This is a genomic window from Comamonas sp. Z3, from assembly GCF_008121565.1.
Lineage (GTDB): Bacteria > Pseudomonadota > Gammaproteobacteria > Burkholderiales > Burkholderiaceae_C > Comamonas > Comamonas brasiliensis.
In genome coordinates this window covers 1-57,671 of sequence record NZ_VOQU01000009.1, presented here as the reverse complement: position 1 = coordinate 57,671, position 57,671 = coordinate 1, and the positions used below count along the sequence as shown (strand labels likewise).

At 60.4% G+C, this 57,671-nt stretch carries 47 protein-coding genes, 1 tRNA gene and 3 pseudogenes (1 of these 51 running past the window's edge); 16 read left to right on the top strand and 35 right to left on the bottom strand.

Going from position 1 to position 57,671, the window contains the following annotated elements; translation table 11 throughout:
• The 4 genes from FSY59_RS23765 to FSY59_RS23750 all read right to left on the bottom strand — a co-directional run.
• Nucleotides 1-955 (bottom strand): IS3 family transposase gene (locus FSY59_RS23765; protein ID WP_370458247.1). Its coding sequence is split into 2 segments (ribosomal slippage): nucleotides 1-697 and nucleotides 697-955, totalling 1,092 coding nucleotides (it extends 136 nt beyond the left edge of the window); the frame shifts between segments, so codons are not numbered across the junction.
• 171 nt (nucleotides 956-1,126) lie between these two features.
• On the bottom strand, nucleotides 1,127-1,543 hold the full coding sequence (locus tag FSY59_RS23760; protein ID WP_043374689.1) for a DUF86 domain-containing protein: 417 nt from the start codon (nucleotides 1,541-1,543) through the stop codon (nucleotides 1,127-1,129).
• A complete protein-coding gene (locus tag FSY59_RS23755) occupies nucleotides 1,533-1,928 on the bottom strand; it encodes a nucleotidyltransferase domain-containing protein (protein ID WP_034359854.1) in 396 nt (131 codons plus the stop codon). Before FSY59_RS23755 ends, FSY59_RS23760 begins: the two co-directional genes overlap by 11 nt.
• A gap of 64 nt (nucleotides 1,929-1,992) precedes the next feature.
• Nucleotides 1,993-3,273, bottom strand: coding sequence for a site-specific integrase (locus FSY59_RS23750; RefSeq protein ID WP_080731580.1), 1,281 nt, complete (start codon nucleotides 3,271-3,273; stop codon nucleotides 1,993-1,995).
• A 389-nt stretch (nucleotides 3,274-3,662) separates the two neighbouring features.
• Between FSY59_RS23750 and FSY59_RS27785 the strand changes: the two genes are divergently transcribed.
• Nucleotides 3,663-4,424 carry a tyrosine-type recombinase/integrase gene (locus FSY59_RS27785; RefSeq protein ID WP_370458246.1) on the top strand — a complete coding sequence of 254 codons (762 nt, stop codon included), beginning with the start codon at nucleotides 3,663-3,665 and terminating at the stop codon, nucleotides 4,422-4,424.
• Here the strand turns inward: FSY59_RS27785 and FSY59_RS27955 are convergent.
• The 3 genes and pseudogenes from FSY59_RS27955 to FSY59_RS23730 form a co-directional block, all read right to left on the bottom strand.
• Complete coding sequence (locus tag FSY59_RS27955; RefSeq protein WP_370458245.1) at nucleotides 4,390-4,530, bottom strand: hypothetical protein; 141 nt, start codon at nucleotides 4,528-4,530, stop codon at nucleotides 4,390-4,392. The two genes, FSY59_RS27785 and FSY59_RS27955, sit on opposite strands and share 35 nt — an antisense overlap.
• Nucleotides 4,531-4,594: 64 nt before the next feature.
• Nucleotides 4,595-5,929, bottom strand: a pseudogene (locus FSY59_RS23735) (PepSY-associated TM helix domain-containing protein); the annotation flags it as partial.
• A 43-nt stretch (nucleotides 5,930-5,972) separates the two neighbouring features.
• Nucleotides 5,973-6,261, bottom strand: a pseudogene (locus FSY59_RS23730) (integrase core domain-containing protein); the annotation flags it as partial.
• A gap of 479 nt (nucleotides 6,262-6,740) precedes the next feature.
• Between FSY59_RS23730 and FSY59_RS27950 the strand changes: the two are divergent.
• The 3 genes from FSY59_RS27950 to FSY59_RS27445 all read left to right on the top strand — a co-directional run bounded on the left by FSY59_RS27950 (nucleotide 6,741) and on the right by FSY59_RS27445 (nucleotide 8,153).
• Complete coding sequence (locus FSY59_RS27950) at nucleotides 6,741-7,028, top strand: YqjD family protein (protein ID WP_080553854.1); 288 nt, start codon at nucleotides 6,741-6,743, stop codon at nucleotides 7,026-7,028.
• Nucleotides 7,029-7,094: 66 nt separating this feature from the next.
• The gene (locus FSY59_RS23720; RefSeq protein WP_148729802.1) at nucleotides 7,095-7,442 is read left to right on the top strand and encodes a PRC-barrel domain-containing protein; all 348 of its coding nucleotides are present in this window, start codon (nucleotides 7,095-7,097) and stop codon (nucleotides 7,440-7,442) included.
• Between the two features lie 510 nt (nucleotides 7,443-7,952).
• A complete protein-coding gene (locus FSY59_RS27445; RefSeq protein WP_187427970.1) occupies nucleotides 7,953-8,153 on the top strand; it encodes a hypothetical protein in 201 nt (66 codons plus the stop codon).
• Between the two features lie 615 nt (nucleotides 8,154-8,768).
• Here FSY59_RS27445 and FSY59_RS23710 read toward each other — a convergent pair.
• Nucleotides 8,769-9,581 carry a helix-turn-helix domain-containing protein gene (locus FSY59_RS23710; protein WP_019042933.1) on the bottom strand — a complete coding sequence of 271 codons (813 nt, stop codon included), beginning with the start codon at nucleotides 9,579-9,581 and terminating at the stop codon, nucleotides 8,769-8,771.
• A gap of 200 nt (nucleotides 9,582-9,781) precedes the next feature.
• On the opposite strand from FSY59_RS23710, the gene FSY59_RS23705 reads away from it, so the two are divergent.
• Together FSY59_RS23705 and FSY59_RS23700 are read left to right on the top strand one after the other, a co-directional pair.
• Nucleotides 9,782-10,495 (top strand): Crp/Fnr family transcriptional regulator, encoded by a 714-nt coding sequence (locus FSY59_RS23705; RefSeq protein ID WP_003052252.1) that lies wholly within the window; start codon nucleotides 9,782-9,784, stop codon nucleotides 10,493-10,495.
• Nucleotides 10,496-11,048: 553 nt separating this feature from the next.
• Complete coding sequence (locus tag FSY59_RS23700) at nucleotides 11,049-11,207, top strand: DUF3309 family protein (RefSeq protein ID WP_003052248.1); 159 nt, start codon at nucleotides 11,049-11,051, stop codon at nucleotides 11,205-11,207.
• 6 nt (nucleotides 11,208-11,213) lie between these two features.
• Here the strand turns inward: FSY59_RS23700 and FSY59_RS23695 are convergent, their stop codons facing one another.
• The 4 genes from FSY59_RS23695 to FSY59_RS27570 form a co-directional block, all read right to left on the bottom strand.
• The gene (locus FSY59_RS23695) at nucleotides 11,214-12,461 is read right to left on the bottom strand and encodes a sodium:proton antiporter (RefSeq protein WP_003052246.1); all 1,248 of its coding nucleotides are present in this window, start codon (nucleotides 12,459-12,461) and stop codon (nucleotides 11,214-11,216) included.
• 32 nt (nucleotides 12,462-12,493) lie between these two features.
• Nucleotides 12,494-13,237, bottom strand: coding sequence for a GGDEF domain-containing protein (locus FSY59_RS23690; protein WP_182312049.1), 744 nt, complete (start codon nucleotides 13,235-13,237; stop codon nucleotides 12,494-12,496).
• A gap of 193 nt (nucleotides 13,238-13,430) precedes the next feature.
• Nucleotides 13,431-13,688, bottom strand: coding sequence for an SPFH domain-containing protein (locus FSY59_RS23685; protein ID WP_232536049.1), 258 nt, complete (start codon nucleotides 13,686-13,688; stop codon nucleotides 13,431-13,433).
• 296 nt (nucleotides 13,689-13,984) lie between these two features.
• Entirely contained in the window at nucleotides 13,985-14,209 is a 225-nt protein-coding gene (locus tag FSY59_RS27570; RefSeq protein WP_003052243.1) for a glycine zipper 2TM domain-containing protein, read from the bottom strand.
• 349 nt (nucleotides 14,210-14,558) lie between these two features.
• Between FSY59_RS27570 and FSY59_RS23675 the strand changes: the two genes are divergently transcribed.
• From FSY59_RS23675 to FSY59_RS23665, 3 genes are all read left to right on the top strand, one after another.
• Nucleotides 14,559-14,882, top strand: coding sequence for a BON domain-containing protein (locus FSY59_RS23675; protein ID WP_148729801.1), 324 nt, complete (start codon nucleotides 14,559-14,561; stop codon nucleotides 14,880-14,882).
• Between the two features lie 56 nt (nucleotides 14,883-14,938).
• Nucleotides 14,939-15,514 carry a hypothetical protein gene (locus FSY59_RS23670; RefSeq protein ID WP_003052240.1) on the top strand — a complete coding sequence of 192 codons (576 nt, stop codon included), beginning with the start codon at nucleotides 14,939-14,941 and terminating at the stop codon, nucleotides 15,512-15,514.
• Between the two features lie 1,276 nt (nucleotides 15,515-16,790).
• Nucleotides 16,791-24,443, top strand: a complete 7,653-nt coding sequence (locus tag FSY59_RS23665; RefSeq protein ID WP_370458243.1) for a GH36-type glycosyl hydrolase domain-containing protein — start codon at nucleotides 16,791-16,793, stop codon at nucleotides 24,441-24,443.
• Between the two features lie 719 nt (nucleotides 24,444-25,162).
• Here FSY59_RS23665 and FSY59_RS27945 read toward each other — a convergent pair.
• Nucleotides 25,163-25,360, bottom strand: a complete 198-nt coding sequence (locus FSY59_RS27945) for a hypothetical protein (RefSeq protein WP_370458244.1) — start codon at nucleotides 25,358-25,360, stop codon at nucleotides 25,163-25,165.
• 206 nt (nucleotides 25,361-25,566) lie between these two features.
• Here FSY59_RS27945 and FSY59_RS23655 point away from each other — a divergent pair, with 206 nt between their 5' ends.
• From FSY59_RS23655 to FSY59_RS23645, 3 genes are all read left to right on the top strand, one after another.
• The gene (locus tag FSY59_RS23655) at nucleotides 25,567-26,013 is read left to right on the top strand and encodes a transaldolase family protein (protein WP_255439703.1); all 447 of its coding nucleotides are present in this window, start codon (nucleotides 25,567-25,569) and stop codon (nucleotides 26,011-26,013) included.
• 7 nt (nucleotides 26,014-26,020) lie between these two features.
• Nucleotides 26,021-27,706: a glucose-6-phosphate isomerase gene (gene pgi, locus FSY59_RS23650; RefSeq protein ID WP_148729799.1), complete on the top strand. Its 1,686-nt coding sequence runs from the start codon at nucleotides 26,021-26,023 to the stop codon at nucleotides 27,704-27,706.
• A 179-nt stretch (nucleotides 27,707-27,885) separates the two neighbouring features.
• Nucleotides 27,886-28,527 (top strand): CatB-related O-acetyltransferase, encoded by a 642-nt coding sequence (locus FSY59_RS23645; RefSeq protein WP_148729798.1) that lies wholly within the window; start codon nucleotides 27,886-27,888, stop codon nucleotides 28,525-28,527.
• A 354-nt stretch (nucleotides 28,528-28,881) separates the two neighbouring features.
• On the opposite strand, the gene FSY59_RS23640 is transcribed toward FSY59_RS23645, so the two are convergent.
• The 3 genes from FSY59_RS23640 to FSY59_RS23630 all read right to left on the bottom strand — a co-directional run bounded on the left by FSY59_RS23640 (nucleotide 28,882) and on the right by FSY59_RS23630 (nucleotide 32,460).
• On the bottom strand, nucleotides 28,882-30,009 hold the full coding sequence (locus FSY59_RS23640) for a porin (protein ID WP_019043590.1): 1,128 nt from the start codon (nucleotides 30,007-30,009) through the stop codon (nucleotides 28,882-28,884).
• Between the two features lie 230 nt (nucleotides 30,010-30,239).
• The gene (locus FSY59_RS23635) at nucleotides 30,240-31,493 is read right to left on the bottom strand and encodes a CaiB/BaiF CoA-transferase family protein (protein WP_003052225.1); all 1,254 of its coding nucleotides are present in this window, start codon (nucleotides 31,491-31,493) and stop codon (nucleotides 30,240-30,242) included.
• A 4-nt stretch (nucleotides 31,494-31,497) separates the two neighbouring features.
• Complete coding sequence (locus FSY59_RS23630; RefSeq protein ID WP_003052223.1) at nucleotides 31,498-32,460, bottom strand: tripartite tricarboxylate transporter substrate binding protein; 963 nt, start codon at nucleotides 32,458-32,460, stop codon at nucleotides 31,498-31,500.
• A gap of 105 nt (nucleotides 32,461-32,565) precedes the next feature.
• On the opposite strand from FSY59_RS23630, the gene FSY59_RS23625 reads away from it, so the two are divergent.
• The 3 genes from FSY59_RS23625 to FSY59_RS23615 all read left to right on the top strand — a co-directional run bounded on the left by FSY59_RS23625 (nucleotide 32,566) and on the right by FSY59_RS23615 (nucleotide 36,553).
• Nucleotides 32,566-33,462, top strand: a complete 897-nt coding sequence (locus FSY59_RS23625; protein WP_148729797.1) for a LysR family transcriptional regulator — start codon at nucleotides 32,566-32,568, stop codon at nucleotides 33,460-33,462.
• Nucleotides 33,463-34,022: 560 nt separating this feature from the next.
• Nucleotides 34,023-35,810: an allophanate hydrolase gene (gene atzF / locus FSY59_RS23620; protein ID WP_003052219.1), complete on the top strand. Its 1,788-nt coding sequence runs from the start codon at nucleotides 34,023-34,025 to the stop codon at nucleotides 35,808-35,810.
• A 65-nt stretch (nucleotides 35,811-35,875) separates the two neighbouring features.
• The gene (locus FSY59_RS23615) at nucleotides 35,876-36,553 is read left to right on the top strand and encodes a GntR family transcriptional regulator (protein WP_003052217.1); all 678 of its coding nucleotides are present in this window, start codon (nucleotides 35,876-35,878) and stop codon (nucleotides 36,551-36,553) included.
• A gap of 30 nt (nucleotides 36,554-36,583) precedes the next feature.
• On the opposite strand, the gene FSY59_RS23610 is transcribed toward FSY59_RS23615, so the two are convergent.
• From FSY59_RS23610 to FSY59_RS23595, 4 genes are all read right to left on the bottom strand, one after another.
• Nucleotides 36,584-37,396 (bottom strand): alpha/beta hydrolase, encoded by an 813-nt coding sequence (locus tag FSY59_RS23610; protein WP_043374722.1) that lies wholly within the window; start codon nucleotides 37,394-37,396, stop codon nucleotides 36,584-36,586.
• Entirely contained in the window at nucleotides 37,396-38,196 is an 801-nt protein-coding gene (locus FSY59_RS23605; RefSeq protein WP_148729796.1) for an ABC transporter ATP-binding protein, read from the bottom strand. The genes FSY59_RS23610 and FSY59_RS23605 overlap by 1 nt, the downstream gene beginning before the upstream one ends.
• Nucleotides 38,189-39,088 carry an ABC transporter permease gene (locus FSY59_RS23600; RefSeq protein ID WP_232536050.1) on the bottom strand — a complete coding sequence of 300 codons (900 nt, stop codon included), beginning with the start codon at nucleotides 39,086-39,088 and terminating at the stop codon, nucleotides 38,189-38,191. The genes FSY59_RS23605 and FSY59_RS23600 overlap by 8 nt, the downstream gene beginning before the upstream one ends.
• A gap of 81 nt (nucleotides 39,089-39,169) precedes the next feature.
• Complete coding sequence (locus FSY59_RS23595) at nucleotides 39,170-40,108, bottom strand: ABC transporter substrate-binding protein (RefSeq protein WP_003052208.1); 939 nt, start codon at nucleotides 40,106-40,108, stop codon at nucleotides 39,170-39,172.
• 611 nt (nucleotides 40,109-40,719) lie between these two features.
• On the opposite strand from FSY59_RS23595, the gene FSY59_RS23590 reads away from it, so the two are divergent.
• A complete protein-coding gene (locus FSY59_RS23590; protein WP_222864303.1) occupies nucleotides 40,720-41,139 on the top strand; it encodes an SDR family oxidoreductase in 420 nt (139 codons plus the stop codon).
• A 446-nt stretch (nucleotides 41,140-41,585) separates the two neighbouring features.
• On the opposite strand, the gene FSY59_RS27940 is transcribed toward FSY59_RS23590, so the two are convergent.
• From FSY59_RS27940 to FSY59_RS23515, 15 genes and pseudogenes are all read right to left on the bottom strand, one after another.
• Nucleotides 41,586-41,828: a transcriptional repressor gene (locus FSY59_RS27940; RefSeq protein ID WP_080571290.1), complete on the bottom strand. Its 243-nt coding sequence runs from the start codon at nucleotides 41,826-41,828 to the stop codon at nucleotides 41,586-41,588.
• A 14-nt stretch (nucleotides 41,829-41,842) separates the two neighbouring features.
• Nucleotides 41,843-43,231: an efflux transporter outer membrane subunit gene (locus FSY59_RS23580; RefSeq protein WP_148729795.1), complete on the bottom strand. Its 1,389-nt coding sequence runs from the start codon at nucleotides 43,229-43,231 to the stop codon at nucleotides 41,843-41,845.
• Nucleotides 43,232-43,233: 2 nt separating this feature from the next.
• Nucleotides 43,234-45,204, bottom strand: a complete 1,971-nt coding sequence (locus FSY59_RS23575) for an ABC transporter permease (RefSeq protein ID WP_148729794.1) — start codon at nucleotides 45,202-45,204, stop codon at nucleotides 43,234-43,236.
• The gene (locus FSY59_RS23570) at nucleotides 45,198-46,379 is read right to left on the bottom strand and encodes an efflux RND transporter periplasmic adaptor subunit (protein ID WP_148729793.1); all 1,182 of its coding nucleotides are present in this window, start codon (nucleotides 46,377-46,379) and stop codon (nucleotides 45,198-45,200) included. The genes FSY59_RS23575 and FSY59_RS23570 overlap by 7 nt, the downstream gene beginning before the upstream one ends.
• A gap of 109 nt (nucleotides 46,380-46,488) precedes the next feature.
• On the bottom strand, nucleotides 46,489-46,830 hold the full coding sequence (locus FSY59_RS23565; protein ID WP_019043583.1) for a DUF3325 domain-containing protein: 342 nt from the start codon (nucleotides 46,828-46,830) through the stop codon (nucleotides 46,489-46,491).
• The gene (locus tag FSY59_RS23560) at nucleotides 46,827-48,548 is read right to left on the bottom strand and encodes a PepSY domain-containing protein (protein ID WP_003052197.1); all 1,722 of its coding nucleotides are present in this window, start codon (nucleotides 48,546-48,548) and stop codon (nucleotides 46,827-46,829) included. Before FSY59_RS23560 ends, FSY59_RS23565 begins: the two co-directional genes overlap by 4 nt.
• Entirely contained in the window at nucleotides 48,548-48,841 is a 294-nt protein-coding gene (locus FSY59_RS23555) for a hypothetical protein (RefSeq protein WP_043006710.1), read from the bottom strand. Before FSY59_RS23555 ends, FSY59_RS23560 begins: the two co-directional genes overlap by 1 nt.
• 12 nt (nucleotides 48,842-48,853) lie before the next feature.
• Complete coding sequence (locus FSY59_RS23550; protein WP_255439698.1) at nucleotides 48,854-51,040, bottom strand: TonB-dependent siderophore receptor; 2,187 nt, start codon at nucleotides 51,038-51,040, stop codon at nucleotides 48,854-48,856.
• Nucleotides 51,041-51,586: 546 nt separating this feature from the next.
• Nucleotides 51,587-51,663: transfer RNA gene (locus tag FSY59_RS23545), tRNA-Gln, on the bottom strand.
• 144 nt (nucleotides 51,664-51,807) lie between these two features.
• A complete protein-coding gene (locus FSY59_RS23540; protein ID WP_003052191.1) occupies nucleotides 51,808-52,794 on the bottom strand; it encodes a tripartite tricarboxylate transporter substrate binding protein in 987 nt (328 codons plus the stop codon).
• Between the two features lie 68 nt (nucleotides 52,795-52,862).
• On the bottom strand, nucleotides 52,863-53,792 hold the full coding sequence (locus tag FSY59_RS23535) for a glyoxylate/hydroxypyruvate reductase A (protein ID WP_003052189.1): 930 nt from the start codon (nucleotides 53,790-53,792) through the stop codon (nucleotides 52,863-52,865).
• Between the two features lie 185 nt (nucleotides 53,793-53,977).
• Nucleotides 53,978-54,748 (bottom strand): class II aldolase/adducin family protein, encoded by a 771-nt coding sequence (locus FSY59_RS23530; RefSeq protein ID WP_003052188.1) that lies wholly within the window; start codon nucleotides 54,746-54,748, stop codon nucleotides 53,978-53,980.
• 42 nt (nucleotides 54,749-54,790) lie between these two features.
• Nucleotides 54,791-56,335: a class I adenylate-forming enzyme family protein gene (locus tag FSY59_RS23525; protein ID WP_148729791.1), complete on the bottom strand. Its 1,545-nt coding sequence runs from the start codon at nucleotides 56,333-56,335 to the stop codon at nucleotides 54,791-54,793.
• A 78-nt stretch (nucleotides 56,336-56,413) separates the two neighbouring features.
• Complete coding sequence (locus FSY59_RS23520; RefSeq protein WP_003052184.1) at nucleotides 56,414-57,400, bottom strand: tripartite tricarboxylate transporter substrate binding protein; 987 nt, start codon at nucleotides 57,398-57,400, stop codon at nucleotides 56,414-56,416.
• A 111-nt stretch (nucleotides 57,401-57,511) separates the two neighbouring features.
• A pseudogene (locus FSY59_RS23515) lies at nucleotides 57,512-57,671 on the bottom strand (electron transfer flavoprotein subunit alpha/FixB family protein); the annotation flags it as partial.

Here is a 57,671-nt window from a genome sequence, read left to right as displayed (position 1 = left end):
AACCAATGTTCGTTCAAGCATTCATCCCTAAAGCGCCCGTTGAATGATTCGATGTGGGCGTTCTGGTTGGGCTTGCCCAGTTCGATCAGAAACAGCTGAACGCCCCTGGCGTGGGCCCAGTTCAGCATGGCTCGACCGCAGAACTCCTTGCCGTTGTCAGTTCGGATCGCCTTGGGTAGCCCCCTTGTCCTGGCGAGTTGCTCCAGGATGCGCACCAGTTGGTTGCCACCCAGGGCCCGCTCCGGCACGATGGCCACAGCCTCATGGGTTGCGTCATCCACTACCGTGAGGTTTTTGATGCTGCGTCCTTCCGCTGTGCGGTCAAAGACAAAGTCCATGGACCACACCTGGTTGGCAACTGTCGGGCGTACCAAAGGGTGGCGCTCCGATATCGGGATCTTCTTGCGCCTGCGCTTTTTGATCTGAAGACCGGCTTGGGCATACAGACGATCCACCCGCTTGTGATTCACGATCTCTCCGGCTTGGCGCAGCTTCAGATAGATCATGCCGGCCCCGTAGCGACGATGACGCTGTGCCAGAGCGATGATCTTCTCCTTCAAGGCACAGTTGTGGTCGCAGGCTGGTTTGTAGCGCAGGGCACTGGCGCTCATGCCGATGACACGCAGCGAACGACGCTCGCTCAGTCCACGGCTGACCATGTGACGCACCAACTCGCGCCGTGCGGGTGCGCTCACCACTTTTTTCTCAAGGCTTCTTTCGTCACCTCGTTCTCAAGCAGGGCTTCGGCCAGCAGCCGTTTGAGCCGTCCGTTTTCGGCTTCCAGCTCCTTCAGACGTTTGGCATCGGACACGCTCATACCGCCAAACTTGCTGCGCCAGAGGTAATAGCTGGCCTCGGAGAAGCCGTGCCGCCGGCACAGCTCGGCCACCGGTAAGCCCGATTCGGCTTCCCGCAGGAAGCCAATGATCTGTTCTTCCGTAAATCTCTTCTTCACGTCCAATCTCCTGTTGCATGGGATTGGACTCCAAGCTCACCTGCTACTCAATTCCGGGGAGACGTCGCTTTGATCAACTGCAGTAGCTCAGTTTTTTCTATGCCAACGAGCTGAGCCTTTAGGTCACTCCAGCTCGTTTTTTTCTTTGTCGTCATTTCTTTTTGAAGAAGGTTACTTAGAGTTCTTCAACAAGATCGCTTTGCTGTAAGCCGTAAAGTCGCCTAAATGCTTGGTGATCACGGCCTCCACAATCGGTAGCTGCAGCGCTTGGTAGTCATGCACAGCGATATTGCGAAAGCCCACCATTTTTTGCATGCGTGTGGCTAAGTCGCTCTCAATCCAACCCGCTTGAGCCAGCAAGGTGAATACGTCACGCGAGCTCTGTGGGATGCCAAGCCTTTCGCGGCGAATCAAGTGCTGCCCCATGTCCAGCGCGGCTTCACACGCCCGCTGAACGTTCAAGATGGCGGCATCCTGGCGTGTGTGGTCCGACGCAAACGTGGTTGGTGATTTCTCGTACTCTTCTTTGGCACGTATCACGCAGCGCTCAATGGCCGCAGCCTTGTTAATCAGTACGTCATCGACCATAGACTGTTCCTGTTGTTTGAATGTCTTTCAACAAATCTGCGCGCGCCTCATCCAACGCAGTTTTTTGACTAAGGATGAAGCTTTCATAGAGTGCTGCTTGGCTGTCTTTTGACCATAAACGCGTACCGGTGGTGATGATGCGGTATTGCATGACCGTGGATGCTGCTCTTAGGTCTAACAAGTCAACATCACACTTCACCAAGTTAGCCAAAGTGCTAGATAACTCCCACAGTGCCTCTGCCGGTAGACCCTCATCCATCAAGAGCGCAATATCTAAATCACTATCTGCCGTTGCATGACCTGTGACCTGACTGCCAAAAACATACACAGCAGACAAGCTAGAAATTGCTTCTTGAAGATGATCGACGATGCCTTGATAGTTCATGAGGGATTTTGATTTATACGCATTGGTCTTGATTTTTTCACCGAATACACCGTACTTGCTCGCGTTAACCCCTTGAGGCATCAGCTCTTGGCCGCAAGAAGCTTGAGAGCGTACGTTGAGGGACCTTCTTGAGATCGTCTTCCGTTGAAGCCACGCCCACTACAAATGTTGCCCAAGCATTCATCAACTCACGGCGCTGCTCCAACAAGTCAGTACGGTGGTAAGCCGCTTCAACCTTGTCTTTGATCGTGTGCGCTAACGAACGCTCAGCCAGATCTCTAGAGTAACCGTGCTCACTGCACCAGTCACGGAAGCTCGAACGAAAGCCATGGGCAGTTGCCACGCGCCCAGGCACATCGCTTTCAACATTCAACCTGCGCAACAGCGAGGTGATAGCCATATCTGAAAGCTCTCCCCGCACTCTTACCGAAGGGAAAACCAAGCTTTCATGTTGACCCCGTTGCTGCTGAAGAATTTCCATAGTTCTTGGAGACAGCGGCACACGATGGGTCAGCTTGGCCTTCATACGCTCAGCTGGCACGGTCCAAACTGCATTTTTCCAGTCTACCTCGGACCACGTCATGCCCCGTGCTTCGCCTGAACGGCAGGCCGTCAAAATTACAAACTCAAGCAACTGCCGGGTTACATCGACACGCCCTTTTGTACGTAAGTTCTTCTGTACGAAAGCAGGGATCAGCCCCCAAGGCATTGCTGGGTGATGCTGCGTACGTACAGCTTTTCCTGGCTGCTGTGGCAGAAGATGGGTAACTACGTCCACAGGGTTCGATTGACAGTGCCCATGCGCCCACCCCCAAGCCATCACCGTATGGATTCTTTGCTTGACGCGACTCGCCGTCTCCGCCTTTTCAAGCCAAATGGGCTTGAGCGCATCCGCCACATCTGCAGGCTGAATCTCAGCCAGTAGCTTTGCACCCAACTTGGGAAAAACGTATTCAGTCAGGGTATTGATCCATTGCTGCCCATGCTTTGGATTTTTCCAGCCTGGTAGCAAGTCTTTGTGCAAGATCTCGGCGGCTTCTTGAAATGTTGGAGCCTTTACAGCTTCTTCTTCCAACGCTTTCTCAGCTAGAGGATCTTTCCCCTCTGCCAGCGTCACCCTCATGGCAGTAGCGCGCTTCGCGACCTCTGCGATACCAATTTCTGGATACGAGCCCAAGCCTGCATTTCTACGCTTGCCGTTCACCGGGCTAACGTAGCGCAGCACCCATTTACCCCTGCCTTTGGTTTTAGTTGGATGCAGTGCCAATCCCGTCACTCCGCCGTGTGGAATTGCTGCACTATCAGGTTTGATGTTTCGAGCTTTTGCGTCTGTGATGACAGCCATTTGAGACCTCTATCGGTATGCCATTCAGTATGCCATCGGTATGCCATCTGGTATGCCATTTCGCATTAGATAGAGTTGGACAACTTAAGTCAAAACAAAACAAATATCTTTTACTATCAATGACTTAGAAATGAAAAATAAGAAGAAAAAAGATCTAGTTGGACGGATATTTGGCGGACACAGCCTCCGCCAGGACATCGACGCACACAACGTCAAATCGCTTCAAAACCCGCTTCTCTCATAGGGAAGCGGGTTTTCTCTTTGTCGCAAGTAATCGCACCACGCCTCAGGACAACCCAGCTTTTTGTTGGTACTTTCGTTGGTAGCTCAACCAGAGCCAAAATCAGGTACCAACAATCAGGACTCGCGGGGCCACATGGCACTGACCGATACGTTCATCAAGAACACCAAGCACAGCGGCAAAGCAGCTGGCGACAAGCACAGTGATGGTGACCTGCACGTCAAAGCGAGCGGGCAAGTATTGGCGGTTGGCCTATCGCCTCGAGGGCAAGCAAAAGACACTGGCGCTCGGCGTGTATCCCGCCATCACCCTCGCCCAAGCCCGCCGTGGCCGTGACGATGCCCGCGCCCTGCTGGCGCAAGGCATAGATCCCAGCCAGAACAAGCAGCGCCTCAAGGAAGACAAAGCGGTGGCAGCACTCAACACCGTGGAAGCGATGTACCGCGCTTATCTGGCGAACAAGCGGCCCGGCTGGTCAACGACACACTACGACCGCGAAGCCCGAAGCCTGGAGAAAGACCTGTACCCCTTTCTTGGGCAGCGTGTGATCGGAGAAGTCGAGCCGACTGAATTGCTGAAAGCATGTGAGCGCGTACGAGACCGCGACGCAGTGGAAAGCGCACATCGGCTGCTCACCACGGCATCAGGAGTCTGGCAATACGCAATCGCCAGAAGCTGCGCCACACGGGACATTGCCCAGGACATCAAGAAAGCCCTCAAACCGCGCCAGAAGGGCCATTTCCCAGCCATCACCGATCCAGGCAAGCTGGGCGAACTGCTTGATGCGACTCATCGTATCCAGAACACCAGCAATTTCAGCCACCGCGCCTGCCAAGTTAAAGCGAATGCAATGCTCAACGCGGCACCAGCCAAGGTCATGAACCACACCAGCACAGCCATTGAGGCGTGATCGGCCTGTAAGCACAGCAACTGAAGCCACCAAGCCCGCGCAGCGATAGGACTGTTCTGCGTGATGCTGAGACAGGTCCACATGCCTGCTCCCAGTGCACATCCATCGCCAAGGCCAGCCAGCACAGACCAACGAAGTTGGTCAAGACAGCCAGTAAGAGCATGAGAGATTCAGGCACGGGCACGCCCCCCTGCGGTCGACACGCTTGTCTGGTGGGCTGCTGTCATGGTGGTTGCTACCGCACGACGACCGAGCTTGCGTGCGACCGTCATCGCGATCGCTGAGCTTGCAAGCATGAACAGATCGGTGCCTGCCACCGGCCAATAGCCTTCGCTGACTGTGCGCAGTAGATGGTGCCCTGTCGTGACCCAGTTCAACAGTACGGCAGTCACCGCCAAGAAAGCTACTCCCCAACACTGTTCAATCCAGGCCGGGGCCATCCGGGCCTCGGCTACTGAGGCAGTCCGCAAGATGCCGTGCACGAAGGCCAGCATCCAGACTACCCAGAAGATGTACTGCTCCATATCGCCTTTGCCAGGCCAGCCCGAGGGCATCGTGCCGGGCAGCAGGCGATTGCTGATCAGCATGGCTAGCGTAGCGATGAGCATGCCGGTCACCGTGGACACGGCGAAAGCGTCCACCCAGCGGGCGCCACTCTGACCTTGCTTGGCATGCTGACGCTTGCGTTTTTCCACGAAAAAAACGAAACCGGTAGCGATGCACACACATCCCAGGAGGCCACCGAGCACGTACAACCAGCGCAGCAACCAATGGCGAAAGTGCTGCAGGTGCAGTCCGGTAAGGAAGGTGTTGATACTCGCCACAGACGTAAGCGGAGGGTCTTCGCGCAGCACCTCGCCTGTCGAGGCCTTGAAATGAATACCTTCTCCAGTGAGCGCAATGCGGTCGGTGCCGGCGCGATACACGCTCACGTAGCTGTTGGCGTCGCCCACGTGTCGCATACCTAGGAAGCCTACGTCGCCCGCCATCCCCTTGGCCGCCCATCGGCGCTGCGCTTCCACCACCATCGCATCGACAGAGGCCAGTTGTGCGTACTCACCGGCACGGTCATGAGGCAGGCCGGTCTCCAGCGCTTCCTGCTTCTCGTGCAGCTCGTGTAGAGGCTCGAGTTGGGTGTGGGTGACAGGGAAGTAGATACCGCCGAAGATCACCAGCCCCGAGAAGGCGAAGATGAAGTGAAACGGCAGCGCGATCACGCCCGTGAGGTTGTGCAAATCCAGCGCGCTGCGCTGGATTTGCTTCTTCGGGCGGAAGGTGAAGAATTCGCGAAAGATCTTGCGGTGCATAACCACCCCGCTGACCAATGCCACGAGCATGATCAGCGCGGCGAATCCCACGATCCAAGTCCCCAGATTCAACCAGTGAAGGTTGAGGCTGTAGTGAAGGGGGTAAAAGAAGCGGCTTCCGATCTTCAGGTGATCGTCGGGCAAGGACTCCCCTGTACGGGGATCGATGGTTCGTGCTCCAAAGACTGCATCTTCCGGGTGATCTTGCCCCCGTAGTTCCGGACACCGTCCAGTCGCTAAGCTAGCCCTGATGGGCGGGGTGATTCTGCCGTCGTCGGAACTCCCTGGGCGACATCATCTTCAAACTCGAATGCGGGTGGATTTCGTTGAAGTGCTCGAACGCACCCGGCAATTGCGCCAGCACCGTTGGCGCGTCACGCAGGTCCATACGGCTCAGGTAGTCGCGCTTGAAGGTGTTCACGAAGCTCTCGGCCATGCCGTTGCTCTGCGGGCTACACACGGGGCGTGTTGGTCGGCTTCAGGTCCAGCGATCTAGCAATGCCACGCGTCTCGTGCGCGATGTAGGCGCTCATACGGGGATTGACCTCGCTTATACGGTAACTGGGACTTCTTGCCAGGTGCCTCCGCATCACCTTTTTTAAAGGTTAACTTTGGCCTCGTCAGGGTTGGCTATATACAGCTTGCTTTTGTCGCTCATAACAGCCTCCTTTCGACGGCTCCGTCTGTTACCTTGCAGGGAAATACCTTGTAGTCCATTCGAGGGGGCGGGTTAGCTTGGGTCAGCGAGGATTCAACTTGTATCTATGCAAGCGCCCAGCTAGGGCATTCGCCCTAGCCGTCGGACTATGAGTCAACTAGCTGGATAGCCCCAGCTGGCAACGCAGTGAACCTCAAAAAATTCGAAGCAGAAGCCACGCTTATCACGCATAGCTCGATAGCGCCCCGTAGCCTAGCGTCACACTTCATTTCGAAAAGCCCGAGCTTTGACTACAACTCATGGCACCGCTTGCGCGTACTCTGAACGGGAACCAGTTCATAAGGAGCCCTCATGATATTTCGTAAAGCAAATGCTACAAATCTACCAAGTGATGTAAGCAGGCTACTTGATGATTTGCGAGAGGTACTTTCACCGAATGCAGCCCCAGCGGTATCCATGTTCACTCACACTGCGGCGTCGACGCTTGCAAAAGTACGCACAGCGTCCTCTAACGCCATTGAGCAATCGAAAGCCATAGTACTGTCCACCGATTCATATGTACACGAATCCCCTTGGCGAGTGGCCGGCGGAGCCTTAGCACTCGGCGCAGTAATCGGATTTACGCTGAGTAGGCGGTAATTCCCTGCAGGGAGTCATTCATCTCGCCATCAAGCTCTCCGAGCTGGCAGATTTATGGAGGCTATTATGAATACAGCATCTAGCGTCATTTCATCGTCCAAAGTTGACGGAACGATCGTATACAGCCCTACCGGAGAAAAGCTGGGTTCAATTGCTTCATTGATGATCGACAAACTATCTGGGAAGGTTCGTTATGCGGTCATGGAGTTCGGTGGCTTCCTCGGCATGGGTACCGACCAATATCCTCTTCCGTGGAATTCTCTCAAATATGAAAAGAACCTTGGAGGCTACATGGTGTCACTTGAAACAGGGCAGCTTGAGAGTGCTCCTAAATACGCAAAAAATGCAGCACCGGAATATACGGACGAGTACGGCCGCCATATATACGACTACTATAGGGTTCCTTGGAACTAGATAAGTCTTTTCAATCGACGTAATGATTCGCCGCTTCCAGGTACGCGGTTTCTGTAATAGATTGTGATAAACGAAAATTGCTCTTGGCAGCACGCTGGCCATCGAACGCAAAGCTCAAAAAATAAGGCGATAAGAAAAAGATCCTCCAGATCTCAAACAGATAAAGCTGACTCAGAGTTCGATGCGACTCTTGCGAATATTTCTTTGGGCTGTCACGCAGCGGTGAGACCAGTGCAGCCGATTAAATGAGGTAAAAATACAGAAAATTTCACAGTTACGTTATCGCCCGACAGCTGTAATCCAATTGACTAACGAGGCAAGGAGCTGTTTCCACCAGATCCACTGAGTCACAAACAGCCCAATAAGTGAACAGGTAGCTACTGAAATTGACCACGGCTAGCTACATACAGAGCATCCAGATCATTCGAGATCTGGACATTTGAGCCGGTGACAGACGCTAAGGGAATTTTTATATTCGCTGCGTCCCTCCAAGAAAAGGAAGTAGCAATCATGAATCAACCACACATTCCTCCCTCTCTGCCTGAAGATGAAGACATGGATCCCGTAGGTGAGCCGTATCCTAATCAAAAGCAGATACCTTCTAGCAATGAAGATGAACCCAAACATTCATCTCCGCCTCCTGATACCGAGGTCAATATACCTCCTGGCTCTGAAAATAAATCTAAGCTGCCGGCACTTTTGATGCGTTAGCGCAAGCCATTCTGCGCTGAAAGTCTATGGCTCAATTTTTCATTTCCGGCACTCGGCCTCTTCGCGACCCGTAAAACACACTGAAATCTAGCTTTGGTGGGCTGCTTTCTCGAGACTGACGGAAGAACATTCGCCATGGGGCTTCCCCGGAGGCCGGCCATCGACATGGCATTTCGGTACATCAAATCGATCAGCCTCAACATCGCCTTGACCTGCTTCAAAGCTCGCAGATGCATTGCAGCTGAGTGGGGCATTGGAGCAACAGCAAGCGCGTCACAGTGATGAGATTCGGATGGAACCACAGATTACCTATCCCTGCGGTTGTTTAAGCACTCGCCGAGTACACACACACTTGTTCAGAAATGCTGCTGCATAACTTCTGAAGCAGTGCCCAAGCTTTCTATTATGGCTTTAGCGATGGGCAAAATGGGATTATGGATTCTCGTATCGATGTTTCCAATAGAGCCCGTGCTACAGGACTTACAGAGCAGCTAACTACCGCGCAATTAGCTGCTGCGCGTGATCATCTGCCAAGCAGAAATTACAGCACACTCCCCGCGTTTGCCGCTCCAAGTGGCAAGCCAAGACATACAGTTGCTGCAAAGCAGAAGAGCCTTATTTCGCCAAGCCTCGCGGCAACAGGCGGTTGTACTCATCTCTAACAACCTGGTAGCACTCGCACACCCGTTGCTCAAGGCCCTGTCTATTCAACACGGTGATATGACCACGCGCGTAACGGATCAGGCCCGCGCGCTGGAGCTTCAGCGCCCCTTCAGTGACGCCTTCACGCCTGACGCCAAGCATGTTGGCGATCAATTCTTGCGTCATGACCAACTCACTCCCGTTCAGCCGATCTAAGCTGAGCAAAAGCCAGCGGCACAATTGCTGATCAAGGGAATGGTGGCGGTTGCACACCGCAGTCTGAGCCATCTGGGTGATCAACGCCTGAATGTAGCGCAGCATGAGATGGAGCACAGGCCCCGAGCGGCCAAATTCCTCCTTGATGACTTGCGCACGCATGCGCAGCCCCTTGCCAGCGCTTTGAACGACTGCTCTGCTGGTGGTGGACTCTCCCCCCATGACGATGGCAATCCCCACCACTCCATCGTTGCCCACGACTGCAATTTCCGCAGAGCCGCCATTCTCCAGCACGTACAACAGCGACACGATGGCGTCGATAGGAAAATAAACGTGGCTCATGCGAATACCCGATTCGTACAGCACTTGCCCGAGGGCCAAGTCAACCGGCTCCAGCTCGCACTGCCAGCGCCTCCACTCTGGATCCGGTAAGGCTGCAAGAAGGCGGTTGTGCTGGTATAGGGGGAATCGTTCCACGATGACTTCTCCACGGCAACCTGCCTGCGTTGCGGAAAGCATTCTGCTCAAGACGGCATTGCTGAAAAACCAACCGTTCCGTTGCCAGCACATGAGCGAAATCAAGTTCGCGCGATAGATGCGCGTCCCGTATGGTGCCGGCAAACTTGCATTGCTACAAGCCCAGTGTGCGATACCGAACAGTCACCCGTCTGGGCTGCACTCACACTCCGAACAGGTCCTTCGCTACATGGCATTGCCCGCCTTCATCGCAAATCTCCACATATGACAGGGATTGAGATTCCTCCTACCTCATGAATTTGCCTGTCAACGCTCTGATCCTTCAACTGCCTCGCGCGGCGCGCCACCGGCTACTGGATAAATGCGAGCTCTTCGAGCTGGACACGCCGCATGAACTGGGCGGACAGGGGTGGCCGCTCAGCCATGCCTACTTCCCCAACCAAGGCTTCTTTTCGCTGGTCGCAGACATCGATCAACATCGATGTTTGGCGATCGGAATGGCAGGCTCCGAGACGGTGCTGGGGGGAGACCTGATTCTCGGAGCGACCAGGCCTGCCTTGAGGGCCTTGGTGCAGCAGCCTTGCTCTGGCTGGTGCATCAGCGCTGCGGATTTGCGCCAGCAAAGTACCACCAGCCCAGCTCTGGAGAGATTGCTGCAGGCCAGTTTGCTGGTTCAACTGCACCAGCAGGCGCTTGCCGCCGCTTGCCAGCGATACCACCTCCTTGCCCCTCGCCTTGCGCGCTGGATATTGATGAGCCGCGACCGATCCTTTTCCGCAGGGAGCTTCCACGCCTCACAGCAATCCATGGCACAGATGCTGGGTGTCCGGCGGGTTAGCGTCACCAATGCTGCCAGCCAGTTCCAGGCAGAAGGCCTGATTACGTATCACCGGGGCGAGCTGACGGTCCGAAATCGCAAAGCCCTGGAGGCGAGAGCCTGCAGTTGCTACGCAACCGACAAGCGCATCTACGCCCAGATCATTGGAACGGCGCCAGGGCGCCGGTAGGTGCAGGTCGCCTGCCTAGATCATCGTCTGTCTGCCACCGCACAAATGTGCAGACGCCCATCACATATGCGCATGTGTATGCCAGCGCACAGACCCGTTGGGAAGGCGGGCTTCCAATGGGTACAGAAAAAGAATCGTCACATGTACATCGTCACTGTCTCCGTTGCCCTTGCCATGGCGGCTATCGGCGCGACTGTCTAATCCCTGGACAGCATCGGTCTTGGCATTTTGCTGATCGTATGCGCCGCCTTGGTTTCGCAAACAGCGCCCTTGTCCAGCATCTGGTGGCGGAATGCTGGCCGCAGATATGGCAGGGACCAGAGTCCGGCCACACGGACTGCCGCAATGGACAATGACGTCCTGAAGAACGCCGTATTCGAAGTCGAGAAACGCAGCATGGACACCCGCAGCTTCCTCAAGCACATCCAGACAGGCTTGGCATAAACGGGATGCACAAGACCCGCCCATCGGAGCTCCAATGACATGTATGTCCACCCCTCTTGGAAACGGGGCGCAACCAACGGACCAAACAACTTACCTCAAGGAGTAAATCATGAGCCTAAGTACCATTTTGCTAGTCGTCCTGATCCTTGTATTGATTGGAGCGCTCCCCGCTTGGCCGCACAGCCGAAGCTGGGGCTACTTCCCGAGCGGCCTAGTTGGCTTGGCCGTGGTGGTGTTGGTCATTCTGCTCCTGATGGGACGCCTCTGAATCATCCTAGGGCGCCATGTAGCGCTTCATCAATGGGAGTACCGTGATGCCATGCACGATGATTGAGGTGGCCACGGTCCACAATGTCAGGCTCACCAAGGTTGCGGCAGTGGCCGGATCAACGCCATGCCGCAATGCCAACAGCATGTAGAAGATGGAGCCGATACCCCGTATTCCAAACCAGCCGATCATGGCCCGTAGCCTCCAATCCGTATGCATACCCCATACGGCAGGCAGCGTGGACAGCGGCCTGAGGACCAGCAGAACCATTGGGACGAACCACCAAACGGGGGCCATCGGTTTGGCGTAAGGCAGCATGGCACCTACCATCAGCACGAGAGCCAGTTCAGCAAGCCGCTCCAGCTGTTCGTTGAATCCATGGACGGAATCCTGCATATCACTAGCGTGGTGCTTCGCACCTGCCATTCTGACTTTCGGGGGCGCGCGCGTTTCTTCCCCCGTCACCGCCCAGGGCAGTTCGCGCACGCGCTGCAGCGCAAGGCCTGCGGCGAATACGGCCAGAAATCCCGAAGCCAGGCTCAATTGAGCTGTACCGTAGGCCATCCCGATAAGCCCGATACCCAGAAACTCGTTCAAGCCGGCGGCTTCCTTATGACGGCTGCGCAGATAGACGACGAGTCTGCCCGTGCCTGCTCCCAGCGCCGCGCCGATCGAAAGCCCCGCTGCCATCGACCACAGGAACTCCATGGTCCACCAATGCAGCATGCGTTCCCCCAGAGGGTGCAGGCCCAGTAGCCCAAGCCCCAGCATAACCATGGGGTATGAGGTGCCATCATTGAGCCCTCCTTCGCCGGCTAGGCTAAAACCCAACCGGTCCGGACTCGTCCCAGGCTGCGACTGGACACCCGAAGCGAGCACCGGATCCGTGGGCGCCAGGATGGCGCCCAGAAGCAACGCAGAGCCCAACGACAGACCCAGGAACCAGACACCTATGGCAGCGACCATCGCCACCATGGCGACCATCGAGAAGACGGCAAGGCGCAGCGGCAGCCACCAGCGGGGATCCCGCACTGGCACGCCCAGTTGCATCCCCACGGAAAACAGCGATATGAGCACCGCAATCTCCGACAAGCGCTCCAGCAACGGGGCGTACAGGAATGGATCCGGCCTCAGCACGCTCAATGCAGAGGGCCCCAGCAACCAGCCCAGTGCCAGATAAACCATGGCATTGCTCAGCGGCAGCCGCCCAAGGAAGGTGCTCGACAGTACCATCGCAATGAGCAGCACGCCCATGAAGAGAGACCATGCAGGCAACGACATGGCACCTAAGGCGTATGTAAGTTGTCATCGCTGAACCGGAAGCGGCTGCGCGTTCGTTTGGCATGGTACATGGCCCTGTCTGCCTCCGCGACCATCTGCTCTGCCGATGCAGGCCATGCATCAGCCACCACAATGCCTATGCTGGCCTGAACCTGGAGCTTCTGGCCATTGCAGTGAATGGGTTGCTCTATCTCCGCACACAGCGTGCCCGCCAGGATGCATAGCTGCTGCAATGTGGGAGACGGGTCCAGCAAGCATGCAAACTCATCGCCGCCCAGCCGGCTAACGAGATCGCCATGCCTCAAGGCAGCTCGCATGCGATGCGATACAACCTTGAGCACTTCGTCCCCGGTGGAATGTCCATGGGAGTCATTGATACCTTTAAACCCATCCAGATCCAGGTACAGCAGCGCCATGGTCCTTGGCCTGCACCTGCCGCCACCACCGATGGAATCTGCGAGCCGATCGAGGAACAAAAGCCGGTTCGGTAATGAAGTGAGATGGTCGTGGGTCGCCAGATGGAACGCGCGCCGCTCCCCCTCCTTCGTTCTGTCAAGGTCGGAATACATTTGATCCAGTGCGAACCGGGCCTGGAGTAACTCGTCTTGAAGGCGCGCGCACTTGTACAGCGCCGCCTGCAAGCTGACTTGAAGACAACGGACCGCATGACTGTCCGACAAGGCATCCGGCCAGAACGAAGGCACCGAAATGCCATGATCCGCATGGTCCGGTTTCGAAGAGTGATCCATGCTCTCCTGGAGCAGAGCGAAAAATTGGCGGGCAGCTTGAGCGCTGGAGTGCATGGAAAACCTTTGAGCCATTGGGGGTGTTCCTCGTAGAGCACTTTCGTGCATGGGCGATGGACGTAAATCCTAGGCCCGGATCCCGGAGGTATCCGTGCGGTATCGAACATAGCGCGCAACGGAGGCAATGCGCGCCTCACTATGCTCGCGGCCATGTCCGGCCATGGGGCTTGAGAGAGCTCCGGGCAATAGGCGGCTGAAATGTGACGATAGGCGCGTGCGGTCGGGCCGATGCCCATTGCGCAACGCGGTCAATCGCCTCATGGTCATTGGCGATGACCAGCGCGGCCCTCTCCGCGTCGCGCAAACGCCAGAAGATGATGGCGTCGACATTGACCGGAACCGTGTCGACGGTCAGCGCCTGCTCGGCATTGAAAGCTGTGGTTTGAAGGCGCACGTCAATCACCGCCGCCACGCTGTCAAGGATGGGGCTGATGGAGAATAGACCTGCACCCTAACGGCTCTGCAGCCGGCCCATTCTCAAGACGACAAACTGCTGCCAAACGTGGCCATATTCAGGGACATCGCGATGACAAAGGCCACGGCGAAGAAGATCAGTGCCCGTAGGGGTTGATCGAATAGCCCACCGTAACGCCTGCGAGCTCCAGAAATGAGGTGACGGGCTTCAGATCCATAGAGCTTCCATCGCACGTTAAAAGCGCCTTGCGCCGCCCCACAGGCCCTGTGATCGGCCTATCTCCTATCTTTGCCGACCTCATTGCCAATCACACCACCCACGGCAGCTCCGCCAATCGTGCCAATGGCGCTCCCCCCTGTAAGCACAGCGCCCCCGACAGCACCGGCGCCGGCACCGATGGCCATGTCCTTGTCCCGTCTGGACATATCGCCGCAAGCGCCCAAGCCCACCAGCGTGGCTACAACGAGGATTGCAGTAACAGTTAGCTTGATCGTTTTCATGGAAGTACCTCTTCTGATAAAGCATGGGAATCGGCCCATGCACACTTGGATGTCTCTGGATGGAGAAGCAGCCCGTTAGACACCATGACCGAGCCATTGCATCCGTATGCCGTGCCTGCCCATCGTTGCGGAACAAGATGCGGCAGTCGGTGCGTTGGAGCACATAGATCAGGCTATCTGTTTATCTGTGCGCTTTCTGGCCTGCATTTCGTCGCCGTGTGCTCTAGCGCACCGACACCGGGCTGCGCCGACACCATGCTCAACCTGCGCTCACCTGGATCGAGTCCTCTGTTTCCCAAGCATCGGCACGTCGGGCCAGCGCCATCTCCCATCCAACGAGGAACTCACCATGACCACGAATACCCATTGCATTCACCGCAGCGCCCTGGCGGTACTTCTCGTCACCAGCCTAGCCTTTATCGGCTGCGCCTCCACCGTCCGCAGCGAGGGATCGGGTGAATACGTGGACGACACCGTGATCACTGCCAAGGTCAAGGCAGCCGTGTTCAACGATGCCAGCCTGAAGTCGGCCGAAATCAATGTGGAGACCTTCAAAGGCCGTGTCCAACTCAGCGGCTTCGTCAATTCTCAGGCGGACATCAACCGCGCTGTCACCTTGGCACGCCATGTCAATGGCGTGAAGTCGGTGACCAATGACATGAAGCTCAAATAAGGCACGCCGTGCCAGCCATTGCACCCACAACCGCACCATCACCCCAAAGAATCGCCATGAAGCGAATCACACTGAACGTGAATACGGCATCTATCATTCAGGGCCTCGCAGCCTCATGCCTGCTGCTGACCAGCGTGTTCGCGGCCGACATGGGCCAGCCGCAGTACAAAGCCGCGGGGCAGACTATTGCGGCCGAGTACAAAAAAGACAAGCAGGCCTGCGCCAGACAGCCCAGCAATGCCCATGACATCTGCATGGCCAAGGCCAAGGGGCACGCGCAGGTGGCGATGGCCGAACTGAAGGAGAACTACCGCCCCTCCGACAAGCATGCCTACGACTTGAGTGTCGCTAAAGCCGATGCCACCTTCGCCATCGCCAAGGAAGAGTGCGACGACCAAGCTGCGAATGCCAAGGATCTGTGTCTCCAGAAGGCCAAGACCGCCCACGTTGACGCGCGGGCCGATGCCAAGATGGCTATGAAGACGGCCGCCGCCAACGCTCAGGCGCGCAGCGACGCTGCAATCGACAAGCGCGATGCCGCCTATGACCTAGCTAAGCAGAAGTGCGAGGCACTGGCCGGTGATGCCAAGAGCGCTTGCCTGCTCGAAGCTAAGCAGCGCTTCCAGCCCTGATCGAAACCTAGCACACTGGCCATCGCCAGCGCGCTGTTTGGTTGGCATGCATTCACGTTCAAGTTTCGAACGGAACCATCATGAGTCTCGGTCTCATTCTGTTGATCGAATGGTCGGTGCCGCACCGAACTTGCCACACAGCCGCAGTTGGGGCGATGTGCCCCGGGGGTGTGCTACGCACGTTCGTTCTGAACCTGCTTCTGAGGCGAATCTGCAGAAGTACAGCCAACGGGACCTTTGCGGTCGTACTGATTACCTTTGTGCGGACTTTGTTCGATAGCGCACAGACTACTGCCCGGCATGCCTGTAAAAAAGGCCATGGCCTGCGGATCTTCCGGTCCACGGACTGCACAAGGAGTCACCCATGTCCTGCTTTTCTTCTTTCGCACCCAGTTGGGACACATCTTCACGCGGTTACCCGGACAAAACCTCCCACGTCGAGCGGTCGATGCTCGACAGACACTTAGCCCAGTGCGGCGTCCTGCAAGGACCTCTTCGGTTCGCGTGGATAGGCATATCAAGACTTCACCGCCTGCTTGCGCAGCGTGCTCTCACGGGGACGCTGCTGATTGTGCTGTTGGCCGGCACTACATGGCTGGCGCTCTAGGACAGAAAGCGCGGAAAGCGAATGGAGCTGCGACGCCAATGGCCCTGGGTGCCACCACAGATCGACCATGTACTTGACGTCAGGGACGGGGCCACGCAGCGCCCCTTCAGAGCGGAGCTCTTTGGCTGCGCGGGCTTCGAACGGTACGGGCTCAGCCTCGGGTACTCGCACCAAGTAGGCAAGGCCCGCTTAGGGCAAGCAACGTTCTATCCGCGCCTTCAAAGCAATCTCCGGTCGCTGCGCGCATCGTTGCGATATATAGCTGAGCTCACACAGGATGGCCATGAGGCCGGACCGGGGACTGATTGGCTGCTCGACAACTTTCCGCTGATCGAGGACCAGTTGAGGCAGGTCACCGAAGGCCTGCCTCCACGCTACTACCACGCCCTTCCCATCCTGCAAGGCGCGCCCCTGGCCGGACTCCCTCGCATCTACCACGTGGCCTGGGCTTTCGTGGCGCATGTCGATAGTGCATTTGATGAAGACCTTTTGACCTGCTTTCTCAACGCCTACCAGGAAGGGGGAGAGTTCAGCCAAGGCGAACTTTGGGCGCTCCCCACGACGCTGCGAGTGGTGCTGGTGGAGAACCTGAGGCGCCTTGCCGACCGAATCGCCAGCCAGGGGGCCGCGCGGGAGCTGGCGGTTCTGTGTGCCCACCGCATCGAGCAATTGACTCTGAGGGACGTCCAGGAAATGCAGCGCCTGATGGAAATGCGCGGCGTGGAGCAGATATTCCTGTCCCACCTGGCACAGGTACTGGCGGGACACTGGGGAGCCCTTGGCGCAACCCCGGCTCCCGCCATGGAGCAGTGGCTCCTGGAAGCCATCCCCGACCTTGCTTCGCTGCAGATACAGCAGTACGCAGACCATGCCGCAGACCATCTGAGTGTGAGCAACGCCGTGGCTTCCTTGCGGCTGATCGGAGCCAGCGACTGGGTCGGCATCGTGGGACGGACCAGTCGGACCATGCGCGCCATGCAGGCGTCCCCGGTGTTCAGCGCTGAGGACGATGCCAGCCGCAATACCACGCTGCATGGGATCGAGCGCTTGTCAGCGCGCTGCAGCGGTATGAACGAATCCGCTGTGGCGCAGACTCTGGTCCGATGCATGTCCGGCGCCCAGGGCGCGGGTGCCCAGGCCGGATATTGGCTCCATGGCGCGGGACGCAGGCAACTTGAGCAGGCGCTGGGCGCGCGGCGGCGCATTGGGGATCTGTGGCATACCCTACCTCTCCCCCGCACATGCGCCTACCTGGGCGCCATCCTGTTTGGCACGCTGGTCCTCGTGGCCTGGCTGCTTCACCTGTCGGGCGGCATGCCGATGGTGGGACCTGGTCATGCAGTCCTTGGCATAGCGGGGCTGCTGATGCTGTTCCCGGCCTCCGAGGCGATGATTGCTCTGGTCAACCGCCTGATCTGCGAATCCGCCACACCGGCGCATCTTCCCCGGTTACTGCTGGCCGAAGGCATACCGCCGTCGGCACAAACGATGGTCGTGATCCCGGCACTTCTGAACCATCGCGCCACGGTGGAACAACTGGTACATCGTCTGCACCTGCATTACCTGGCCAACCCGGAGGTCTTCGCCCAATTCGCGTTGCTCAGCGACTGGGCCGACGCCCCTGCCCGGGACATGCCGGAGGATGCAAGCCTGCTGGCGCATGCGCAAGGACTGCTGCAGGGGCTGAATGAGCTGCATCCCCCGGCTCTGGGAGCCTCGCCCCGTTTTATGCTGCTGCACCGAGCCCGCACCTACAGCGTCACTCAACGCCAATGGATCGGGTGGGAGCGCAAGCGCGGCAAACTCGAACAGCTGGTCCGCGCCTTGGCCACCGACACATGCGGCCCGTTCCTGGACATGGCGGAGCTCTCGCAGGCGGCGCCAGGAACGCGCTACGTCCTGACGCTAGACAGCGATACCGAGCTGCCCCCCGGCCAATTGCGCGCCCTGGTGGGGGTTGCGGAGCATCCGGACAACCAGCCTCGGCTGGACAGCGCTGGCCGCACGGTGACTCAGGGCTACGGCATCTTACAGCCGCGCGTGGTATCCCCCCTGCCCCATGCCGATGCCGCATCGCCATGGCAGTGGCTGTTCGCGGGGCAGCAGGGTATCGACCCATACAGCGCCGCGACGTCGGATGTGTACCAGGACTTCTTTGGCGAAGGCAGCTTCATCGGCAAAGGGCTGCTGCACGTAGCCACCCTGCACACGGTCCTGGGTCAGCGTCTGCCGCAGGACCGCATCCTCAGCCATGACCTACTGGAGGGCGCCATGGTTCGCTGCGCGGTGGTCTCCGACGTGGCTGTGATCGAAGCCGCCCCCCCGCACAGCGACACCGCCGCAGCACGCCAGCACCGCTGGAGCCGGGGGGACTGGCAGCTGCTGCCAATGCTCTGGAAGCACCAACGCTGGGGTCTGTCGCCCATCAACCGCTGGAAGCTGCTCGACAACCTGCGCCGCACCTGCGTGGCGCCCGCATCGCTGGTCTTGATCGTCGCCGCCATGGCCGGGCATGGCCTGGCCCTGCCGGTGGCGCTGGCATTGGCGGCGATCGCCTATGCCACAGGGCCTGTGGTCGGCAGCCTCGCAAGCTTGCTGCCCCACCGCGCCCACGTTGCGGTCGAGCGCTTTGCCATCGCTGGTGTCCAGGATCTGTTGCGAGCCGTCCTGGGTGGCGTCTGGCATCTCGCGTTGCTGCTGTCCCAAGCCCTGCTGCAGGCCGATGCCATCACGCGCACGGCTTACCGCCTGCGGTGGAGCCGACGGCACCTACTGGAGTGGACGACCGCCGAGTCAGCCCATGCCTCGATCCGGGCAGGTCTGCTTTCCGCAATGGTCCGGCACCGGGCCACTTCATTGACCGCCCTGGCGCTGCTGGCAGGGCTGTGGTGGCTGCAGGCGCCGATGGCGCCGCTAGCCCTGACACTGCTTGCGGCCTGGGCCGGTACGCCCGTTCTGGTCTGGCTCTTCAATACGCCCTGGAGATGCACGGGCCGCCGCGCCCCGACCCCAAAAGACCTTGAGCTTCTGGAAGGCATCGCGCGGGACACCTGGCGCATGTTCGAGCGCTGCGTAGGCCAGGGCGACAACCACCTCCCGCCTGACAACCTACAGACCGCGCCGTTCGAAGCCATCGCCCATCGCACCTCACCCACCAACATCGGTCTCTACCTGCTCAGTGCCGCATGCGCGCGACAGTTCGGCTGGATCGGAACGATGGATCTACTGGCACGCCTAGAGGCCACCCTGGCCACGCTGCAAGGCATGGAGCGTCACCAAGGACATTTCCTGAACTGGTACGACACCGAGACCTTGCAGCCCTTGCACCCTCGCTATGTCTCCACCGTGGACAGCGGTAACCTGAGCGCCCACCTGCTCGCTGTGTCCCGGGCCTGCGTCGAGCTGGCACGCGATCCGCTGGAGCCACATGCGGCAGCGCCTGACGCTGTAGCCAGCGCCGCCGGTGAAGGACCGGCTGTCACGCGGCAGTTGCTGGATCTGGCACACAGGCTGGAGCAATTGGCCTGGGATGCGGACTACCGCTTTCTATACGACGCCAGGCGCCATCTGCTGCATATCGGCTACCGGGTGGAAGAGCAGGCGCTCGACGCCTCTTTCTACGACCTGCTGGCGTCGGAAGCGCGCACCACCAGTCTGCTCGCTATCACCAAGGGCGACGTGCCCGTGCGGCACTGGAAGGCGCTGGGACGCCCCTTCTTCGCCAGCGGCCGTCACGCGGTGCTGCAGTCGTGGTCGGGCTCGATGTTTGAATACCTCATGCCCGCGCTGGTCATGGTCGAGCCCCATGGGAGCGCCTTGGATGACGCCAACCACTCGGCGCTGCGCGAGCAGATGGCCTTCGTTCAGGGACAAGGTATTCCCTGGGGTATCTCGGAAAGCGCCTACGGCGGGCGGGATCAGACCCTAGCGTACCAATATGCGCCCCAAGGCATTCCGCGCCTTGCACTGCGCCGCACGCCCACGGCCGAAAAGGTGATTGCCCCCTACGCCACGGCCTTGGCGTGCCAGATGGACGTGCATGCCGCCTGCCGGAACTTCCGCGCCCTGGAAGCCCTATCGGCGCGTGGACAGTATGGCTTTTTCGAGGCGCTGGATTTCACGCCGGGACGGCAGGCCGCAGGTGAAAGATACACGTTGGTCAGTACCTACATGGCGCACCACCAGGGCATGACCATCGTGGCCCTAGCCAATGTGTTGCGCCAGGGAACCGCGCAACGCTGGCTGATGAGCCACCCCCGCATCGAGGCAGTTTCGTCGCTGTTGCAGGAACGTGCGCCGCGCGAACTCCCTAAGCTGCACACCCCGCCGTCCCTGGGCTTGCCGCTGCATCCACCGAACAAGCGCCCCGGGCACTTTATCCGCACTGTGATCCCGGGAGCGCAGGCGCTGGAGCCTACCCACCTGCTGTCCAACGGACGCTACAGCGTCACCCTACGGCCGAACGGCGCTGGCTGGAGTCGCTGGGGCCCTTCCGACATCACCCGCTGGCGCGACGATGTGCTGCGTGACGCTTACGGCAGCTTCGTGTACCTGCGTCTAGGGCGCCATTCCACGCCTGTCTCCGTGACGCGCAATCCGGCCCCCGACCCCGAGGCAATTTACAGCAGCACCTTCCAACAGGACCGCGTGTGTTTCGATGCGCGCTGGCCCGAATTGCACGCACGCACAACGGTCTGGGTCAGTCCCGAAGACGACATCGAGTTCCGCAAGGTGGTGCTGAACAACCTGGGCGGCCAGACCGTCGAGCTAGAGCTGCTGTCGGCCTTCGAAGTGACCCTGGTCAGCGCCGCTACGGACGAGGCCCACCCTGCCTTTTCCAACATGTTCGTGAAGGCTGACTGGCTCCCCGAACAGCAGGCTCTGTGCTTCGAGAGGGTTCCCCGCACGCCAGGCGAAAACACCTTGCGGGCCGCGCATTTCGTGGCCCAAGCGAGCGGCGAGATCCTGGGTCTCAACTACCAGACCGACCGGGCCCGGTGGCGGGGGCGTAACCATGCGGAAAGCCAGCCGCTCGCCAGCCTCGAGCCCGCGCCGGAGCATGCGTCAGCGTTGGTGACCCAACTGGACCCTGTCTCGATTTTGGGCGTACGGCTACAGATAGCGCCGGGTGAACAGGTGAGCGTGACCTTTGCCATGGCCGCCTGCGACTCCAAAGCCAGGCTTATGGCCGTAGTGGACAAGTACCGCCGACCCAGCTATGTGGAGCGCGCCTCGTTGATGTCCGCAACCTTGACAGAGGGACAAACGGCGCCGCACCGGCCACGGCCCGACTATTTGCCCATCCTGCAACTGCTGACCACCGCCCTGGTCCTCACCCTGCCTAGGGCGCAGACGCAGCGCGGGATAAACCGGCATGATGAGCCATCGGCAAGTAACCGGCGCGTGCTGTGGCCGATGGGCATTTCCGGCGACCGGCCCTTGATCCTGGTGAATGCTGGCGCTCCGCAGGGTCTGGGCCTGCTGCGCCTCCTGGTGCAGGCACTGTGCGAGTGGTCCCGTGGCGGCGTCGTGTGCGACCTCGTCGTGCTCAGCGACGAGGTCCATTCCTACCACATGCCCGTGCAGCACGAACTGAAGCTACTATGCGACCAGCACGAGGCGGACCGCAAGGCTCGTTCAGGCCCCGCGGTTACCAGCCTGAATGTCTTTCGACAGGATGAGATTACCAGCGAACAAACAGCCACCCTGCGGCGCCTGGCACGTGTACGGCTGTATGCCGATGGAAGCACTCTGGCGCACCAGGTCAAGGCCTGGAACGAGCGCTACGCGGCCCAGTCGAGGCCCTTGCGGATCGAGGTGCTGACGCACCAAGTCCACGTTCAGCGCAGCCCGGGCACGGCGCCTCCGGCCCCCACTGGCACGTTCGCCCCCGACACGGGCGACTTCCGGTTCGACGTGGGACCCGCCCTGCGCCCTGCCCGGCCCTGGACAAACATCCTGGCCAACCCCGGCTTCGGCGCGCAGATCACAGAGAGCGGCGGCGGCAATACCTGGGCCGTCAACAGTCGGCTGAACCAGCTCACAGCATGGCACAACGACCCCGTGGCCGACACGCCCACCGAGTGGTTCCTGCTGCAGGACAGGCGCACGCAAGATGTCTGGAGCATCGCGCCCTGCGCCTGGGGCGATGCCGTAGCGACCTACCACGTCGTGCATGGCCAGGGCTTTACCGAAATCAGCCACCGGCGCGGCGACCTAGAGGTTTCGGTGCGCTGGTGCGTGGACATCACAACCGCGGTGAAGCAGGTGCGCATCCGGGTCACCAACCAGGGCGCACGCAAAGCGCACCTGCGCATCGTCGGCATGGTCGAGTGGTTGATGGGGGAGAAACGAGCGGATCGCGCGACTGTGGAAACCGCGCCATGCTTTGCCACCCCGCCAGACCAGGGGCTGTGGGGCCTGCTGTGCACCCAGACGGAGGCCGGGGCCGGCTTTGGTGGCGGCACGGCATTCTTCTGCGAAGGCAACCGCCTGGCAGGCGACAGAAGCCACGAGGGCCTGGACTGGACCTGCGACCGCAGCGCCTTCTTTGGCACCCAGGGTCAATTGCAGTTGCCCTCCCAGCTGGGGCAGCGCAGCGGATACGGGCTCGATCCCTGCGCGGCGCTATCGCGCCTTGCCACGCTGCGCCCCGGCGCCACCCTGGAGCAGGTCTACCTGACTGGCTATGCTGCTAGCCCCCAGGCGGCGCGGGAGCTGCTCACACAAGCTTCCCCCCTGCCCCCCTCCGAGCGTGAGCAGGCGGTCCGCCAGCACTGGAGCACGTTGCTGGGAACCACCCAGGTGCGCACGCCCGATCCGCTGTTTGACGTAATGGTGAACCGCTGGCTGCTTTACCAGGCCCAGTCCTCGCGGCTGTGGGCCAAGGCGGGCTTTTACCAGGCCAGTGGAGCGACCGGCTATCGCGATCAGCTGCAGGACGCCATGGCATTCGCCTGGGCCGATCCGCCTCTGCTGCGCTCCCAGATCCTGCTGTGCGCTTCGCGCCAGTTCCACGCGGGCGATGTGCAGCACTGGTGGCATGCGCCCGGCGGCGCGGGCGTGCGCACCCGTTTTTCCGATGATCTGCTGTGGCTGCCCTTCGCCTGCGCGCATTACCTGAAAGCCACGGGCGATACTTCCCTGCTGCACGAGAGCGTGCCGTTCCTTGATGCCGCGCCCATCCCCGACGGCGCCGACGATGCCTACGAAACGCCCCAGGTCAGCGCAGTCTCGGCATCGTTATACGAACACGCCGCGCGCACCATCGATCGGAGCCTGTCCGTGGGTACGCACGGCCTGCCGCTGATGGGTGCGGGCGACTGGAACGACGGCATGAACCGAGTGGGCTCCGCCGGCCGGGGAGAATCGGTGTGGCTAGCCTGGTTCTTATGCACCATCGCCGCCGACTGGATTCCTCTTGCGCGCGACTTTGGCGACAGCGACCGCGCCGCGCGGTGGGAGGTCGCCCTTCAAGGCTGGCACGAGGCTCTGCAAGGCCCGGCATGGGACGGGCAATGGTTCAAGCGTGCCTTTTTCGACGACGGCAGCCCGCTGGGTTCCGCCGGCCAACCTGAAGCGCGCATCGACCTGATCGCGCAGGCCTGGGCCGTGCTCTCCACGACGGAGCCATCTGCCCGCCAGGGCCTCGCCATGGAGGCGGTCGAAACGCATCTAGTGCTGCCAGGCGCGGGGCTGATCCAGTTGCTGGCCCCGCCCCTGGTCCATGCCATTCCTAGCGCCGGCTACATCGAGGCCTACCCGCCAGGCGTGCGCGAAAACGGCGGGCAGTACACCCATGCCGGGGTCTGGGCCCTGATGGCGGCGGCGGCCCTGGCAGTTCGTCAGCCTGGCGCCGGCGCGACCACCAGCACGCCATACCGGTACTTTACCTACCTGAGTCCGGCCCACCGGGCCATCCATCCGGAATGGGGCCAGCACTATGGGATCGAGCCCTATGTGATGGCCGGGGACGTCTACAGCCAGCCGCCCTACGTGGGTCGCGGCGGCTGGAGCTGGTACACCGGCTCGGCGGGCTGGATGCACCGCGCCGCCGTGGAGTCCATCCTGGGGCTGCACTTGCAGGCTGATGGGCTGTTCTTCACGCCCTGTCTGCCCGCCCATTGGCCTGAAGCCGAACTGACGCTGGCACGCGATGGCCGCTCCATGCGCTTCATCCTGGTTCACGGCAGCCCGGCGGCGGCACTGGAAAGAGAGGCTACAGCGGGAGCCCGAGTGCTGCGGGTCACAGAACGCCTGTGCTGGAAGGACCTTCCGGCTAACAGCTGCTTCGTCATTCCCCTTGCGCTGGTCCCTCCTTAGAGCGAGCCGTGACTCCATGAGATCCATGGGCAGACATATTCAACAAGAAGCGCCTTTCGTGTACCCAAAAATACTTTCACATAGTTTTACCTAGGAAATTTGGTATGCCAATCAATGGCAGTTCTGCTTATTGATATCCCCGGACGCAGCAATGCAAGGCAAGCGGCGTTGCAATGTTCGCAATCGCACGGACACTCGGTTGGCGCGGGCCTACGCTGCAGGTGATCCCAGCCATCGCCCCAAAGGAAAAAATCTACCATGACGTCCTCGAACAACGAATCCGATCCCCAAGCGCTTGCGCAAAAGAAAAACGACTTCGCCGCCGAGTGCGCATCCGCCCCCGACAAACAGGCGTTGCCCTCTCTAAATCGGGCCGTGGCGGCCACACCGCCTAGGGCGCAACCCCTTCGGGAAACCCTGACACTGAAGCGCTCTTCACGGGCACGTTACCCATGAACAAGCGTTCCACAAGATGATCACCCGGCGGTCGCCATGCGCCGTATCCTGGCCCAGAATGCTCAGCGACGCCGGGTACAGCACGAAATGCAGCCCTTCGGCCACCGGCAGCCCCCCACCGGTTCGCGGTGCGGCCGCGAGCTCCCCATGCGAAAAAAGCGCGACGGGTCCTGAAGTTGGCACAGCCGAAGTATGAGCCGGTCGGCGCGGGCGGACACCTGCGCGGGCATCTCGCCATGGGAGCAGCCATCGAGCCACAGGTTCTAGCTGAGGTTACTGCTACGAATGTCCTTGGAGCGCAGGCCCTCACAAGCGCCGTAGTTCCATTCGGCCAGATCCGGCTCCATCTCGCTTGCCGCTGCACAGCCTGCTAGTTCGCAGGTATGGCACGCCTGCAGGCGAAAGCCGACGAGGACGCGCGTGAGCGCGGTTAGCGCCAACAGAGGCGCCAATGTCCCCACCTGCACTTCGCCGTCCGCGGTCAGGTGGCAGTACGGTGCTGCCGGTTCCGTCGAGGCGGCCTGGCGTGCGGCGGATCCCGTGCTCGCCGTGCATCGGGGTGCCCTGGCCTATCAGCAAGGCTGTTGGAGTCCCCCGGGGCGGCGAAGCGCTGATCACCGCGCATAGCGGCTGGCACAACCATGTAGGTTGACGACAAGGAACCATCATGAACGCGACACGGTCACTCCACGATCTCGGCCAGAACCCCTGGTTCGACAACATCACGCGCCCCCTGCTGGACAGCGGCACACTGGCGCGCTACATGCGCGACTTCGCGGTAAACGGATCGATGCCGAACCCGAAAATTTTCGAGCAGGCCATCCGCCATTCCGAGCCCTTTGAAGAAGCTCTCCGACGCGTGGCGCATGCGGGCCAGTCGGGCGAGGTCCTGCTTTTTGCGCTCGTGCTCAAAGACCTGCGTCGCGCAGTTGACCTGTTCCGACCGGCTCTGGCGAGCGCCCAAGACACGGCAACCCCGGCCGACTGCAGCCAGGCCGGGGGCCGCGCATGCGCTCGCCGAGCGCCTGCAGCTCGAAGGCGCGGACGCGTTCATCGCCTCCTCGCGCCTTGCTCAATCACATCGCGGCCAAGACATCCGCCCTCGCACAGGTAGGTGTGCGATGAACCGCACCTTCCTCCGTGTGGGCGCCACGCCACCGCCGCTGACCGGCCGCGCGGCCTGGAAGGCGCTGGCCGAGCACCACCGCGTCATCGGCGGCCTGCACCTACGCCAGCTCTTTGCCGACGACGCACGGCGCGGTGAGCGCCTGAACGCCGAGGCGGCCGGCTGGTACCTCGACTACTCGAAGAACCGCATCAACGACGAGACCTTGCGCCTGCTTCTGGCCCTGGCCGAAAGCAGCGGCCTTCGCGAACGCATCGATGGCATGTTCCGAGGAGACCTGGTCAACACCACCGAGCAGCGCGCATCGCTGCACACCGCGCTGCGCGCCCCACAGGGAATGCTCCTGCGGGTCGCGGGCATCGACGTGATCGCCGAAGTGCAGGCTGTGCTCGCTCGCATGGCCGCGTTCGCCGACGCACTGCGGGGCGGTCAGTGGATCGGCCACACTGGCAAGCGCATCCGCAACATCGTGAACATCGGCATCGGCGGCTCAGATCTGGGTCCCGCGATGGCGTATGAGGCTCTGCGCCACTATAGTCAGCGCGACCTGCGCTGCCGCTTCGTCTCCAACATCGACGCCACCGCACTCGTCGAGGCGACACTCGACCTCGACGCCGCCGAGACGCTGTTCATCGTCTGCTCCAAGACCTTCTCTACGCTAGAGACACTGACCAACGCCCACGCAGCGCGAGCCTGGTGCGTGGCGCAGATCGGCGACGAACGCGCGGTGGCCCGCCATTTTGTCGCGGTATCGACCAACGCCGAGGAGGTGGCGCGGTTCGGCATTGTCCCGGCCCAGATGTTCTGCTTCTGGGACTGGGTAGGCGGGCGCTACTCGATGGAATCGGCCATCGGCCTGTCGTTGATGATCGCCATCGGCCCGGAACAGTTTCGCGCGATGCTCGCGGGCTTTCATGCAATGGACACGCATTTCCGCAACGCGCCGTTCGGCAAGAACTTGCCGGTGCTGCTGGGCTTGCTGGCGGTGTGGTACACCGACTTCTTCAATGCGCAGACGCATGCCTTTCTTCCCTACGACCAGTACCTGAAGCGCTTTCCGGCTTATCTGCAGCAGCTGGCGATGGAGAGCAATGGGAAACAGGTCACGCTGGCCGGTACGCGGGTGAACTACGCCACCTCACCCATAGTCTGGGGCGAGGCGGGAACCAACGGGCAGCATTCGTTCTACCAGTTGCTACACCAGGGAACGGCCCTCGTGCCGTGCGACTTCATAGGCTTCTGCCAGGGCCTGAATCCCTTGAGCCTCGACGCCAGCCAATCGGATGGCCTTCACAACCTACTGATGGCCAATTTTTTTGCGCAGTCCGAAGCCCTGGCCTTCGGCAAGACGGCCGCGCAAGTACGTACGGATGGCACGGAGGCAAAGCTCGTACCACACCGAGTGTTCGAAGGCAACCGCCCCAGTAACACGCTGCTGGCACAGCGGCTCACCCCCGGCGCGCTAGGCGCGCTGGTGGCGCTTTATGAACATAGCGTGTTCACGCAGGGCGTGATCTGGAACATCGACTCCTTCGACCAATGGGGCGTTGAGCTTGGCAAGGAGCTGGCCCACCAAACTGCCGCCGAACTGGCCAGCGCCCACTCACCCGAGCTGACGCACGACAGCTCTACCAATACGCTAATGCGCCGCTACCAACGGTTGCGCCAGGAATCCCCATGACATCCGGTCCACGATGACGCCATCGACCGCATGCTCACGCATGCTGAGGGCACTGCTGTGGCCCCTGGGCCTGCTACTGAAGATGCGCAAGGTCCAAACGCCCGAGTTGCGTGCGCTAGCATTGACGCCAGCGTGCCCCCTCCCTCGGCGGGGTTTGTTTTTTGGAATGAAAAGCCCTGATGTCTACTCCGCTGCCATCCAAGCACTGGTCTCGCCTGGAAATGCTGCACCAGACCGTGCGCAACCCAAACATCCACATCAAAGGCCAGCACAGCTATTACAGCGATGCCTGGGATGGCGGCTTCGAGCAGTCGGTGGTGCGCTATCTATATGGCGATGAATACAGCCTGCAGCACTGGCAGCCGCAGTGGGAGATAGACCCGCTCTATATCGGCGACTATGTGTGCATAGGTGCCGAGGCGGTGATTTTGATGGGAGGCAACCACACCCACAGGACCGACTGGTTCAGCCTCTACCCCTTCGCCAACAACATCAGCAAGGCCTACCAGGGCCAGGGCCCCACAACCCTAGGTGACGGCGCCTGGATTGGCATGCGCGCCATGATCATGCCTGGCGTCACCATTGGCGAAGGTGCCGTGGTTGCGGCCAACGCTGTGGTCACCCGCAATGTGGCCCCTTATAGCGTGGTGGGCGGCAATCCAGCCCAGTGCATCAAATACCGCTTTGACGACAACGTGATTGTGCGGCTACTGGCTCTCAAGATCTATGACTGGCCTGCCGAAAAACTCCAACGCCTCCAGCCCTTACTATGTGCCTGCGATATCGACGCGTTGGAGCTCGCCGCGGCCGAGGCTCTTTGACGAAAAATATCATGCCGACTTATCTTGCTCCACACGAATTTACATGAGTCGGTTGCAGGCACCAGGCGGATACTGGTCGACAGGTTGAATCCGCAATCAGAAGCGGTCAGCCAAGAAGATATGGCGGTCGACTGCTCGTGGACTACAGCAACAGTTCATGGACCTCGCTGACAGCTGACTTCTCCGGCTGAGCTCGTGTATCGGGGGGCCTGCTTCCTGGCACATCCGTACAATCACACTACCGGCCAGAAGCGGACGTGAAGATATGTCCTGGGCGTGTCCGCTTCTGCGGCGCTACACGGCACCTTGAACAATAGTTTCAAGGCGCCTTCATGAGCTCTGTTAGCAAATTCTTCAGAATCGATGACGCAGGCCTATGGTGATGCCTGCGCGGTTGCGTACCAGGTCACCTGCTGCGGTCTTTTCGATGTATGAACCAGGCCCCCCACTTACGCGGGTGTAGTCCACGCCCATATAGGCATCCGTGCGCTTACTAAAAGCATAGTCGGCAACGGCTACGATGAAGTTGGCTTTGTTGTTGAAAGCACCTGAAGACGATCCGCTTTGTTTGGCGTGGTAGTAGTGCATCCCAAAATTGAATTGAGGTGTGATCTGGTAGCCCACTCCCAGCTGGAGCAGCTGACGCTTGTCGGAATCACCAGGCAGGAAACCACCGTTGATTTCAGTGCCCCAGTAGGCATTGATCAAACGAGCATCTTCGACAGCTAGGGTGTTCTTGCGCTTGTTCATGGCATATCCGGTGCTGAAATACCAAGGGCCAGAACGGTAAGAACCACCCAGCGTGTATGCGGCGAACTCGGTACTGCCCGGCATCTTGGTATTCAAGTAGGCACCGCCGATGGCCAGGCCATTTGCTTCGTAGCGCAGATAGCCACCGGCTGTCCTCATGGCGAAACCACCCGTCAACTCAACACTGCTACCTTTTTTGGCAACGGTATTCCCTTCATCAAAGGAGTATTGCAGCCCCGCGCGCCAAGCACCCAGATCTGCTGTGTATTTCAGCATGTTGTTGGTGCGTGTACCCATGGCAAATCCGATCTCGGGCTTGTACACCTCCATAAAAGGTCCGTATGGGAATGACGCATAGGTCAAGGCCACGACATCGAGCAGTACATTGAACTGGCGGCCCATCGTGAGTTGGCCTAGATCTTTGCTGCGCATGCCTATCCATGCTTGCTGAAAGTAGTTCACGGCAGCAGTGTTCCCAGTATCGGCCAGAAAACGATCTTCTAGATTTGCGATTGCTGAGAGCCCATCACCCAAGTCTTCCTTGATGTTGATACCCCAGCGGCTCTGGGACATTCCGCCACCTACCATTTGGGTCTTTCCATGGTTGCTCGTTGATCGCACTGCCGCATCCACGATGCCATAGAGCTGCACGCTGCTTTGCGCCGCAGCCATGGATGCAGTTCCTCCCAGCAGCATCAACGTCATTGTTGTTTTCACGAATGAATGGGTCATTGTGTTGTCTCTCTTTTTACAGTCGTGGTAGAACGCCCCGGGATCCGCTAGGCCATGTAACCGGCCCTGCGGGACCTCAGGGGTAGCGGTCGTTCCTCCGCCACGGGGCCCCTGGGTGTTTCTGTCATGCGTTGAAAGACGGCCTCGGATGCTTCCGAGAACCAGACTGAAAAGGGCCGTTGAAAACCCTTGTGGAAATTGCTGTGTGCCGTGACGACTGCGATGAATCGCTATGCGGATGCGTCTTGGTCAGTAAAGCGCTCTGGCTCACTTGCCACCCCATCAGCAAACATTGCCTCAATGACGGCGTCATCCAGCCCGGCTTGGGAGAGAAGGGATCGCGTGTCTGCTCCTCGGCGTACTGGCGCACGTAGCTGAGGAGTCAAAAGTTCACTGGAGGTGAAGCCGATCCCCGGCACAGCTACTCGTTTCTTTGCCTTGGGGTGCTCCAAATCGACATGGGGCCAATCCTTGGCTGCTTCTGCCGCAGACTGCGCCGGACGCACGACGGCCGTTGCGGGAACGCCATGGTGAATCAGAAGTGTTTCCCAGTCAGCAGCAGTACGCCGACTTAACATCGTGCCCAGCAATTCGTGCGTATGCGGTACATCGCGTCGCTCCGCAGCTTCGCGCAGTTCCTGCACCAGCGTGCTTTCGATGACTGCTTCATGCAGTGCTGTCAGCAAGGCCTTTGATTGCTCAGCTGAGTTGCAGACAATGGCCAACTGGCCTTCGGCGGCCGCAAACGTGCCAGACAGCGGGTTACCGGAAAATGCCGTGGACGCACTGCGCGGCACCTCGACTCCGCTGATCAGTGGTGCCGCATAGGTCGGAGCGAGTAGCGTCAGAGCCGCGCCCATCATCGATACCTGCAACCATTCGCCTATGACACGGGACTGCGCTGCCTGGCGTTCGCGGCGATACAAGGCGCTCATCACGGCCAGGGCGGCTTGCTGTCCCACAGAGTAATCAATCAACGGGAAGCCCACACGCTGCGGCACTCCATCGCTGCCGGCATTGGCTGCCATCAAACCACTTGCCGCTTGAATGACATGGTCGTATGCGCGCCTGTTGGATGCAGGACCGAAGCCGGTGATGGAGCAGACAACCAGTCGAGGGTGGCGTTCAATCAGTTCCTGAGGGGCAAACCCCAGTGCAGCCAGCTTGCCCGGGCGAAAATTCTCGAGCAATACATCTGCTCCGCTGATCAGTGTCGCCAGTGCCTTCCTGGCACGGATGTCGCGGGCATCGAGGGCCAGTGAGCGTTTTCCAGCACCTTGCATAATAAAGGCCTCTCCGAGTCCCAGCGCAGCCAGTTCGGGATCCGCGCCTTTGATACGGATCATGTCATCTCCATCTGCTCGCTCTATGCGGATGACTTCGGCACCCAGCAGACCGAGCTGATAGCCGGCGAATGGACCGGCCAGTACATGCGTCCAGTCAATGACACGCAAACCTGCCAAGGGAGCTTGTATCTGTTCCATGGCATCACTCCGGCTTGACGCCACTGCTCTTGACATACGCCTCCCAGCGCTTGATTTCTTCCTTGACAAAGTGGCTGCTTTCCTCACGGTTGAGCTCTAGAGGCTGCGTACCGCTGCTCGCACGTAACTGCACCGACTCCGGTGAATGCGACGACTTGAGAACAGCCGCATGCAGCTTCTGAATGACGGGTGCTGGCGTGCCAGTTGGTGCAAACACCGCGGTCCATGCGGTGACCTCGAGACCCGCAACACCTTGCTCAACAAAGGTCGGGACTTCCGGCGTCGCCGGGTATCGCTTGGGTGCGGCCACGGCAATCGGGCTGATCTTCTTGGTGTCCAGAAAAGTCTTGGCAACCGAGGCGTCGGAAAACGCAAAGTCGATATGCCCTCCAGCAAGATCCGTCAGAGACTGAGGGTTGGACTTGTAAGGAATGGTCGTCGCATCAATGCCGGTCAGCTTGTAGAAAAGCTCACAGCTCACCTGGGTGACTGAATTTCCGCTGCCGCATCGAAGTTGGCCAGGATGCGCCTTGCCGTATGCCAGCAAATCTGCCAAGTTGCGCCACTTGGCGCTGGTCCCAATGTACAGGGAGATCGGGCTGGTGCCGACGCCTGCGACCACATCGAATGACTTGGGTTCGTAGCCCAGCTTGCTGGGGAAGAACGAGAAATTGACAGCATTGGTTGTTGCCGAACCAACCAGTAGCGTGTAGCCATCCGGCTTGGCTCGGGCGGCTGTCGCAGATCCAAGGGCCCCATTGGCTCCCGGCTTGTTTTCGACGATGACCGGCGCCTTCAGAATATCGCTCATATCCTTGGCCAGCACCCGTGCGCCGATATCGGTTCCACTGCCAGCGGCGAACGGGACGATCAAGGTGATTGGATGCGAGGGATATGACGATTGAGCCCATGTAACGCTTGCCCCAGATGCAAGCAAGGCCCCGAGCAGAATGGCGCTGCGATTCATGATATTGCCGTCTCCTGATTGTTTTCTTGGATGCAGGGACGATAGGTTGCAGCCCTCACTGCAGCAAGCTACATTTCATGGAGACCTTTTCCACTTTGGAAAACCATGAATCTTGATGACCTGCATTTGGCTTTGGTGATTGCAGAGGAGGGTGGGCTCACCGGTGCTTCCGGTCGCCTCGGAATTACGCCAGGCACCTTGAGCAAAGCCGTGACAAGGCTGGAGCGAACTACGAAGGTCAAGCTCTTTGAGCGAATGCCACGCGGAATGCGGCCGACTGAGTTCGGAAATGCATTTCTGAAACGGGCACAGCGCATTGATCTGGATGCGAGCGACCTTTATGCGGAACTGAGAGACCTGCGCCAGACCCGTACTGGGTTGCTGCGTTGTGGCATCGGGCATGGCGTTCCTCACCGGTGGGTTCAGGCTATGGCGGTCAGCTTGATAGAGCGCGGCGTCAATCTGGACCTGTCTGGGGGAATGACGGATTCGCTCACACGTGCCGTTGCGGCAGGAGAGTTGGAGTTCGCCCTGATAGGTTTGCGTCGGGCGCCGGAAGGCTCTTTCAGTTGGGAGACGCTGATCGATGATCCGATGATTCCTATGGCACCGGCAACTCATCCTCTTGCAAAGGCAAAGGGTGAAGTCTCTTGGGCGGGCATGGCTCAAGCGCACTGGATCGTCATGGCGCGTGGCACCTCAACGCGGACAGAGTTCGATACCAACTTCCAGGCACACGGTTTGGAGCCGCCAGAGCCTGTTCTGACCTCGCGCTCTTCACAGCGTGAAGTAATGCTCATGCACTCATTAAATGCACTGATGCTGGTACCTCATTCCGTTTTGAGAGAGGGGCAGCTCAGGGAGCAACTGGCCATCATCAAGCCGGAGGGGGGATGGAAGTCATCCCGCCGTTTGGGCATCATCAGGCGAAACGGCGGATATCTCAGCCCCGCGGCAACGAGAGCGATTGAGACCTTGAAGGACAGCTTGCAGGAGCGTTGACCTTGGGCCTCCAGATAGGGCCCCGTGACTTCTTGGCAAACCGCACACCATGCAATACGCATTTTCGGGGGGCGTAAAAATGCTTACATGGACGAAGCAGACGTTCGCCAAGGAAATTCGAACGACGGCAGCGGGTCGGCAACGCCTGTCGATGCACCTCGATAGCGGACATCTAGCAGTCCCATGGTGGATACCTATGGCCAGCTCGCGCCTTGGTGCTCGGATGACTGCTATGTGGTTATGACCGGACGCTCGCGAGGAGACCATGGGTGACAGCAACCGCTGCACAGCGAAGATTGGTTGACGAGGCACAAAGACATCAATGAGCCAGTTACTGCTGGGGCTCAGCTCAAACACAACCGGCCAATGCATCGCAGATTTGTGTTCACTCGATAGCCAGTCCTCACGATCACACCGATTGGGGGGCGGATGAAATCTTGGACTAGTGATCGGTCTCAGAGTGCTGATGCGCTTTCATTCTTTGGAAGCAGGTCCTTGAAGAGCCAACTGGCACGCAACCTGCTTAAACCAAGCATCTTGTATACATTTGGGTATTCATCATGCTGATTGGTTCATTTGAAGATTGGAAGCGGGCTTACCAAGAAGGCGCTGACCCTGCTGCATTGCTTGAGCAGCAGCGCTGTAGTCTGACCAGCGATGACTCGGCCTGGATCAGCATTGCCAGTGACGCGCAATTGAAAGCGCAGTTGCTGCAACTGGAGGCACTTCAGCAGACCCAAGGCCGTGAGCGTCTGCCTTTGTACGGCATCCCCTTTGCGGTCAAGGACAACATCGATGTGGAGGGCTTTGTCACCACGGCGGCCTGCCCTGCTTTCGCCTACCAGGCACAGCGCGATGCTGTGGCCGTTCAGCGTCTCAGGCAAGCCGGAGCCATTGTTCTGGGCAAGACCAATCTGGACCAGTTTGCCACCGGTCTCGTCGGAACGCGCTCACCATTTGGTGCCGTGCCCAATGCGTTTGACAGCAGACTTATTTCCGGCGGCTCCAGCTCAGGCTCGGCATCTGTGGTGGCGCGTGGTCTGGTTCCATTTGCCCTGTCCACGGACACGGCTGGATCGGGCCGCATTCCTGCGGCCTTCAATCAGATCGTCGGAATCAAGCCCACTCCCGGTGCAGTGCCCGGCACTGGTTTGGTGCCTGCCTGCCGCACGCTGGACTGCATAGGCGTTCTGGCGCTGAATGTGGCCGATAGCGCTCTGGTTCTGTCACTCATGGAAGGGCCTGACGCACAGGACAGCTATGCCAGATCACGCCCCTTCATCGCCAAACATACCCCGCTGTCTCAACTGCGCGTGGGGGTGCCTGATGCACGCAAGCTTTCCAGTGATTATGAGGATGCATTTGCTGCGTTTCTTGTGCGTCTGAAGCCGCAAACCGAACGGGTACAAGCCTTGCCCTTTGATGCATTGTTTGAAGTCGCCAACCTGCTGTACTACGGCCCCTGGGTCGCTGAACGGGTGGTCGGAGCACGCGGCATCTACGAACAACAGCCAGAAGCCTTGCTGCCAGTGATTCGCCAGGTTCTGGACGTACACCAGCGCTTCAACGCTGCCGATACCTTCAATGCCCAGTACCAACTGCAGGACCTCAGACAGGAAGCCGAGAATATCTGGCAAGAATGTGATGTGCTGTGTGTTCCTAGCGCACCACGCCACCCCTCCATGGCCGAGGTGCAAGCTGACCCGATCGGCGTCAACTCGGAGATGGGAACCTATACCAATTTCGTCAATCTTCTCGGTTGGTCGGCGATCGCAATCCCTGCATCGCAACTGCCAGACGGCCTGCCCTTTGGCATCACCTTGATAGCGCCGGGCTGGCGCGAGCCTGATCTGGTGCGCTGGGCACAGCAGTTGGAAGCACAAGCCAATCTGTGTGCCGGCGTGACAGGCCTTCCCGCCCAAAACGCTGGCTCACTGCCAGCATGGCGGGTACCGACACAAGGCGAGACCATCGAAGTCGCCGTGGTGGGTGCACATCTGCGTGGCATGCCTCTCAACCATGAATTGCTGGCTTGTGGTGCGCGCTTTCGCGAGGAGACGAGCACCGCCTCAGACTACCGCCTGTATGCCCTGCAAGGCACGGTACCTCCCAAACCTGGAATGGCACGGTCAGACGAAGGGGCTGCCATCACAGTCGAAGTGTGGGACATGCCAATTGCCAACTTTGGCCGCTTTGTAGCCGGCGTTCCAACGCCTCTGGGCATTGGTTCGGTGCAGCTGCAGGATGGACGCAGCGTGAAAGGCTTTATCTGCGAAGGCCATGCATTGACGCAGGCCCGGGACATCACCGCGTTCGGCGGCTGGCGCGCGTACTGCCAGTCTCTGTGAAGCACGCTGCGGCGCACAGCCCCTGTGCGGCGCAGCAGCCAAAGAAAAAACAAGGAGCCCACATCATGTCTTCCACCAGCCTGGCCAGCCTTGCTTACGAAAAACTACGCCAAGCCCTGGACAATTTTCAATATGTTCCTGGTGACCGCTTCAGCGAAAACGAAGTTGGCGCGGATCTCGGCATGAGCCGAACCCCTGTGCGCGAGGCGCTCGTGCGCCTGCAGCGCGAAGGATATATCTCCGTCATACCCAAGCTTGGCTGGATCGTGAACAGCATTGACTTCACGATGTTCGAGCAGTTGTACGATGTGCGTTCGATACTGGAATGCGCAGCGTTGGATCTACTTGTTCAGACCCCCGACCTGGAAATACGCCTGCATGAGCTGACCGCGCTATGGTGCATCCCCGCGCCACAACGGCTGTCTGAAATAGCCACTGTCTCGCGCAACGATGAGCAGTTTCACATGGCCTTGGTGGCGGCCAGCGGCAATCAGGAAATGGCCCGCATCCACCGAGATATCACGGACCGAATTCGTATCGTGCGGCGCCTGGAATTCACGCGCAACTACCGCATTGACGTGACCTACGAGGAGCATGGCGACATCCTCAAATCATTGTTGAGCCGAGACGGCTTGCAGGCCAAGTCGTTGCTGCAGCAACATATCCGTGTGAGCCGTGACGAGGTAAAAAACATCACTTTGCATACTCTGCAGAATGCAAGGCAGAAGCAGCCTTGCCTTTAGGTTTCACGAGCACTGTCGTTGATCTTTGGATCACCGGTGCTGCAGCAAGGCCTGCAGCAGCACTCCATCCTCTTGAGCCAGCGCATTCAGGATGCTGAAGTGATCCGCGCCTTCTATGGCGACTTCTGCATCACCCTCCATGTCACGGCGATAGGCCGCAAAGGCTTGACTCTGCGCCTGCAATTGGGGAAGTTCTGCCGTTCCATAGGCTGTCACAAACGGCTTGCGGGTTGCAGGCAGGCATAAGGGGCTCAGTTGCTCGATTTCAGCGCCAGATAGCCGGAGCGCCTGGTTCAGATAGGTATGAGCAATCGGTGCCAGGTCGTAGATGCCGCTGATGCCCAGACCTGCAACCACTCCCTCGCAATTCAGACCCATCGCGGTGAGATGCCCCCCCGCAGACCAACCGCATAGCAGGATGCGTCCGTTACCGCGCTGCTGCAAGGCATGGCTGCGGACAGCCGCGATGCCTGATCTCACCTGCTCCACGATCTGAGTCAGCGTGGCCTCGGGGGCCAGCGTGTATCCAATCAGAGCAGCATGCAGTCCATGCGCGAGCGCGCCCTGAGCCACAAACCGAAAAGTGTTCTTGTGGCGCATCTGCCAGTAGCCGCCATGAATGAACAGCAGCGTACTGGCACCGGACTCGCCCTCAAAGAAGTCGTAGCGCAAACGCTCGGCCGTTCCAAACGGCACATCCAGTTGTCCAGCAGATCGCTGCACCAGCTCCGCACTGCGGGCTTCGAAATCAGCGAGCTGCCGAGCACTGTTGGCGACGGCACGGGTATTGTCGTAGGCCGCATCACGCACGACCTGCGGCAGGTTCAACAAACAGTCCAGCATCAGGCGGCCTTGGCATGATGCGCAACATGACTGCTGAGCATTTCTGTCAACTCCTTGCGCACCAGGTTGAATTCTGGCGCCGTGATATGGCGCGGGCGCTCCAGTGGAATGCGATAGTCACGCTCGACACGGCCTGGACCGGCCGTCATGACCACCACGCGGTCAGCTAGCAAAACAGCCTCCTCCACTGCATGGGTGACGAAAATCACGGTCAGCTTGGTCTTTTCCCAGATATCCAGCAGCTCCTGCTGCAGCACTTCGCGAGTCAGCGCATCCAGTGCACCGAAAGGCTCGTCCATGAGCAGTACTTCACACTCATTGGCCAGCGCTCGCGCGATCGATACGCGCTGCTTCATGCCGCCTGAGAGCTGGTTGGGGAAATGATCTGCAAACTTGGTCAGTCCCACCATGTGCAGATAGTGATCCGAGATTTCTTTGAGCTTGACCTCCGTCAGGCCTCGTTGCTTGGGACCAAATGCTATGTTCTGACGCACGGTGAGCCATGGAAACAAACCATAGTCCTGGAAAACCATGCCTCGATCCGGCCCGGGCTCGGCAATAGGCGTGTGATACATCTTGGCCACGCCCGTGGAGACTTTCTCAAAGCCTCCCATGATGCGCAGCAGCGTGGATTTCCCACAGCCCGAAGCACCAATCAAGCAGATGAATTCGCCCTTCTGGATCTTCAGGTTCACGTCCTTCAGCGCGTGTATGGGACGGCCATTCAAACTGAAGACCTTGCTGACATTGGCAATGTCCAGAATGGGTGCGGGAGTACGGTGAACAAGGATTTCAGACATTGTGTTGCGGGCTCCACTTGAGCAGACGATTGTTGAGTGCGACCAGCAGACGGTCGGTGACAAAGCCAGTGAAGCCGATGACGACCATGCCGGCAATCACCACATCAGTGCGCGAGAGCATGCGACCGTCCATGATGGCGGCACCCAGTCCTTCGGGAACGCCCGTCATCTCACCGACCACGATCAAAAACCATGCAATGCCGTGACCCAGGCGCAGGCCATTGAAGATGGATGGCATGGCCGCTGGCAGCACTACCTGACGAAACATGGAAGCGCCCTGACAGCCCAGCATGGCGGCGGCCTCAAACAGACGAGGCTCCACCGACTTCACACCAAAGGTGGTGTTGATGACAATGGGAAAAAATGCCCCGAGGAACACCAGGAAGATGGCCGCGTTGGGGCCGACACCGAAGAAGATCATTGACAGCGGAAGCCATGCCGTCACAGGCACAGGGCGCAGCATTTGCAGCGTGGGATCTACAAAGCGGCGTACGGCGGCGTTTTTACCGATCACCAGGCCCAGGGGTATACCCAGCAGAGCAGCCAGTCCAAAAGCTCCGTAAACACGAGACATGGACTTCAACCAGTGGATGCCCAGAGTTTCGCTGAAGGCATCGTCATAGATGCCACCAAACGCGAAGTCCCACAGCATCAACCCGACTTCCTTGGGTGAAGGAACCAGCATGGTTCCGGTCGCACGCACGGCCAAGTCCCAAGCGATCAGCAACAACAGTGGAAGCACAGCAGGCACCAGCCAGCTTGTCATCCAAACCTTGACGGCATTGGGTTGCGGCGGCATAACCAGATCCGCAGACGTTGAAGCAGCGTGATTGACGGGCACTGCGGGCGCCACAGCCGCATGTGCTTGAGGGTCAAGAGTGGAGAATGACATGGCAGGGATTCCAAAAGCAGGCAATAACAGCTCAACGGCGTCAAGGCCTGACCGCGTCGTGCACAGCCAGGCCTCGCCGCGTTACTTCGGGTTGAAACCCGTCACGATGAAGCTGCCGTAATCAGGCAACTTGCGAATCTGCTTGCGCTCCAGCATCAGCGAGCCGTAGTACTTGCTGCGGTTGATCCAGTCCTGATCGATCTTCCATGTCAGCTCTACATTGTCTGCAGCCAGATTGGCCACATCGGCGGGCAGACCCAGCTTGGCCCCTGCCATCTGTACCAGTTCAGGACGATGGGCCATGGCGTATTCGGAGGCCTTGCGGTGAATCTCCAGGAATACCTTGGTCAGTTCCGGATCGCTTTTGACAGTGTCGGCATGGGTGGTCATGACCATGTTGACCTTGCCCGTGGGCGTGCTGTAAGGAAACTCGAGAACCTTGCCCACACCGCGAATAGCGCTGATGGAAGGGCCAGGTTCTGCGCCCACATAGCCATCGATATCTCCACGCTCCAGCGCACCCGCCATCTCACTGAAGGACACGCGCACGGACTTCACATCCTTGAGAGTCATGCCTTCAGCCTTCAGACGATCCAGAAACACCGCTTCCTGCGTGGAGCCGGGCAGAATGCCCACTCGCTTGCCTTTGAGCGCCTTGAAGTTGCCAATGCCGCTGTTCTTGCCCACCACAATCGCCATACCGCCATTGCAGGTCGGCGCGACTATGACCACCGGCTCGCCCGCCGCAGCACCCAGGGTGGCAGCGGCCAGACCGTAGGTACCGAAATCCACAGATTTGGTAACTACGGCATTCTTGCCATCGGTAGGTGTTTCAAACGGGATGACTTCGATCTTGTAGCCCGCCGGTGTGAACTTATCGTAGAAATAAGGCGTGATGCCATGAATCAGTTTGAGCGTCCCCACCTTGATGACCTTGTCAGCGGCCTGTGCTGGAGCCGTCACCGACAGGGCCATGGCAGTAGTAGTCAAAGAGGCGAGCAAAAGACGGCGAGACAGCATGGCAATTCCTTTGTAGAGGAGTCAAAGAGAGAGAACGCGTGTCACTTGAATACATGCCTGTACACAAGCGCATAGAACACTTCAAGCAAGCGCCGTGCCAATCACGTTTTCTCTTTGAAAATTGCCAAATTACGTCGGCTACACACTGTTTCCGTGCGTTTCCACACGCTGACATGCTCCATCTATGCACGCCGTGCACCGAAATGGACTCGGTATGCCGCTCTGCGCTCTGTGTTGGCCCAGCGTCCAGTGCGCATTCATCTCGAGTCGACAGCATATGTTGGCCGCAGTTGACCGAACTGCTCATCGTGACCGGCTGAGTCCGGCCAGCAGCTGCTCTCTAAATCAGACCTTTTCAGGACTCGATATCTTTGCAGTCCAGCTATCAGGTTGATTGTGCAATTACACCTGACCTACCAAAGCAAACTTGGTCAATCTGCTATGAATCGGCACAGATCTACCAGGCTGCATCAGCAGGGGGCAACGTACGGCCGCAAGCGTTGTTGAAACCGATTTCAAAGCCCCAAGAGCAGAATGGGACAGCGATGAACAACAGTGCAGACTGCTCGTTTCTGTGAGACTAGTCAGCAGAACATACCGGAGAAGACGTCTTGCGTGACGAGATTCAATACAGTCACACCACAGCCATACCTGGCCTTGTCTTGAGCACAGCTAGGTTTGCCGATTTTCGTTTCGAGCCTCACTACCACCTCGATTTTCACGTTGCACTGGTTGCAAATGGTGCGCAGCGTCAATCATTCAAAGGCGAGTCTCTATTACTCACCCCAGGCGCCATCCGCGTCAACACACTGTCGCCCGGCCCCATCCATACCCCGGGCCTGGTGGAACTGGCCGGACCGGATGCCGCGCAGCAGCAGGGCCTGCTCGACTACCTCACCACCCAGGTGCCGCTCGGCCGCATGGGCCAGCCGGAAGACATCGCCAAGGCCGCCGTCTTCCTGGCCTCGGACGACTCGGCCTTTGTCAACGGCATCGAGCTGTTCGCCGATGGCGGCCAGGCCCAGGTCTGATTGCTGCCCTCGAAAGGAGCCGACGATGAAACTGCCCACCGCCCCCGAACTGCTGCGCGCCGACTTCGACAGCATCCGCATGCGTTTGGTCTCCACGTAAAACTGAGCCGCCGGAGATACGGACAAAAGCTTGGTCCAGCCACGTAAAACCAGTCCAAGTTTTATCCAAATAGCTTTTTGCCTGTTATCGACATTTTTTGCCGTAGCAGGCAACTCTTTTCAGTGGGAGCGTTCACCCAGCAATTGCCTTTGCGGCTCATGTTCAAGCGCTCTTACAAAAAATCAATGCTTTGGGATATGGCTTTATTCTTGTCCATGCAGGCGCCAGGTCAAAGCGTCAGGCTCGACCTCGCAGGGGTTTCAGACCACAGGCAAACATCTGGCTTTGATTACCGGACGACTGCAAATGCCGCCCCCCGCAGATGGAAGTCTTCTTGCAGAGTGACTCAACTTTGAAGCAGGTAGCCAGACTCCCGACCTTGTCTGCCGTTGTGATGCACAACCCCCAGCTTGCTCAGCTGGGCCACCACCTGCATGACGGTTCCCACACTGACTGGGGTTCCCCGAAGGTATAGCTGACGATAGATCTCGTCTCTGCTGAGCGCATGTGGAGCAGAGCTCAGCAGGACCTGCAGCACCCCAATTCTGGCGACGGTTGGACGAAGCCCTGCAGCCCTCAACCGTTGCATCACGCTGACATTCCTCAACCCTCTGGCCCTTCCGGGGTTCGTCTCCAGCCGCCTCCCAGGGCCCGGTATAGAGCGATGCTCGCCTGCAGACGCTCCTGACGGATCTGAACGGCCAGATCCCGGCTCTGATAGGCCACACGCTGCACATCCAGCAAGGTCTGCAGATTGTCCGCTCCGGCCTTGTATCGACTTTCGGCCAACGAGAGTGCCCTCTGTGCCTGGGCCAGTTCCTCGGCCTGGGCCAGCGCCTGCTTCTCAACACCATCGACCGCATTCAAGGCGGTTTGAACGTCGCCAAAGGCCTGCAGTATGGCTTGGCGATAGGCAATCACCAGCTCCTGCTTCTGTGCTGCAGCCAGGTCCCGGCTCGAGGCCAGTCGCCCGGCATCAAAAATCGGAGCCAGGATTCCTGCGGCCAGCGAGGACAGGGGGTTCTCCAGCACCCTGCCCAATGTTCCGCTCTCGGAGTTCAGGCCTGCGCTCAGCGTCACGCGAGGCAGCATAGCGGCCCTGGCGGCGCCAAGATTGGCATCCGCAGCAAGCAGCAATGCCTCGGCCTTCGCCATGTCCGGTCTGCGTGTGATCAGATCCACAGGCGCGCCCAAGCCAATGCCCGGCACCTTCAGATTCGAAAGACTCGTCTCGCTCACCAGGTCCATGGACCATTGCCCCGACAGCAGGGCCAGCACCGCATGCGCGTCAGCCGTCTGTTTGCGCAGCGAAGCCAGGGCACGCTGCTGAGCGGCGACCTGGCCGCGCTGCTGGGCCAGCTCCACGGAGCTTGCCGCCCCGTAGCGGGCCCTGGACTCCACCAGCTTCAGCAGCCGCTCGGAAATCTCGAGATTGAGCCGGGCAATCTCAGCGCGCTCACGCAAGCCCACACACTGCAGCCAGGCCTGGGCTACCGAGGCCGTGACCGTCAGACGCACTGTCTCGCGGTCGAAGACGCTGGCCTGTCTGCCCGACTCGGCCGCATCCCTCAAGGCGCGCTGACGCCCCCAGAAATCCAGCTCGTAACTGCTCGACAGGCCGACCCGCCAGGTGCTGGCGTTTCTTTCCGTATGACTGTCCAGCGCAGCCGATCTCGTGGCCCCGAAATCTGCATTCACTTCCGGCAAGAGAGCCGCGCCGGCATAGGCGGCTCTGGCCTCCGCCTGCTGCACCCGCGCCACGGCGGCCGCCACATCCAGGCTGTGGCTTGCGGCCTGCTCGACCAAGGCGCTGAGCTCCGTGCTGCCAAAGCTCTGCCACCAGCTGGTGCTGATTTCCTCGCTGCCAGCGCCCCTCTCCAGAGCCCAGGACTGCGGAATATCCAGAGCCATTGTTCTGGCCTCTTGAGGCGATTGCGTTGTCGCGCATCCAGCCAAGGCGAGCGACGCCAGGACTGCATTCCATCTGTACATGCCTACTCTCCCGCCAATGCTCGCACGGGCTCCAAGCGCGCTGCCGTTCTGGCCGGCATGAAGCCAAACACCAGACCCGTAAGCACCGCACAGGCAAATGCCCCCAGCATGGCTTTCACAGAAAACACAACGGCTACCCCCGAAACAATCAGCGCCAGTCCGATGCCCAGCCCCGCAAGCAGGCCTACCGCGCCGCCCACAATGGTCACCATGCTGGCTTCCGTCAGAAACTGGCGCAGGATGTCACGCTGCCTGGCCCCTACCGCCATGCGGATGCCGATCTCCCTGGTGCGTTCGCGCACCGTCATCAGCATCACATTCATGACCCCTATGCCTCCGACCACCAGGGACACTGCGGCAATCAGCCCCAGCATCACGGCCATGCTCTGGCGTGTTGCGGCTTCGGCCTGAATACGGGCCGCCGCATTGCCGATACCGAAGTCCTCCCGCCCGCCGTGCCGCGCCAGCAAAAGACTGCGGATGGACTGCTCGGCTTCATGGACCTGCTCCGAGGAGCTGGCCTCCACGACCACGTAATCGGGCTGGGTCTGCGCCTGATAGACCCTGGCGCGTCCCGACTGATAGGGAATGAAGACCATGTCGTCATAGTCCTGGGCGCCAGAGTCAGCCCCGCGCTCGCTCATGACGCCTATGACTTCGAACGCCGAGTTGCCGATGATCAGCTGCAGACCCAGGGGGTTGGCGACCTCGGGAAAGAAATGCCGGTGTGCCTTGTGCCCTATCACCACCAGCGGAGCCAGATCGCGGTCTTCCACATCGGTGAAGTAGCGACCCTGGGCAACCCTCCAGTGGTGGACCAGCGGCATCTCCTGGCTGGCCGCAAACACATAGACCTGCTTGTCTGCCTTGCCATAGCGCACCGTGACGGGGTCTCCGATGACGGGCATCACCCGGCGCACCGAGGACAGCTCCCGCATGGCCGCCAGATCGTCTTCGGTGATCTGGCCTGCAGGTCCGCCGCTGGCCGGCGGCTTGCTGCCCATATAGAGAATGGCCGTTCCCATGGTGCCCATCTGCTCGACCACCTTGCGCCGGGCACCTTCACCGATGGCCAGCATGACGATCACCGAGGCCACACCGATCACGATGCCCAGCAAGGTCAGGCTGGTACGCACCCGATTCATGCGCATTCCGCGCCAGGCACTGCGTGTAGCTTCGGAGATTTCAGCGATCCAGGAAATTGCCGACGTTGCGCTGTTGCGCTGCGGCGTCAGCGGCGGCACCTCACCAGGGGCCTGCTCACCATGCGCAGCACTGTCATTGACGACGCGACCATCGCTGATCTCAATCACACGTCTCGCCTGTGCGGCGACTTCGCGATCATGCGTGATCACGATGATGGTGTGTCCCGCATCGGCCAGCTCGCGCAGCAAGGCCATCACCTCGGCGCCGCTATGCGAGTCAAGCGCCCCGGTAGGCTCATCGGCCAGGATGATGTGGCCACCGTTCATCAGTGCCCGGGCAATGGACACGCGCTGCTGCTGACCGCCCGAGAGCTGATTGGGCCGATTGCCCAGGCGCGCCCCCAAGCCCAGGCGCTCGAGCAGCAACTGAGCCCTGTGCATCCGCTGCTCCTTGGGCAGACCTGCGTAGATCGCAGGCATCTGCACATTCTCCGAAGCGCTCTCGCTGGGAATCAGGTGGTAGCCCTGAAACACGAAACCGAAGGCTTCACGACGCAACCAGGCCAGGGCATCCGAGTCCAGCAAGGACACGTCCTGACCTTGAAACCGATAGCAACCTTCGCTAGGCTTATCAAGACAGCCCAGGATATTCATCAAGGTGGACTTGCCCGAGCCCGAGCTGCCCACCACGGCCACATACTCGCCTGCGCGAATATCCAGATCGATGCCATGCAATACGGTCACCGACGGCTGGTCGCCCACACCGCCATAGTGCTTGCGAATGCCACGCAGCGAAATCAGCGCAGCCTGCTCTATCGCATTCACCATTGCAACCACCGCAGGCCCCCGGGAATCAGGGTTTCGCCGACGATGACGCGCTCGCCCTCGGTCACGCCATCGAGCACCTGCACCTGATGGCGGCTTCTGACGCCCAGCCTCACGCTGCGCAGCTCAGGCTGGCGTTGGGCCGTCAGCACCCGGACGCTTTGCGACTGCGGCTCCTTCTCCGACTGAAGCGCTGTCAATGGAACCGTCAAGGCCTGCGGCGCACTGCCGGTCACAAAGACCACCTGTGCCGTCATCTGCGGCAACAGTTCAGCATCCTTGTTGTCCACGTCAAACAATGCCGTATAGGTCACGGCCTTGGTGGCTGCAGCAGGCGTCGCCGCACTGCCCGCTGCGGGCGCGACGCTGGCCGGCGGCGCAGGCAGCACCTGCCGCACCCGGCCATTCCAGCGCCGTGCCTGTTCCTGGCCGGCACTGCCCAGCGTCGTGAAATACACGGGCATATCGGCTCTCACGCGCCGCACGTCGGCCTCCGAAACATCGGTCCAGACCGTCATCGCCGTCAGATCGGCAATGCGCAAGATATTGGGCGTCTGATAGGTTGCATTCAGGGTCTGGCCTTCACGTGCATCGACAGACACCACCGTGCCCGACATGGGGGCATAGATGCGGGTGTAGCCCAGACGCGCCTCATCGGCCTTGAGGCTGGCCTGGGTTTGCTGCATCTGCGCTTTGAGATGATCGATGCGCGCCGCCGCACCTGCCACCTGGGCTTCGGCAATCTGCACGTCTTCCTGCCTGGTCGCTTCTTCGGATGCCAGCTGTTGCTGTCGCTTCAACTGCTGGCTGGCAAGCTTCAGCTGCGCCTGCTGCTCGGCGATCTGGGCACGCAGGCTCGCGAGCGACGCTCTTCCCGCATCCACGGTGGCGCGCTGCACGCTGGGGTCTATCTCCACCAGCAAAGCGCCCTTTTCGACCTGGGCTCCTGGACTGACCAGCAAACGGGTGATCTGACCCGAGACCTGCGCCCCAACATCGACATAGGTTCTGGGCTGCAAGGTGCCGATGGCGGTGACCGTGGACTCCACATCCTCACGCTGCACCACAACACTTTGGTACTCCACCCTGGGCCGACTTCCCCACCACAGGGCAGTGCCTGCAGCACAGACCAGCAGCAGCCCGAGGCCGCCCCAGCGTTTGACTTGTCCCACCTTCATCAAGCTTGCACTCTCCAGAAAACAATTTGCAATCGCTGCCGAAACCCGTGACCAAGCAACGAGTCGCGGCGATTGAAGATAAGAAGCCGTTCGGGCTTCAAGGATTTGGTCACCAAAAGCAGCTGGCCGCGACCGCCAGCACCGCCACGGTGGCAGCCAGTACCAGGTAGCGAGCCGACCCCAGCAATCCCACGACCGTGGCGAGTGCTCCCAGACTCCAGAACCCCAGCACGAGCACGCTGCCAACCGTTGCGCTCCAGCCGCGCATGGCAGGCAGACAGACGGCCAGCAAAAGCATTGCTCCCAGCACACGCAGCGCCGTGCGATGCGCTGCCGGCACCTCGTCCAGCGGTCTCAGTTGTGCGTAATGGCGATCCATGGCAAAAGCCAGAGCCGTCATGCCTCCTATCGAAAGAGCAAGCGCCTGCAATGATGACTGCCACAGGCTCATGGCAGACTCTCTTTCCGCACTGCACCGGGATCCACGGCAACGGCCAGGTTCTGGGATGTCTCAGCGGGCTTCTGTTTTCGCACAGCTTTGAAGCTTTCGGCCCTGCGCATCCAGGCCCAGGCTGCAGCCGCAGCCACCCCGACAGCCAGAGAAAAAATCTCCACCCCTGCGCTTTCCCAGTCACCTTCCTGAAGATAGGCAGCCAGGTGATCGCCGGTCGTCACGAAGCTCAGCACCGGCAACAGAAGACAAAGCACCGCCAGCGCCGCCATCTGATCACGCCAGGCCATGGACGGCGACCTCAGCAGTGCGTGCATGAGCGCCAGCATCCAAAGCGCAAAGAACACCGCCAGCTCCCATCTGGAGCGCAGCGGCATCTCGACGGGCAGCAAACGGTTGGCCCACAAGAAACCCACGCAGGCGATACCCAGCCCCGCAATCGCTGCCACATTCGCGGCTTCGATCATCCGGTAGACCATGGAGGTGCTGGCACCAAACTCTCCCTGGTGTTTGGCGCGCCGCTTGACCATGAAGAGGATCGCCCCCGTGGCCATCATGGCGCTGCCAGCCAGGCCACAGACAAAGTAAAGCCACTTCAGCGGCAGCCCGCCATATGTCGCCATATGCAGCCCGCCGATCACCGATTGCGTGAGCGCGGCCGCTCCGCCATCCACGCCACCCGGCAGGCGCAGCTGCTGCAGCTCTGCGGTGGCAGCCGAGAACATGGCCATGCCGCTGGTGGGACTGAGACGCTTGCTCAGATCATCGGCATCATTCCAGCCATAGACACCGATACGCGCAGCAGCATCTCCGGGGTAGTCGATCACCACAGCCCGCACAGGCTGTCCGATCAAGGCCTGCCCGCGCAGCACGAAAGACTCCAGATCCGGCACCGGCATGGCTTGCCCCGAGCGCTGTGGCTTGCCTGGTTCATTCAGCGCCACCTGAAAAGACTTGAGGGCTTCGGCACTGCTGCCGAAGTAGGCCGCAATACCGGCAGGCATGAAGGTCGAGCACGATATGGCGATACCTGTGTAGGCGATCATGAACTGGAAAGGCAAAGTCAGCACCGCCACGGCGTTGTGCATGTCCAGCCAGCTTCTCTGTCCTTTGCGGGCGCGGAAGGTGAAGAAGTCCTTGAAGATTCGTCGATGGGTAATCACTCCGCTGACCAGCGCCACCAGCATGGCAAGCGCGGCGATGCCCACAATCCAGAGTCCGAGCTGTCCTGCATGCAGCTGGTAGTGGAAGTCCACAAAATGATGACCTCCCAATGTCTGGCGCACCTTGGGAGCTTCAGAGGCGTCCATGGCGCTGCCGGACTTCGGATCCAGCTGGGCCGCCGCATACTGCCCCTCGCGATCGAACCAGTAGACGCGCAAATCCCCGCCCCCTTTGGAGTCTGCAGGCCAGAGCTCCCACATGTCTGCACCAGGGTGTTGCCGCTCCATGTATGCCATGCCCCATTGCAGACGCTGACTCAGGGAAGCCTGTGCTTGCGGCACAGTGCCTGCCTGCCTGGCCTCGGCTCGCTCATGGGCATGATGCTCAGGGGTCATCCAATGGGTGATGGGCTCTTCGAAGACGGCCAGCGTACCCGTCAGAAAAACGGCATACAGCAGCCAGGAGAACCATAGGCCACACCAGGTATGCAACCATGCCTGGGCCTGACGGAAGCTGCCTTTGCCTGCACCCGATTGCTTCTTTGCCGGCTGCATCAGCGTGCCTTCAGGAAGATCAGGGCTGCAGTGGCTGCAAGCATGGCGAGAATCAGAACGAGCAGCACGCCCCAGATCCGACGCGGCGATACCGGGCTGAAGGCCCCGATCACCACCGCCACATACCAAAGCCAGCTGGACTGCATGCCGCCCACCATGGTTTCGACACGGGATTGGCTCATGGCGCCGCACAAGACCACCCAGGCGCTGGAGACGGCATAGCCTCCCAGCACCGCAGCCGTCAAACGCGCCCCCAGAGCCCAGCCGGCGTGCAAATCATCGGATTGCGACATTGCCACGCCTCGTCAGAAACGGCCCTTGAGCGACACGGTAACCGTACGCTTTTCGCCGTAGAAGTTGCCGTAGCCCGCATAACCAACTGTGCTGTAGTAGGTCTTGTCGAACAGGTTGCCGACATTCATGGCTACGCTCCAGTCCTTGTTGAACGCATAGGCAGCACGTGCAGACCAGACGGCGTAGCCCGGGGAAGTGAAGTTGTAAGGCGTCCAGGCTCCGTCATAACGGCCCGTAGCCGGGTTGTAAGCGCTGATGCCCGAAGCCCGGTAATTCGAGCTCTGCGCCACCACACCGCCGCCCACGCTCCAGCCGCGCAAGTCGCCGCTCAAGCGATAGTCCGCCCAGGCCTTGAACAGATGGCGCGGCGTGACCGTGCTGAACTGGGCGCTGTCCTTGCGTCTGTCTTCGTTGCTGTTGTAGGTATAGCCCACAGCCAGCTGCAGATTGGGAGTGATTCGCCCCGTCATCTCAAGATCGATGCCCTGGCTCAGCTTGAAGCCGTCGCGGAAGTAGCAGCAACCGCCGCGCCAATCGGTCTGGGGGTAAGCGGGGTCGTAAACGGCTTCGCCTTTCTTGTCGGTACGAAACAATGCCGCACTGGCGATCAGATTGGGGGTCAGCTCGCTTTTGACACCCAGCTCGTAGGTACGGCCACGCACCGGATCCAGCGGCGTTCCAGGCAGCGGTGCTGAGAACTTTCCGGCCTGAGACTGATAGATCTCGGCGGTGCTGAAATACAGATTGGTGGACTTGGTCAGCTCATGCATCAGCCCCATATAGGGCACAAAGACATTCGACTCCCGGCTGCTGGCCGTGAGCGCGCCATTCATGTCGTGCTGGGTATTGCGATCCTGCAGCACATAGCGTCCGCCCAAAACCACGGACCAGCGCTCAACGGGACGCAGGCGAATAGAGCCATAGAGGCCGCTCTTTTGCGTTTTTGCCTGCGAGCCGCTGGTCCAGTCACCGAGCGGATAGCCCGGGTCTTGCGGTGGAATCCGGTTGAAGACGTCGGCCGGCCCCACTCTCGGCCACAGGCTCCGATAGGTATTGCTGTTTCGGTGCTGATCGAAACCAAGGATCACATCGTGCCGTTGACCGAAGGCATCGAAGCCACCCTGCAAATTGATGTCGAAGCTGGTTTCACGCTCGCGTGACCTGGCTTGATGAATCCACCAGTCAGCCCCCTGCAGCGTGATGGGATCTGGCGAACTCTCAATCTCCGCGCCGTTCACGCCTTCATTGAAGCGGGTGTGCCTTAGCTGGGTCTTGAGAAGCCAGTCGTTGCCGAGCTGCTGCTCCAGCTTGGCAAAGACCGTGGTGTTTTCGCGATTGATCCAGTTCCAGGGCGCGCCAAAGTTGGTATTGCGCGCAAAGCCGATATCACTGCCGTCCGCATAGCGCGGCAGGCTGGCATTGAAGCCCGTATTTCTATCTTTCTGATAGCTGGCACCCAGTGTGGCGACTGCGCTGGACGTCAGGTCCATCTCCAGCGCCCCATACAGCATCTGCCGCTTGAGCGTGGAGGGCGTGGCCATTTCCTTGCGGTCATGGTTCACGGCCACGAAACGGCCGCGCAGAGTTCCGCTTTCGTTCAACGCGCCCGTGGTGTCCAGCTCGGCGCGGTAGTTGCTCATGGTTCCGCCGGAAAGCAGAACCTGCGTCTGACGCTTGGCCTGGGGCCTTTTGTAGGTGAAGTTCAGAACTCCGCCCGCCTCGCCCGCGCCGAACAGACCGTCGGCCCCGCGCAGCACACTGACGCTGTCAAACTGCGCCATGTCCAGACTGCGGCTGCCTGAACGAGAGGAGCTGGCAGCACCGCCATCAAAGCGGAAGTTGGTGATGTTCATGCCGCGGGACAGATAGGTGGTGTCCAGCCAGGTCTCTTCGCGCGTGATCCCGGTGGTGTAGTTCATCACATCATCGAGCGTGCGCATGGCCTGATCGTCCATGCGCTGTCGGGTCACCACCGTCACCGACTGCGGAACCTCGCGCAGAGACTGCGCCGCTTTGCCGACTTCCACTGCGCTTGGCACATAGGAGTCACTCGACTCCCCATAGACATTGGGAACGGCCTTCTCCTGCACGGTCACTTCCGCAAGTGTCGATCCAGCATCCTCCTGTGCATGACCGATACCGGGCAGCAGGCAGAGCACACTGACTGCCACAGCCGTGGCGTGAAGACGAAATGGCAAAGCCCCGGCTACGGGGCAAAACGAGCGTTCCAGCATGAGCGTAAAAAAAACAAACCTGGGTGTTCTCTTCAGGCAGGGAATGCCGAAGAACCTATGACGCTGTGGCTGGAACGGAGAGACCGTATACGGGCTGGCAGCAATGAACAGAACGAGAATCACTCTCAATCCCATTTGCGCGCAGATTGTAAAGCTCAGGTAAAAAAATTGCTACTGTTTTGTAAAACGACAGCACCTGTCTCTGCAGACCGTATCGTGGCGCATCTGCCAGCCTGTTGCCTGGCTCATGTCCGGGCTGATGCTATCCACACCGGGCATCAAGCCGGCTGCGGTGCAGTAACAAGGCGGTCAGGCGCTGCGTGGCGACTCGCCGAGCGGCTTCCGATTGAAAAGTGGACTTTGCGAAGCGCCCCGTGCTTCTGGCGCATGGAAGATACACGGCATGAGCGTCACTCAATGGCTGTAGCAGGCCCTCTTCCAAAGAGGGCAGTGCGCATCGAGCACAAAGAAAAAGCCCCGGCTGCATGAACAACCGGGGCTTTTATATCTTGGCAGGGGAAGAAGGATTCGAACCTTCGCATGCTGGAATCAAAATCCAGTGCCTTAACCAGCTTGGCGACTCCCCTAAAGAGAACGTGATTATAGCGCGGTTTTCCCCAGCTTTCAGAGAACTCCGCGGATCAAGGATTGAAGGCGGAAGCACTCAATCCCTGCCAGGCGCGTCGCGGCAGCTATCGCGGCACGACCGTGACCCGCTGCAGGCGCCGCCATCAGTCCAGCGTGACCTTGGCCTCGCGAATGACCTTGCCCCATTTGGCGGTTTCCGCAGCGATGAAGCGATCGCATTCCTCGGGCGTCGATCCTTCGGCAAACGTGCCCATGGTCTGCTGCATGCGCTGCGTGATTTCAGGGCTGCGAATGATGCGAGCGACTTCGGCGGACATGCGCTGCACAATTTCCTTGGGCACTCCTGCCGGGGCAATCATGGCGGCCCAGGTACTGCCCATCAGCTCGGGAATGCCTTGCTCGGCAAACGTCGGTACATCGGGCAGCACCGCCAGCCGCTTTTCGCTGGCCACGCCGATGAGGCGGATGCGACCGGCCTTGGCAGGCTGGATCAGATTGGGCGGAGGATCGAGGAACAACGGGATCTGACCACCCATGAGGTCGGTCAATGCCGGTGCGGCTCCCTTGTAGGGCACATGGATCATGTCCGTCTTGGTCAGCAGCTTCATCAACTCGGTCGTCAGATGCGCGCTGGAGCCGCTTCCCGAAGAGCCAAAGCTGACCTTGCCCGGATGCGCCTTGGCATAGGCAATCAGCTCCTGCGTGGTCTTGAACGGTGCATTGTTTGACACTGCTGCAACCAGCGGCGAGATGCCCATCAGAGATACGCCGACCAGATCCTTGCCGGGGTTGTAGGGCAGCTTGGGATACAGCGTGGTATTGGCCGCATAAGCGGCAATCACCACTCCGAACGTGTAGCCATCGGGCGCAGACTTTGCCACCTGATCCACACCGATGAGACTGTTTGCGCCCGGCTTGTTATCGATGACGATGGGCTGGCCCAGCGCTTTCTGCAAACCCACCTGCAACAGGCGTGCCATCTGGTCGGTGAAGCCGCCCGCGGTGTAGGGAACCACGATGCGTATGGGCTTGGAGGGCCAGGGGCTCTGGGCCCAGACCGAGGGAGCCAGCATGGCGGCGCCGGCTGCGGCGCTCGATTGCAGAAAGCTGCGGCGAGATGTCGAAGGCATGAATGTCTCTTGGTTCTTTTCGGAAGAAGGTGCCGCGCGTCAGCGCGGCAGTGAAAGGCAGGGATGTCTCAGTACCCGCGGGCAACATCCACCAGATTGAGCAAGGGCTCGCCCGCGCGCAGGCGGCGCAGGTTCTCCAGGCACTGGCGCGCCACGGTGTCGGCCGAGGCCTGGGCCGCGATATGCGGCGTGACAAAGGCCTTGGCGTGCCCCCAAACCTTGTTGCCGGGCTGGGGCGGCTCCTCGCGCAGCACGTCCAGCGCGGCGCCGGCCAGATGGCCTTCGTCGAGCAGAGCCAGCAGTTCATCCTCGACCACCTGCTCGCCGCGCCCCACGTTGATGAAGTAGGCGCCGCGCGGCAGCAGGGACAGCGTGCGGCGGTTCAGCAGATCGCGTGTCTCGGGCGTGAGCGGCAAGGCGCAGACCAGAATGTCGCTGCCGGACAGCAGTTGCTGCAGACCCTGGGCACCGCTGTGCGTGGTCAGGCCGGCAATGTTCTTGGCGCTGCGGCTCCAGCCCGCGACGGGATAGCCCACGGCCTGCATGGCAGCAGCCACGAAGCGGCCGACCTCGCCCAGACCCAGAATACCCACGCGGCAGTCGGCGCTGGCGCGCACGGGGCGGCGCAGCCAGTCTCCCGCCTGCTGCTGGCGCGCGAACAGATCCAGCTCGCGCGTATGGCGCAGCGCGGTGCCGACCACATACTGGGCAATCTCCACATGCTGCTGCGGGTCGACGGTACGCGCCACGGGCAGGCCAGCCGGCAGATCGGGTACGGCCAGCAGCTTGTCCACGCCCGCACTGGGCGCGCACAGCAGCTTGAGCTTCGGATAGGCCGGTAGCACGCCGGGCTTGAGGCTCCAGGCCAGCATGGTTTCGACCTCTGCGGCAGGCGCTTCGTCGCGATGGGCCCAGACGCGCAGATCTGGCGCCATGGCACGCAGTGCATCGACGATGGGCGCGCCCATGCTGGGGTGGATGTTGACCAGGATTCCCATTGATTTCTCCATAAATCTGAGCACTGTTCGCTGCCTACGAAACGGCCGCAGCCCAAGCTCGGGACACCGAGCAAGGGCCTATGCCGGCCGCGCCCCCCGCCCCGCAGCGAGGGTGTCGTCCCTCACCGCGAAGCGAGAGAGGGCGCCGTGCATACGGGGGGAAGGCGCGCAGCGACTCAGGGGGGTTAGTGCTTGTAACTTGGGTCTATGCGGTCCAGGCGGCGCAGCAGGCCCGGCCAGGCCAGGCCCGCGCCCTTGCCCTTGGTGACCTGGCGCGACTGGTTGACCGCGTCGGCAATGATGGTCTGCGGAATCCGCGTCAGCTCGCCGCCACCCGACTGTGCCAGGATCTGGATGCGGCAGGCCGACTCCAGCGTGTACATGGCCAGCACGGCCTCGGCCACGCTGCGTCCACAGGTCAGCAGGCCGTGATTGCGCAGAATGAGGAAGTTGCTGGCACCCAGATCGTCCACCAGGCGCGGCTTCTCGTCATCGCGCAGGGCCACGCCCTCGTAGTCATGGTAGGCCAGGCGCACCAGCGGGAATATGGACTGCTGCGAGATGGGCAGCAGCCCCTCCTTCTGCGCCGAGACGGCCACGCCGTAGCGCGTGTGCGTGTGCAGCACGCACTGCACCTCGGGGCGGCCGTCGTGGATGGCGCTGTGGATGACGAAGCCGGCCGGGTTGACGTCGTATTCGCTCTCCATCAGCGGTTGGCCTTCATGATCGACCTTGACCAGGCTGGATGCCGTGATCTCGTCGAACAGCATGCCGTAGGGGTTGATCAGGAACTGGTCGGGCTGGCCCGGCACGCGCGCCGAAATGTGGGTGAAGATCAGATCGTCCCAGCCGAAGTGGGCGACCAGCCGATAGGCGGCAGCCAGCTCGACGCGGGTTTGCCACTCTTCGGGCGTCACCTGGCGGCGGACTTCGGACATCGTGGTGTCATGACTCATGGGATAGGTCTCGTGATGGGCATCGTGGAATGAAAGACAGGCTCAGCGTCCCGCCGCGTACTGATCGCGCAGCTCGCGCTTGAGCACCTTGCCGATGGCACTGCGCGGCAGCTCGGCGATGAAGCGCAGGTCGGCCAGGCGCTGGGTCTTGCCGGCTTGCTGGTTGTACCAGCCCATGATCTCCTCGGGCCGGGCCGGCTGGCCCGTGCGCGACACCACATAGGCCACTGGCGTCTCGCCCCATTGATCGCAGGGAACGCCGACAACGGCCACATCGTCCACGGCCGGGTGGGCGCGCAGCTGAGCCACCAGGTCGCTGGGATAAATGTTGAAGCCGCCGCTGATGATCATGTCCTTGCGTCTATCGAACAGGGTCAGGAAGCCGTCGGCATCAAAGCGGCCCACATCGCCCGTGCGGATGAAGCGCTTGCCCGTGGCATCGAACCATTCGGCTTCACGCGTCTTGGCGGGCTGGCCGTGGTAGCCGGTCATCATGCTGGCCGAGTGGCCCACGACCTCGCCGTCCGCGCCGGGACCCAGCTCGCGGCCCTCCTCGTCGATGAGGCGGATGTCATGGCCTTCGGCGGGCTGACCCACGGTGTGCAGCTTGTCCGGGTACAGATGGGCTTCGAGGATGCAGGTACCCCCGCCTTCGGTCATGCCGTAGAACTCGGTGAGGCTGCCTGGCCAGCGCGCCACCACATCGGCCTTGAGCTCGGCACGAAACGGTGCACTGGTGCAGAACTTGGCCTGAAAGCTCGACAGGTCATGCTCGCCGAACTGCGGCAGTGCCATGATGCGCTGGTACTGCACAGGCACCAGCATGGTGTGGGTGACGCGGTGCTGCTGGGCCAGTTGCAGATAGCGCGCCGCGTCGAACTTGGGCATGAGCACCACGCAGCCGCCGCTGCCCAGCGTGGGGAAGAACACCACCAGCGTGGTGTTGGAGTACAGCGGCGTGGCCAGCAGCGTCGTACCCTCGGGGCCGTAGCCGTAGACGCCGCCCCGGTTGATATGGGTCCAGCGCATGCCGTGCGACTGCACGATGCCCTTGGGAGTGCCCGTGGTGCCAGAGGAGTAGATGATGTTGAACGCAGCCTCGGGCTCCACACTCACGGCAGCGGGCTGCGCTCCTTCGGGCGCCAGCCACTCCTCGAAGGCTGTGCCTGGCGCCACGCCATCCAGCGAGATGCATTGCAGTCCTGTGTCGGCAGGCACCAGGTCCTGAGCCGCCTTGTCGAGGAACAGGTGACGCGCCTGGGCGTCGCGCAGCATGGAAGCCAGGCTCTCGGCAGTGGAGGATGGCGCCAGCGGCGCGACCACCACGCCCGCACGCAAGGCTCCGAGGAATAGCGCGGCATAGCGCACGGAATTGAGCGCGCAGATGCCGATGGCCTTGCCCGGCTGCACGCCTTCGCGCTGCAGCGCGGCGGCCACGCGGTCCATGAGGGCGTCGAGCTGGGCATAGCTCAGGGTCTGCTGCTCGTCGCGCAGCGCGGCATGGTCGGGCTGCTGGCGCGCATGGCTGCGGATCAGCTCGGCCAGCGTGGTGAAGGGGGCATCGGGAGAAGGCAGGCAGACAGTCATGAAGGTTCCGATTCAGGAATTGCAAGCAGGCTGCACCTGCGAGCCCCCGGCCCTGCAGGCGCTTGGGCAGACAGCGGCTTATTTGGCAGCCAGACCCAGTCGGTCTATCAGTATCTTGTCCTTGGCAAAGGCCTCCCTGGCCCATTGCGCATAGTCGGCGCCCGAGCGGTACCAGGCATCCTGGTTGAGCTGCCTGAGCACCTCGACGTGGCGCGGATCATCCATGGCCTTCTTGAAGGCATCGTGCAGCTTGCGCACCACCGCCGGGTCCATGCCCTTGGGGCCGGCCAGACCGTAGGGCGAGGTGGAGACCACGCCATAGCCCAGCTCCTTGGCCGTGGGCACGTCGGGCCAGCGCTGGGTGCGCTTTTCGCCAAAGGTCATGAGCAGGCGCATCTGGCCGCCATTCACGTAAGTGTCCCAGCCCGAGGCATCGCTTTGCGCGGCCACATGACCACCCAGCAGGGCTTGCTGCAGGTCGGCGTTGCCCTTGAAAGGCACATGATTGAGAGTGACCTTGGCGTTCTCGGCCAGCTCCTCCATCAGCAGATGCGGCGAGGAACCTATGCCCGTGGAGCCGTATTCGATCTTGCCAGGAGTCTTGCGTGCGGCGGCGATGTACTCGTTGAAGCTCTTGTAGGGAGAGTCCGAGCGCACCGTGAAGCCGAAGGTATAGCCTGAGACACCGATGATGTAGGTGAAGTCCGTGACCGGGTTCCAGGCGGTCTTTTGCATATGCGCCATGCGCAGCATGGACATGGGGAACTGGGTGATGGTGTAGCCGTCGGGCTTGGCGGTGCGCGCCATGGCGCCGGGACCCAGCGTGCCGCCCGCGCCGGGCTTGTTCTCGACGATGATGGGCTGGCCCAGCTGCTTGCCCGCAATATCGGCCAGCGTGCGCATATGGCGGTCGGTGGGACCGCCGGCCGGGAACGGCACGATCAGCGTGACGGGCCGCGAAGGATAGTCGCCGGACTGTGCCCAGGCTGATGCGCTGGTGCCAGCGGCAGTCAAAAAGGCGGCCGTGGCGAGAACCAGGCTGCGGCGGTCAAGGGAAATCTGCATGTCTTGTCTCCTGAATCTCTGAACCAGGTGGGGCCGGGGCACATACCTTGTGTGCCGCTCTGGCCAGGGCCCGGACACCGTTGTCCGGGCCGCGCATTGCCATGGCAACGCTTAGATTGTCTTCACCAGCTCCGGCACCGCCTGGAACAGATCGGCTTCCAGCCCGTAATCGGCCACCGAGAAGATCGGTGCCTCGGGGTCCTTGTTGATCGCCACGATCACCTTGGAGTCCTTCATGCCCGCCAGATGCTGGATCGCTCCCGAGATGCCG

Excerpts from the sequence above, each read along its gene's own strand:
- FSY59_RS23520 (WP_003052184.1), bottom strand. The coding sequence starts at position 57,400 with ATGCAGATTTCCCTTGACCGCCGCAGCCTGGTTCTCGCCACGGCCGCC.
- FSY59_RS23600 (WP_232536050.1), bottom strand. The coding sequence starts at position 39,088 with ATGTCATTCTCCACTCTTGACCCTCAAGCACATGCGGCTGTGGCGCCC.
- FSY59_RS27955 (WP_370458245.1), bottom strand. The coding sequence starts at position 4,530 with ATGGATGTGCACTGGGAGCAGGCATGTGGACCTGTCTCAGCATCACGC.
- FSY59_RS23565 (WP_019043583.1), bottom strand. The coding sequence starts at position 46,830 with ATGAGCCTGTGGCAGTCATCATTGCAGGCGCTTGCTCTTTCGATAGGA.
- FSY59_RS23560 (WP_003052197.1), bottom strand. The coding sequence starts at position 48,548 with ATGCAGCCGGCAAAGAAGCAATCGGGTGCAGGCAAAGGCAGCTTCCGT.
- FSY59_RS23695 (WP_003052246.1), bottom strand. The coding sequence starts at position 12,461 with ATGGGCGTGCTGCTCATTGCGATGGTACTGTCGAGCACCTTCCTTGGG.
- FSY59_RS27940 (WP_080571290.1), bottom strand. The coding sequence starts at position 41,828 with ATGCAACGGTTGAGGGCTGCAGGGCTTCGTCCAACCGTCGCCAGAATT.
- FSY59_RS23530 (WP_003052188.1), bottom strand. The coding sequence starts at position 54,748 with ATGAGTCATGACACCACGATGTCCGAAGTCCGCCGCCAGGTGACGCCC.
- FSY59_RS23610 (WP_043374722.1), bottom strand. The coding sequence starts at position 37,396 with ATGCTGGACTGTTTGTTGAACCTGCCGCAGGTCGTGCGTGATGCGGCC.
- FSY59_RS23555 (WP_043006710.1), bottom strand. The coding sequence starts at position 48,841 with ATGTCGCAATCCGATGATTTGCACGCCGGCTGGGCTCTGGGGGCGCGT.
- FSY59_RS23720 (WP_148729802.1), top strand. The coding sequence starts at position 7,095 with ATGAATACAGCATCTAGCGTCATTTCATCGTCCAAAGTTGACGGAACG.
- FSY59_RS23705 (WP_003052252.1), top strand. The coding sequence starts at position 9,782 with ATGAATTTGCCTGTCAACGCTCTGATCCTTCAACTGCCTCGCGCGGCG.
- FSY59_RS23525 (WP_148729791.1), bottom strand. The coding sequence starts at position 56,335 with ATGACTGTCTGCCTGCCTTCTCCCGATGCCCCCTTCACCACGCTGGCC.
- FSY59_RS23625 (WP_148729797.1), top strand. The coding sequence starts at position 32,566 with ATGAATCTTGATGACCTGCATTTGGCTTTGGTGATTGCAGAGGAGGGT.
- FSY59_RS23630 (WP_003052223.1), bottom strand. The coding sequence starts at position 32,460 with ATGAATCGCAGCGCCATTCTGCTCGGGGCCTTGCTTGCATCTGGGGCA.
- FSY59_RS23635 (WP_003052225.1), bottom strand. The coding sequence starts at position 31,493 with ATGGAACAGATACAAGCTCCCTTGGCAGGTTTGCGTGTCATTGACTGG.
- FSY59_RS23605 (WP_148729796.1), bottom strand. The coding sequence starts at position 38,196 with ATGTCTGAAATCCTTGTTCACCGTACTCCCGCACCCATTCTGGACATT.
- FSY59_RS23535 (WP_003052189.1), bottom strand. The coding sequence starts at position 53,792 with ATGGGAATCCTGGTCAACATCCACCCCAGCATGGGCGCGCCCATCGTC.
- FSY59_RS23540 (WP_003052191.1), bottom strand. The coding sequence starts at position 52,794 with ATGCCTTCGACATCTCGCCGCAGCTTTCTGCAATCGAGCGCCGCAGCC.
- FSY59_RS23595 (WP_003052208.1), bottom strand. The coding sequence starts at position 40,108 with ATGCTGTCTCGCCGTCTTTTGCTCGCCTCTTTGACTACTACTGCCATG.
- FSY59_RS23580 (WP_148729795.1), bottom strand. The coding sequence starts at position 43,231 with ATGTACAGATGGAATGCAGTCCTGGCGTCGCTCGCCTTGGCTGGATGC.
- FSY59_RS27445 (WP_187427970.1), top strand. The coding sequence starts at position 7,953 with ATGAATCAACCACACATTCCTCCCTCTCTGCCTGAAGATGAAGACATG.
- FSY59_RS23690 (WP_182312049.1), bottom strand. The coding sequence starts at position 13,237 with ATGGATCACTCTTCGAAACCGGACCATGCGGATCATGGCATTTCGGTG.
- FSY59_RS23670 (WP_003052240.1), top strand. The coding sequence starts at position 14,939 with ATGAAGCGAATCACACTGAACGTGAATACGGCATCTATCATTCAGGGC.
- FSY59_RS23710 (WP_019042933.1), bottom strand. The coding sequence starts at position 9,581 with ATGTGCTGGCAACGGAACGGTTGGTTTTTCAGCAATGCCGTCTTGAGC.
- FSY59_RS23570 (WP_148729793.1), bottom strand. The coding sequence starts at position 46,379 with ATGAAGGTGGGACAAGTCAAACGCTGGGGCGGCCTCGGGCTGCTGCTG.
- FSY59_RS23700 (WP_003052248.1), top strand. The coding sequence starts at position 11,049 with ATGAGCCTAAGTACCATTTTGCTAGTCGTCCTGATCCTTGTATTGATT.
- FSY59_RS23750 (WP_080731580.1), bottom strand. The coding sequence starts at position 3,273 with ATGGCTGTCATCACAGACGCAAAAGCTCGAAACATCAAACCTGATAGT.
- FSY59_RS27950 (WP_080553854.1), top strand. The coding sequence starts at position 6,741 with ATGATATTTCGTAAAGCAAATGCTACAAATCTACCAAGTGATGTAAGC.
- FSY59_RS23675 (WP_148729801.1), top strand. The coding sequence starts at position 14,559 with ATGACCACGAATACCCATTGCATTCACCGCAGCGCCCTGGCGGTACTT.
- pgi (WP_148729799.1), top strand. The coding sequence starts at position 26,021 with ATGAACCGCACCTTCCTCCGTGTGGGCGCCACGCCACCGCCGCTGACC.
- FSY59_RS23640 (WP_019043590.1), bottom strand. The coding sequence starts at position 30,009 with ATGACCCATTCATTCGTGAAAACAACAATGACGTTGATGCTGCTGGGA.
- FSY59_RS23755 (WP_034359854.1), bottom strand. The coding sequence starts at position 1,928 with ATGAACTATCAAGGCATCGTCGATCATCTTCAAGAAGCAATTTCTAGC.
- FSY59_RS27570 (WP_003052243.1), bottom strand. The coding sequence starts at position 14,209 with ATGAAAACGATCAAGCTAACTGTTACTGCAATCCTCGTTGTAGCCACG.
- atzF (WP_003052219.1), top strand. The coding sequence starts at position 34,023 with ATGCTGATTGGTTCATTTGAAGATTGGAAGCGGGCTTACCAAGAAGGC.
- FSY59_RS23645 (WP_148729798.1), top strand. The coding sequence starts at position 27,886 with ATGTCTACTCCGCTGCCATCCAAGCACTGGTCTCGCCTGGAAATGCTG.
- FSY59_RS23760 (WP_043374689.1), bottom strand. The coding sequence starts at position 1,543 with ATGGTCGATGACGTACTGATTAACAAGGCTGCGGCCATTGAGCGCTGC.
- FSY59_RS23575 (WP_148729794.1), bottom strand. The coding sequence starts at position 45,204 with ATGGTGAATGCGATAGAGCAGGCTGCGCTGATTTCGCTGCGTGGCATT.
- FSY59_RS23655 (WP_255439703.1), top strand. The coding sequence starts at position 25,567 with ATGAACGCGACACGGTCACTCCACGATCTCGGCCAGAACCCCTGGTTC.
- FSY59_RS23615 (WP_003052217.1), top strand. The coding sequence starts at position 35,876 with ATGTCTTCCACCAGCCTGGCCAGCCTTGCTTACGAAAAACTACGCCAA.